This is a genomic window from Streptomyces bullii, from assembly GCF_042657145.1.
Classification (GTDB): domain Bacteria; phylum Actinomycetota; class Actinomycetes; order Streptomycetales; family Streptomycetaceae; genus Streptomyces; species Streptomyces bullii.
Genome location: NZ_JBHSNY010000004.1, coordinates 445402 through 503072, shown reverse-complemented (window position 1 = coordinate 503072; position 57671 = coordinate 445402). Strand labels below are relative to the sequence as shown.

Genomic DNA, 57671 nt, shown 5'->3' with positions numbered 1-57671 from the left:
CTCGACGGGTGTGGCGTCCAGGCCCGTGGCCGCCTTCAGGTCCTGGCGGGAGACCTCGACGAGCTCGGCGTCGTCGCGCCCCAGGATCTCCGTCTCGCCGTACCGCCCGACCGAGGTGCGCACGACGACCAGGCCGGGGTTCTCGTCGCCGATCCACCCCCACTTCTGGGAGGCGAAGGTGGACGCCTTGATGGTGCGCCCGTCCACGGGCGGAACCAGGAAGCCACTGCCGGCGGGCAGCCGGGTCTCGGCACGCCGGTAGGCGAGGGTGACCAGGGCCATGGAGGCGTACTCGACGGCCGCCAGCTCGGCCGCGGCGGCGGGCGCCTCGGCGCGCAGCAGCGCCGCGGCCGCGGGCGCGGGGACGGAGACGATCACGGCGTCGGCGGCCAGCAGCCGGCCCCCGGCGACGACCCGCCAGAGCGCGTGCGTCGGCCCGGCCGCGGGCTGCGACGCGGCGTGCCCCGGCTCCCCGCTCGCCGCCCCCGTACCGCCCGCCGCCGGCCCGTCGCTGCCCTGCCGCCCCGGCGGCGCCGCCCTGCGCAGGTCCGTCACCGGCGTCCCCGTGAGGATCTCGCCGCCGCGTGCCCGTACCGACTCCGCGACGGCGAGGGGAAGGGTACCGACGCCGCCCTGGATGCCCATGAACACCGGTCCGGTCTGCTGGGCGGTGGCCGCCCTGGACTGGATCTCGCGGACCGCCTCCGTCAGGGACGTGTGGGTCCGGGCCGCCTGGAAGAGCTGCGGGACGGCGGAGCGCATCGAGAGGCGGTACGCGTCACCCGCGTACACCCCGCCCAGCAGCGGCTCCACCAGCCGGTCCACGACCTCGTGGCCGAGCCGCGCGGCCACGTACTCCCCGACGGCGACGTCGTCGCCGACCTCCGTGCGGGGCAGGTCGGCGTCGCGCTCGATGCGGGCCAGGCCCTCGTCGGACAGGACACCGGCCAGGGCGGACGCGGTGCCGGGCACTCCCATGACGTGTCCCTTGGGCATCGGGCGCAGGGCGCCGCGCGTCCAGAGGGAGGCCGTCGCGGTGGCCGGGGGCTGGAGGCGGTCGGCGAGGCCCGCCTCACGGGCCAGGGCCACCGCCTCGGGGCGGCGGGCCAGCAGCGACTCGGCACCGAGATCGACGCGGGCGCCCGCGATCTCGCCGGGCAGCAGCTTGCCGCCGACCCGGTCCGAGGCCTCCATCACGGTCACCCGCGCCCCCCGCTCCAGCAGCCGGTGGGCGGCGGCCAGCCCCGCGATGCCCGCGCCGATGACGACGACGTGCCCGGCGCCCGTACGTGATCCGCTCATGGCTCCACCTTCTCAGACGCCACCGACAGTCACGTGAGGGCCGGGTGGCGCCACCGAGTCCCGACCGTGACCTCTTCGGGACCGTTCCGCGCCAACGTCCGGCGCCCCTGGGGCGTCGAAGAAGCGTCAGTCGTCACCACCCCGGGGGAGAAGCCCGCATGCGCACACGACGATCCGTACGCCCCGCCCGGGCGGTGGCCGGCATCCTGCTGGCCGCCGCTCTCGCGCTCACCGGCTGCAGCGCCGGAAGCGCCGACTCCGCCGCCGGATCCAACGCCAAGGCCGCCTCGCGGGCCGACGCCCAGGAGGGCGCCTACGGCGACGAGGGCAGGGGCGCGAAGGCGACCGGGTCACCCAAGGTCGCCGCGAGCCACATCATCCGCACCGCCTCGCTCACCGTCCAGGTCGGGGACGTCCCCAAGGCCCTGGACGACGCCCGCACGACCGCCGAGAACGCGGGAGGCTTCGTCGGCGACGAGACCACCACCCGGGACGAGGAGGGCCACGAACGCACCCGGGTCGTGCTGCGCGTACCCGTCGAGAAGTACGCCGACGTCCTCACGGACCTCCAGGGCTCCGGCCAACTCCTGGAGCGCACCGCGAAGGCGCAGGACGTCACCGACCAGGTCGTCGACGTGGAGAGCCGCATCAAGTCCCAGCGCGCCAGCGTGGCCCGGATCCGCGCGCTGATGGACGAGGCGACCAAGCTCAGCGACGTGGTGACGCTGGAGGGCGAACTCAGCTCCCGTCAGGCGGACCTGGAGGCGCTGCTGGCCCAGCAGGCGACTCTGAAGGACCGCACGAACCTCGCCACGATCACCCTCTCGCTGTCCGAGACACCGGTGGAGAAGGCCGCCCAGGACGACGAGCCGGGGTTCGTGGACGCGCTGGCGGGTGGCTGGGACGCCTTCGTGACGATGCTGCGCTGGCTCGCGGTGGCGTTCGGCGCGGTCCTGCCGTTCGCCGCGGTGGCCGCGCTGCTGGTGTTGCTGTGGCTGCGGGTCGTACGCCCCCGGCTGCCCCGCCGCGCCGAGCCGGCGCCCGCGACGGCCACGGTCGGCCCGCTGCCGACGGCCCGCCCCGCACCGCAGTCGCCGGGCGCCCGGCAGCCCGGCGAGCGGGACTGAAATGCCCGGCGCCCGTAGCGTGTTCGCATGGACATGAGCCGTACGCGGGGTGCGAGAGAACGACTGGTCGTGATCGGCGGCGACGCCGCGGGGATGTCCGCGGCGTCGCAGGCCCGCCGTCTGAAGGGGCCCGACGAGCTGGAGATCGTGGCGTTCGAACGCGGCCACTTCACCTCCTACTCGGCGTGCGGCATCCCGTACTGGGTGGGCGGCGACGTGCCCGACCGGGACCTGCTGATCGCCCGTACGCCCGAGGAGCACCGGGCGCGCGACATCGACGTGCGGCTGCGCACCGAGGTCACGGAGATCGACCCGGCCGGGCAGCGGGTACGCGCGCGTGACGTCGATTCCGGCGCGCAGTCCTGGACGTCGTACGACAAGCTCGTGATCGCGACGGGTGCGCGGCCGGTCCGGCCCGACCTGCCGGGTGTCGACGCGCCCGGCGTGCACGGCGTGCAGACGCTCGACGACGGCCAGGCGCTGCTCGACACGCTGGCACGCACGCGTGGCCGCCGGGCGGTGGTCGTCGGGGCCGGTTACATCGGCGTGGAGATGGCCGAGGCGCTCATCAACCGCGGCTACGAGGTGACGGTCGTCAACCGCGGCAAGGAGCCCATGGCGACCCTGGATCCGGACATGGGCCGCCTGGTGCACGAGGCCATGGAGGGCCTGGGCATCACCATGGTCAACGACGCCGAGGTGACCAAGCTGCCGACCGGTGACGACGGCCGGGTGCGGGCGGTGGCCACCGAGGACGCCGAGTTCCCGGCGGACGTCGTCGTGCTCGGCATCGGCGTCCGCCCCGAGACGGCCCTCGCCAGGGCGGCGGGCCTGCCCCTGGGCGTCCACGGCGGGCTGCTGACGGACCGGTCGATGCGGGTGCGCGGGCACGAGGACATCTGGGCCGGCGGCGACTGCGTCGAGGTCCTCGACCTGGTCTCCGGCCAGGAGCGGCACATCGCGCTCGGCACGCACGCCAACAAGCACGGCCAGGTCATCGGCACCAACGTCGGCGGCGGCTACGCCACCTTCCCGGGCGTGGTGGGCACGGCGGTCAGCAAGGTCTGCGACCTGGAGATCGCCCGTACCGGCCTGCGCGAGAAGGACGCGCGGCGCGTCGGCCTGCGCTTCGTGACGGCCACCGTCGAGTCGACCAGCCGTGCGGGCTACTACCCGGACGCCTCCCCCATGACGGTGAAGATGCTCGCCGAGCACCGCACGGGCCGGCTGCTCGGCGTGCAGATCGTCGGCAGGGAGGGCGCGGGCAAGCGCGTCGACATCGCGGCGGTCGCCCTCACGGCCGGCATGACGGTGGAGCAGATGACGGCCCTGGACCTGGGCTACGCCCCGCCGTTCTCGCCGGTGTGGGACCCGGTGCTGGTGGCGGCCCGCAAGGCGGTCGCCAAGGTCCGCGAGGGCGCCCGGTGAGGGTACGGCCGACTACGCCGTCCCGTTGATCCGCTCGATCGCCTGCCGCGCCTGCTCGGCCGGAGGCCGCGACGGCAGGGACGACACGGAGGCGCTGGCGGGCATCGCGGCCGGCTGCTCCCCCGCCGGTTTCGCGTGCGCGGCGGTGGCCCTGGGGGACCGCAGCCGATGGCTCACCGCCTCGTCCAGCGTCACCGGCCGCTGCATCTGGGCGGCCAGCCGCCCGGCCTCCTGGCCGAGCCGGGCGACGTCCTCCCAGGGCAGACGCACCACCAGGGTGAGTTCGGCCTCCCCGTCGGGCGTGGCGTGCATGGGAGGGGTGATTCGGTCGTTCATCGCCTGGTTCCTCACGTCGTCCCCGCGACCCGCCTTCCCCGTGCCGCGGACGGTTGCCGAGACATACGGACGCCCGGACGGCCGCGTTCACCGATTCGCCGATCGCATCCCGGGCACCTGTCTGATGTGGTCATCCCCGTTCATGACGTGAACCCGGTGCGCAGCACCCCCTGGGTGACGTACGCCCTGATCGCCGCGAACGTCGTCGTGTTCCTGTACACGCCCGGCATCGCCGGTTCCGTGGCGGGCGAGGGCAGTCTGACGCAGTTGTGCCACCTGCAGGCGTTCCTGGACCAGTACGCGGTGGTGCCCCGCGAGTTGATCCACCATCAGATGCCGCGGCTGGTCCCCACGGGCGACATAGCGGTTGGCCCGCAGGGGCCGGGCTGTGTGGTCGGCCCCCCGGGCTACGACAAGTCCCCCGAGCTGAGCGTCCTGACGGCGATGTTCCTGCACGGCAGCTGGCTGCACCTGCTGGGCAACATGCTCTTCCTGTGGATCTTCGGCAACAACATCGAGGACCGCATGGGCCACCTGCGCTTCGCCCTGTTCTACGCCGCCTGCGGCTACGCGGCGTCGTACGGCTTCGCTCTTCTGAACGCCACCTCGGGCGACCCGCTGATCGGCGCCTCCGGGGCGATCGCCGGTGTGCTGGGCGCCTATCTGGTGCTGTATCCGAAGGCCCGGGTCTGGGTCCTCGTACCGTTCCTGATCTTCCTGCCGCTGCGGCTGCCGGCCTGGATCGTGCTGGGGTTCTGGTTCGGCCTCCAGGCGGTGTACTCCTCCGGCGAGGGCGTCTCCGACGCCGGGACCGTGGCGTACGCGGCGCACATCGTCGGTTTCCTCGCCGGGATGCTGATCGCCTGGCCGCTGCGGCCCGGCACACCGCCGCCGCCGGAGCCGCGCGGCCTGCTGTTCGGCAGGCAGGCGCGGCCCCGCCAGACCTGGTGAGCCGCTGGGGCCCGAGGCCCTAGCGGGCGGTTTGCGTGTGGACGTAGTCCACGAGCCGCGTCAGCGCGTCCGGGGCGGTGGCCGGCAGGACGCCGTGGCCGAGGTTGAAGACGTGGCCCTCCAGGCCCGCCGCCGCGTCCAGCACCTCCTGGGTCCTCGCCTCGACGGCCTCCCGGGTGGAGAACAGGACGGTCGGGTCGAGGTTGCCCTGAAGCGCCCTGCCGGGGCCGACGCGGCGGGCGGCCTCGTCCAGCGGGACGCGCCAGTCGACGCCTACGACGTCCGCCCCGGCCTCGCCCATGAGCTTGAGCAGCTCGCCGGTGCCGACGCCGAAGTGGATGCGGGGCACGCCGTATCCGGCGACCGCCTGGAAGACCTTCGCCGACGCGGGCATCACCGAGCGGCGGTAGTCGGCCGGGGCGAGCGCGCCGACCCAGGAGTCGAACAGCTGGACCGCTGAGGCGCCCGCCTCGATCTGGACCTTCAGGAAGGCGGCCGTGATGTCGGCGAGGCGGTCCAGCAGGTCGGCCCACAGCTCCGGGTCGCCGTACATCATCGCCTTGGCGTTCTCGTACGTGCGGGACGGACCGCCCTCGACGAGGTAGCTCGCGAGGGTGAACGGCGCGCCGGCGAAGCCGATGAGCGGGGTGGGGCCGAGTTCGCGGGTGAGCAGGCCGATGGCCTCCGTGACGTACGAGACGTCCTCGGGGGTCAGGTCGCGCAGCCGCGCGAGGTCGGCGCGGGTACGGACGGGGCGCTCGACGACCGGGCCGACGCCGGGCTTGATGTCGAGGTCGATGCCGATCGCCTTGAGCGGGACGACGATGTCGCTGAAGTAGATCGCCGCGTCCACGTTGTGGCGGCGCACCGGCTGGAGCGTGATCTCGCAGACCAGCTCGGGCCGCATGCAGGACTCCAGCATCGGAATGCCCTCGCGTACCTTGCGGTACTCCGGCAGTGAGCGCCCGGCCTGCCGCATGAACCAGACCGGCGTGTGCGGCACGGGCTCGCGCCTGCACGCCTTCAGGAAGGCACTGTCGTACGTCGCGGTCGGCTGCTGGCCCGTGGGGCTTCCGTTGGCACTCACGACGGCAAGTCTCGCACGGCGGACCGGACGGCTCGGCCCGGGTACGGGGTGCCGCACCGGGTCGCACCGGGTGTCTTGCCCTGCGCGAGACCCCCGTTCCCCTTAATCTTCCCCGCATGGCTGCGGCTCAGGGACGACTGTCGGACGGCGCTGGCGGAATGGACGAACCCAAGGACACCGAGGACGACCTCCGGCAGGGGGATACCACCCCGCTGCCCTTCCGGGCGGCCGTCGACGCGCTCAGGGCGGCGCGGCTGCGGCCCCAGATCGAGGTGGAGCCGACGCGCCCGCCGCAGCGGCTCGCCCCGCACGCGTACGCGCTGGAGGCCGCGGTCGTCGACGGCGAGCAGGACCTGGCCGACGGCCGGCTGGTGCTGCTGTACGACCCGGCCGGGCACGAGGCCTGGCGGGGGACGTTCCGGCTGGTGACGCTGGTGCGTGCCGAGCTGGAGCCGGAGATGGCCGCGGACCCGCTGCTGCCCGAGGTGTGCTGGTCCTGGCTGACGGGCGCGCTCCAGGCGCGCGGACTGACCTACGGCGAGCCGAGCGGGACCGTCACGCGCGCCAGCTCGCACTACTTCGGCGGGCTGTCCGCGCGTCCGGCCGCCTCGCAGATCGAGATCCGGGCCTCCTGGACGCCCCGCGAGGGCCTAGGCGGGGTCCCGGACACGGCCGCGCACCTGGCGTCCTGGTGCGATCTGCTCGCCCAGGTCGCGGGGCTGCCGCCGGCCGGGCCGGGGGACGCCTCGGTGGTGACGCTGCCGCAGCGCAGGGGACCGCAGTCGCGTTGAGCGGTCCCCTGGGGTCCCTCACGGCCGCGATCGAAACCGTCACTTTGTCGATACGGCCACTTTCGACCGCGTATCGACACGGACCGAAACCGTTCGATCTTCGAATGATCGACAGTGTGTCCGAATTGCTCGGATTGTTACTCACCAGATCGTGATCATTCCCTAAAGGACACCGGGTTCGGTGCCGAAGACGACTGTGACCTTGAAAGCACGGTTCGTCCCGGCTTCACCCCCCACGAGCCGGCCCCGTCCCGCACCCCAGGAGGCCTGGTGTCCGTTCTCCTCGAGCAGCCCGCAAGCCTGGTCGCCTACCGCCCGAACAAGCCGACCGCCATGGTGGTCGTGGCCGACCCGCGCGTCCGCTCCACCGTCACCCGCCACCTGTGGGCGCTCGGTGTGCGCGATGTCATCGAGGCCTCGTCCATCGCGGAGGCTCGTCCCCGCATCGGCAACCCCCGCGACATCTGCGTCGCCGACGTCCACCTGCCGGATGGCTCCGGCCTCACCCTGCTGTCCGAGACCCGCGCCGCGGGCTGGCCCAACGGGCTCGCCCTCTCCGCCGCCGACGACATCGGCGCCGTGCGCAACGCCCTCGCGGGCGGTGTGAAGGGCTACGTCGTCACCGGCACCCGCACCAACGTCGGGCTCCCCACCCGGCCCGGTGCCGCCCCCATCGGCGCCGCCGCCGCGCGCCTGCACCGCCGCCCCCCGGGTGCTCCGAGCCACCCGGGCGGCTACCGCGAGCTGTCCGGCCGCGAGGTGGAGGTGCTGCGGCTGGTCGCCGAGGGGCAGTCGAACAAGGCGATCGGCGTCTCGATGGGCCTGTCCGCACTGACCGTCAAGAGCCACCTCGCCCGCATCGCCCGCAAGCTCGGCACGGGCGACCGTGCCGGGATGGTCGCGGTCGCCCTGCGGACCGGCATCATCCACTGACTCCGCCCTGAGCCCCTGCCCTGAACCCTCTGATCCCCTGAACCCTCTGCCCCCTCAACCTTCTGATCCCCTGAACCCTGATTCCCCTGATCCGCTGATCGCCTGCTCTCCCCGATCCCCAGATTCCCTCCCGTTCCCCTCTTCGCTGACGTGAAGGGGACCGGCCGCCGGTCGCGGCTCGTCTCCCCGTACGGCTCGTGAATTCCACGCCACACCGGCCTGACCGGTTTACGACCCCTGGGCGCCCGTCGACGGAACGTTCCGTCGACGGGCGCTGTCCATCCACGGATACCCTTGACAGGTGACCGACGCCCACGAGACCGCAGCAGACAGTTCACTGCGAACCACCGGAGGCGCCCCTCCGGACGACGGATCTTCTGCTACGGAGGCGCCGATCCCTTTGCTCGAGCCGCGTGACGGCATTCCGCCCGTGATCGCCGACGAGGCCGCCCTCGCCAAGGTGATCGCCGCCTTCGCTGCGGGCTCGGGGCCCGTCGCCGTCGACGCCGAACGCGCCTCCGGCTACCGCTACGGCCAGCGCGCCTACCTCGTCCAGCTGCGCCGTGACGGCGCCGGGACCGCGCTGATCGACCCCGTGGCCTGCCCCGACCTGACCGCCCTCGGCGACGCCCTGTCCGGCGTCGAGTGGGTGCTGCACGCGGCGACGCAGGACCTGCCCTGTCTGCGCGAGATAGGCATGGTGCCGGCGCGGCTGTTCGACACGGAGCTGGCCGGGCGGCTCGCCGGGTTCCCCCGGGTCGGCCTCGGCGCGATGGTCGAGGGCGTCCTCGGCTTCCTGCTGGAGAAGGGCCACTCGGCCGTCGACTGGTCGACCCGCCCGCTGCCCGAGCCCTGGCTGCGGTACGCGGCCCTCGACGTCGAGCTCCTCGTCGACCTGCGTGACGCGCTGGAGAAGGAGCTGGACCGGCAGGGCAAGCTGGAATGGGCCCACCAGGAGTTCGACGCGATCGCCTCGGCTCCGCCGCCGGAGCCCCGCAAGGACCCGTGGCGGCGTACGTCCGGCATGCACAAGGTGCGCCGTCGCCGCCAGCTGGCCGTCGTACGGGAGCTGTGGCAGACACGGGACCGGATCGCGCAGCGGCGGGACGTCTCGCCGGGCAAGGTGCTGTCGGACGCGGCCATCGTGGAGGCCGCTCTCTCCCTGCCCGCCGATGTGCACGCCCTCGCCGCGTTGAACGGGTTCGGGCACCGGATGGGGCGGCGGCAGCTGGAGCAGTGGCAGGCGGCGGTGGACCGGGCGAAGGCGCTGCCGGACTCCCAGCTGCCGCAGCCCGGGCAGCCGGTGACCGGGCCTCCGCCGCCTCGGGCGTGGGCGGACAAGGATCCCGCCGCCGCGGCCCGCCTCTCAGCGGCGCGGGCCGGGGTCTCGACGCTGGCCGAACAGCTGAACATGCCGCAGGAGAACCTGATCGCGCCGGACACCGTGCGGCGGGTCTGCTGGGAGCCGCCGACGTCTGTCGACGCCGAGTCCGTGAGCACCGCGCTGGCCGGTCATGGCGCCCGGCCGTGGCAGGTCGAGCTGGTCACGCCCGTGCTGGTGGAGGCCCTGGCCGCCAAGGGCGCCTAGCCCCCGCGGCGCGGCCCACCCCCGAGGGAGCCGGGTCACCTCGTGGCGCCCTTCATGAAGCCGTTGTAGATGTAGCGCTGCAGGCACAGGAAGACGATCAGGGTCGGGAGGATCACCAGCACCGCCCCGGCCGAGATCGTTTCCCAGTGCGCGCCGAACGGGCCCTTGAAGCGGAACAGGGACGTCGAGATCACGCCAAGATCCTGGGACGGCATGTAGAGGAAGGGGATGTAGAAGTCGTTGTAGACGGTGATCCCCTTCACGATGACGACGGTGGCAACCGCCGGTTTCAGCAGGGGGAAGATGATCCTGCGGTAGATCGTCAAGGCGTTGGCGCCGTCCAGGCGGGCCGCCTCGTCCAGGGACGTCGGGATCGACCGCACGAACTGCAGGAAGATGTAGATCGAGACGATGTCCGTGCCCATGTAGAGCGCGATCGGCGCCCAGAGGGTGTCGAACATGCCGAGGCTGTTGACGATCTGGAAGGTCGCCACCTGGGTCGTCACGCCGGGGACGAGGGCGGCGACCAGGAAGAGGGCGACGACCAGCTTCCGGAAGCGGAAGGCGAAGCGGTCGATCGCGTACGCCGTCATCGAGCCGATGAGGACCGTGCCGCCGATGGCGACGACCAGGATGACCGCCGTGTTGCCGAACGCCGTGAGCATCCGGCCGTCCTGGAACGCCGTGGCGTAGTTGCCGAAGTGGAGCGGATCGCGGGGCAGCGTGAGCGCTCCGCCGCCCGTGGCCATCTCCTCCTCGGTCTTGAGGGAGGTCAGAAACACCGCGGCGAGCGGCAGCAGGACCACGACCGTCGCGGCGGCCAGCGACAGGTACACGAGGGTGCGGGCAACGGCTCGGCGGGTCATACGAGGTCCACCCTGTCGTCGGGGACGAGACGCCGCTGCACCCAGGTCACCACCAGGATGATCAGCAGCAGCACGACGGCCGCCGCCGAGGCGAGCCCCGTCTTGTTGAACTGGAAGGCCAGCTTCACGGTCTGGATCACGAAGGTCTCGGTGCCGGTCGCCCCGCCGGTCATGATGTACGGGATCTCGAAGACCGACAGCGAGCCGGAGACGGAGAGGATCACGGTCAGCGTCAGGACCGGTTTGATGCCCGGGGCGATGATGTGGCGGAACTGGTGCCAGCGGTTGGCGCCGTCCAGTTCCGCGGCCTCGTACAGCTCCCCGGGGATGGACTGGATGGCGCCGAGGAAGAGGACGAAGTTCAGCCCGAGGTAGCGCCAGACCGACACCCCGGCGAGCGAGGTGTTCGCGGAGAACGGTGTGCCGAGCCAGGCGTGGTCGGTGTGGACGCCGAACAGGCCCAGCACCGAGTCGAGGGTGCCGCCGTCCTGGAAGAAGTAGAGGAAGACCAGGCCGATCGCGACCCCGTTGATCAGGTACGGGAAGAACAGCACGCCCTTGAAGAAGTTCCGGAAACGGACGTTGAAGCTCAGGATCGTCGCGAAGTAGAGCGCGGCGGCGATCTGGACGACGGACGCGGCGAGGTAGTAGCCGCTGACGAAGAACACCTCGAAGAGGTCGTCGCGGGTGAAGATCTCGGCGTAGTTCTCGGTGCCGGTGTAGCGCAGTTCGGGGCTCACGCCGTCCCAGTCGGTGAAGCTGTACGCGACCATGTTGACGATCGGCGCGAACGTGAAGGTGATCAGCAGGGCGAGCGGGGCGAGCAGGAACAGCCAGGGCGTCACGGTCCGCCATACGCGCGCCCGGCGCGGGGCGGGAGCGGCGACCGCCGTCGCCGCTCCCGCCGCTGCGGGCGCCGCCCTGTCGGTGGTGTCCGTCATCAGGACCCCACGGTCTTCTGCGTCTTGGCCCACTTCTCGGCGAGGTCGCTGAAGAAGTCCTCCAGGCTGCCCTTCCTGGCGCCGCGTGCGAGGTCCACCAGGTCCTGGCGGTAGTCGGGCTTGTAGATGCCGACCTCGGACTCGTTGTCGATCTGCTTGAGCCTCGCGCCCGCCGCGTCGTCGAGCTCGATGATCTTCACGCCCGCGTCCTCGTACGGCTTCAGGGCCTTCGGCAGGGGCGCGTCCTTCAGCGGGGAGATCGCCAGGTTGTCCTCGGCGTAGCCGGACTTGTCGGTGAACCAGTCGATCCAGGCGCGGGCCGCCGGCTTGTTCTCGGAGTGGATGTTGACGGCCTGCAGGTAGTCCGGCACGACGACCGCGCAGAACTGCCCGTTCGTCCGGGACGGGAAGGGCATGAACCCGATGTCGTCCGGGCTGGCGCCGGCCTTCCTCGCGGCGTCCTGGAACTGGATGATCGCCCAGGTGCCGAGCCACTGGGTGGCGAGTTCACCCCGGGCCAGCCGGGGCTTGGACTCCTCCCAGTTGGTGGTCGTCGGGTCCTTCTCGGTGAGCCCCTGCCGGACGATGTCGTACAGCAGCGTGTCGCCGACGCGCAGTTCGCCGTCCTCGCCCCACGGGTCGCCCTCGGCGAGCTTCGTGGTGGCCTGGGTGTCGCAGTGCACCGCGCCGCGGACGTCCGTCCACTGGGTGAGCGGCCAGCCGGCGGCGAAGTTGGTGTAGTAGGGGACGGCGTCGGTCTTCGCCTTGATGGCCTTCAGGCCGGCGAGGAACTCGGCCGGGGTGGCGGGCCATGCGGTGATCCCGGCCTGTCTCCAGACCTTCTTGTTGTAGAGGAAGCCGGGCATCACACCGATCGGGCTCTGGCCGTAGACCTTGCCGTCGACCGTGGCGTAGTCGGTGAAGCGGTACTTCTCGCTGCGTTCGGCCCGGGTGCCCAGCGAGGCGAAGAACTTCGGGTAGTCGTTCTTCTCGATCACCGCGGGGATGAGGAGGACGTCGCCGTAGTTCTCCGTGTTCATCCGGATCTTGACTTCGGCCTCGTAGTTGGTGAGGGCCTGGAACTCGACCTTCACCCGGGGATAGGTCTTGTTGAACTCGGCGGCGTACTTCTTCATCGTGCCGTTCTGCACCAGGTCGGTGCGCTGGGTGAGGACCGTGATGGTGCCGCTCACCTTCGACGGGTCGTCGGGCGCCTCGGCGTCCGCTCCCTTCGACGCGGCGCCGGTACCGGTGCAGCCGGCGGCCAGCAGTGCCGCTCCCACGGCGAGTGCCAGGAATGTACGGCGGTTCATGTGCATCAGCTCCGTTCTCGGGACGGACGAGCACGTGCGGGTTGGCTGGTTCGGCACTCTGGCAGCGCTTTCCTCAACCGGTAAAGTCCCAAACCCGCCAACGATGCTGAATCTGCGCCCAGTTATGGGCTGGACCGGTTTAGGGAGTGCGCATGCTGGAGGCCACACCGCTCACCGACGGCTGGACCCTGCGGCACGAGGGGGAGGCGCTCCCGGCCGTGGTGCCGGGCTGTGTGCACACGGACCTGATGGCGGCGGGAGTCATCCCGGACCCGTTCCTGGGCCGCAACGAGAGTGAGGTGGCGTGGGTCGGGCGCAGGGACTGGACGTACGAGAGGGACCTCGACGCCGCGTCCGCGCACGAGCAGACCGACCTCGTCTTCGACGGGCTCGACACCGTCGCCGAGATCCGGCTCGACGGGCGGCTGCTGGGCCGGGTGCGGAACATGCACCGCTCCTACCGGTTCGATGTGACGGGGCTGCCGGGGCGGCTCGCGGTGCGGTTCCTCTCCGCCTACGCCGAGGCCGAGGCCGTGCGGGGGCGGCTGGGCGAGCGGCCCGCCGCCTACGCCGAGCCGTACCAGTACGTGCGCAAGATGGCCTGCTCGTTCGGGTGGGACTGGGGACCGACCCTGGTGACGGCCGGGATCTGGCGGCCGGTGCGCCTGGAGCACTGGTCGACGGCCCGGATCGCCCGGGTGCGGCCGCTGGTCACGGTGGAAGAGGGCGGCGGACGCGTGGAGTTGGCCGTCGACGTGGAGCGCACCCGGGTCGAGGCGCCGCTCACCGTCGAGGCGGCCGTCGGCGGCGTACGGGCCCGCGCCGAGATCGACGGGACGCGGGGGCGCGTACGGCTCCAGGTGCCGGACGCGCGGCTGTGGTGGCCGCGGGGCTACGGTGAACAGCCGTTGTACGACGTCGAGTTGGCGCTGCGGGGCGGGGACGGCGAGGTGCTGGACGTGTGGCGGCGACGCACCGGATTCCGGAGCGTCGAGCTGGACACCTCGCGCGACTCCCGGGGCACCGGGTTCACCCTCGTCGTCAACGGCGAGCGCCTGTTCGCGCGGGGTGTCAACTGGATCCCGGACGACGTCTTCCCGTCCCGGATCACCCGCGCGCGCTACCGGGAGCGGCTCACGCAGGCGGCCGACGCCGGGGTGGACCTCGTCCGGGTCTGGGGCGGCGGGATCTACGAGAGCGAGGACTTCTACGACGTCTGCGACGAGCTGGGCCTGCTGGTCTGGCAGGACTTCCCGTTCGCGTGCGCGGCCTACCCGGAGGAGCAGCCGCTGCGGGGCGAGGTGGAGGCCGAGGCTCGGGAGAACGTCGTCCGGCTGATGCCGCACCCGTCGCTGGTGCTGTGGAACGGCAACAACGAGAACCTGTGGGGGTTCCGGGACTGGGGGTGGGAGCCCCAGCTGGCCGGGGACTCCTGGGGCGAGGGCTACTACCTCGGCGTACTGCCGCGGGTGGTGGCCGAGTCGGACCCGACGCGGCCGTACACGGCGGGCAGTCCCTGGTCCGGTTCCTGGCGGCACCACCCGAACGACCCGGCGCACGGCACGCACCACTCGTGGGAGGTGTGGAACCGGGAGGACTACGCGGACTACCGGCGCAGCGTGCCGCGGTTCGTGGCCGAGTTCGGCTGGCAGGCGCCGCCCGCGTACGCCACGCTGCGGCGCGCGCTGCCCGCGCAGGAGCTCGCGCCGGACTCCCCTGGCATGCTGCACCACCAGAAGGCCGACGACGGCAACGGCAAACTGGAGCGCGGGCTCGCCCGGCACTTCGCCGTGCCGGAACGGGACTTCGACCGCTGGCACTACCTGACGCAGGTCAACCAGGCCCGGGCGATCGCCGCCGGGATCGAGCACTGGCGGTCGCACTGGCCGGTGTGCGCCGGAACGGTGGTCTGGCAGCTCAACGACTGCTGGCCGGTGACCTCATGGGCGGCGATCGACGGGGACGGGCGGGAGAAGCCGCTGTACCACGAGCTGAAACGGCTGTACGCCGACCGTCTGGCGGCCCTGCGCCGACAGGGCGACAAACTGGAACTGGCCCTCGTCAACCAGTCCGGGCAGGCCTGGACCGGCGAGCTGGAACTGCGCCGCGTGTCGGTGGACGGCAGGGTGATCAGTGGGTCGGGCGAGAAGTTCACGGTGGACCGGCGGGCGGTCGCCGTCGTGCCCGTGCCCCACCGGCTGTGCCCCACCGGGCCGGACGAGTTCCTGGTCGCCGACGCGTGGGGGTCCCCCCGCCGGAGCGAGGCCGGGAGTGCGGGAGACCAGCGTGCGCTGTTCTTCCCGGCGCCGGACCGCGAGATCCCGTACCCGCGGCCGGAGTTCGACGTGGCCCTGGCACCCGGCGGGATCACGGTGACGGCCCACACCCTCGTACGGGACCTGCTGCTCCAGGCCGACCGGCTGGACCCCGACGCGCGGGCCGACCGGGGGCTGGTCACGCTGCTGCCCGGCGAACGGGTGACCATCGGTGTGCGCGGCTGGAAGACTCCGGACGCGGCCCTCGCCCGATCCGCCCTGTACTGCCTGGAGCCCACCCGATGACGACCTCTCGCGTCACCATCAAGGACGTCGCCGCGCGCGCCGGCGTGTCCAAGGGTGCCGTGTCGCTCGCCTTCAACCACCGGCCCGGTCTGTCGGAGGCGACCCGGGACCGGATCTTCCGGGCGGCGCGGGAGCTGGGCTGGGAACCGAGCCTGACCGCCCGGTCGCTGGCCGGGTCGCGCGTGGACGTGGTGGGGCTGGCGATCTGCCGGCCCGCCCGGCTGCTCGGCCTGGAGCCGTTCTACATGGAGTTCGTCTCGGGCGTGGAAAGCGTCCTGGCCGAGCGGTCCTGCTCGCTGCTGCTGCGGCTCGTACGGAGTGTGGACGAGGAGGTCGGGCTGCTTCAGTCGTGGTGGCGGGGGCGGCAGATCGGCGGGTCCATCCTGGTCGACTTCCGGGCTGACGATCCCCGGGTTGCGTCGGTGGAGCGGCTCGGGATGCCGGCGGTGGCCGTCGGGCACCCCTCACTGACCGGGGAACTGACCTCCGTGTGGACGGACGACGCCACCGCCGTGACCGAGGCGGTGCGGTATCTGGCCGCGCTGGGGCACCGGCGGATCGCCCGGGTCGGCGGGGCGGCGGCGCTCGGGCACACCGCGATCCGCACGGCCGCGTTCGACGAGGCGGCGCGGGAGCTGGACTTGGCCGGGGCGTGGCAGGTCGCCACGGACTTCTCCGGCGACGCGGGCGCGCGGGCCACGCGCTCACTGCTGACCGCGGCGCCGCCGGACCGGCCGACGGCCCTCGTGTACGACAACGACATCATGGCGGTGGCCGGGCTGTCGGTGGCCGCCGAGATGGGCCTGCGCGTCCCCGACGACGTGTCCCTGCTGGCCTGGGACGACTCCCAGCTGTGCCGGCTGACCCATCCGACGCTGTCCGCGATGAGCCATGACGTGCACGGCTTCGGCGCGGACGTGGCGCGAACGCTGTTCGGCGTGATCACAGGGGACGGTCCGGGCTCACATCCGGTCCCGACGCCGCAACTGACACCGAGGGGCTCCACGGCACCACCGGGACCCCCGAGAGGGTGACCGCCCGGGGGCTACGGGTCCGGCACCGGGAGTGGTCGGCCGCCGTGGGGAAACGGGGCCGACCGCCACGGGCAGTCATGGCGACCGCCGTGCACAACCGACCCGCCACCGCAGGGGGAATCGGAGGAGTCATGGCCCATCGCCCTTGAGGAGTCACGGCCCGCCGCCGTGGGCAGTCGTTCCGCTGGGGCGGAACGGGTGGGCACGGCCCGCGAACGCCGGGCACTGGTCGGGACACGCCCGCAGGTGTGACCTTCACCGCTCGACCCGCCAGGACTGGGCAGCTACGTTACTCATAAGTAGCATGGTGATAAGCGCGCGCTCAGCGCATCGCAGCAGTGCCGTCCCGCATCCTGGAGGAGAGCCATCGTGCCTCGTACCGTCAGGGACGTCGTCTTCGTCGACGGCGTCCGCACCCCGTTCGGCAAGGCGGGCCCGAAGGGCATCTACCACGAGACCCGCGCCGACGACCTCGTCGTGAAGGCGATCCGGGAGCTGCTGCGCCGCAACCCGGGTCTGGACCCGCAGAAGATCGACGAGGTCGCCATCGCCGCGACCACGCAGATCGGTGACCAGGGCCTGACCATCGGCCGCACGGCGGGCATCCTCGCCGGTCTCCCCCAGTCCGTGCCGGGCTACTCGATCGACCGCATGTGCGCGGGCGCCCTGACCGCCGTCACCACCGTGGCCGGCTCCGTCGCCTTCGGCGCGTACGACGTCGCCATCGCGGGCGGTGTCGAGCACATGGGCCGCCACCCGATGGGCGAGGGCGTCGACCCCAACCCGCGGTTCGTGAGCGAGAAGCTGGTCGACGAGTCCGCCCTCTTCATGGGCATGACCGCCGAGAACCTGCACGACCGTTACCCGCAGATCACCAAGCTGCGCGCCGACGAGTACGCCGTGCGCTCCCAGGAGAAGGCCGCCAAGGCGTACGCCAACGGCAAGATCCAGGCCGACCTGGTGCCGATCTCGGTGCGCCGCACCAACCCCGAGGGCGGCGAGACCGGCTGGGGCCTGGTCACGCAGGACGAGCCGATGCGCCCGGGCACCACCCTGGAGAGCCTGGCGAACCTGAAGACGCCGTTCCGCGTGCACGGCCGGGTCACCGCCGGTAACGCGGCCGGTCTGAACGACGGCGCCACCGCCTCGGTCATCGCCTCCGAGGAGTTCGCCCGCGAGCACGACCTGCCGGTCAAGATGCGCCTGGTCTCCTACGCCTTCGCGGGCGTGGAGCCCGAGGTCATGGGCTACGGCCCGATCCCGGCCACGGAGAAGGCCCTCGCCAAGGCGGGCCTGTCCATCTCCGACATCGGCCTGTTCGAGATCAACGAGGCCTTCGCCGTCCAGGTCCTGGCCTTCCTCGACCACTACGGCATCGCCGACGACGACGCGCGCGTCAACCAGTACGGCGGCGCCATCGCCTTCGGCCACCCGCTGGCCTCCTCCGGCGTCCGCCTGATGACGCAGCTGGCCCGCCAGTTCGAGGAGCAGCCGCACGTCCGCTACGGCCTGACCACCATGTGCGTCGGCTTCGGCATGGGCGCGACGGTCATCTGGGAGAACCCGCACTTCGAGGGGGACAAGTGAGCACCACCGCCGAGCTGTTGAAGCAGGCCTCCGAGCTGTTCCCGGACGAGGTCGTCACGAGTGCGCACGTACGCCACTTCGACCTCCCGCTGGGTGCCGGGCGCTTCGCGCTGATCACCCTCGACAACGGTCACGACCACACCAAGCCGACCACCTTCGGCCCGGCCTCGCTGGCGAACCTGAACGCCGCGATCGACCAGGTCGAGAAGGAGGCCGCGGACGGCGAGATCGTCGGCGTCGGCATCACCGGCAAGCCGTTCATCTTCGCGGTCGGCGCCGACCTCAAGGGCGTGGAGATCCTCAAGGAGTACGACCACGCGCTGGCCATCGGCAAGGGCGGCCACGAGGTCTTCAAGCGGCTGTCCAAGCTGGCCGTGCCGACCTTCGCGTACTACAACGGCGCCGCGATGGGCGGCGGCGTCGAGGTCGGTCTGCACTGCACGTACCGGACCGTCTCCGCGGCCGTCCCGGCGTTCTCCCTGCCCGAGGTGTTCCTGGGTCTCGTCCCGGGCTGGGGCGGCTGCACGCTGCTGCCGAACCTGATCGGCGCCGACAGGGCCGTCTCGGTGATCATCGAGAACAGCCTCAACCAGAACAAGCAGCTCAAGGGCAGGCAGGTCTACGAGCTCGGGATCGCCGACGCGATCTTCGAGGGCGCGGACTTCCTGGAGCAGTCGCTGATCTGGACCGCGTCCGTCCTCAAGGGCGAGATCGAGATCGAGCGTCCGGTGATCGACCGCGGCGAGGGCTGGGACCAGGCCGTCGCCAAGGGCCGCTTCATCGCGGACTCCAAGGTGCACGGCGCGGCCCCGGCCGCCTACCGCGCGCTGGACATCATCGCCGCCGCCAAGAACGGCGATCTCCAGCAGGGCTACGACGCCGAGGACAAGGCGCTCGCCGACCTCATCATGGGCGGTGAACTCCGGGCCGGCATCTACGCGTTCAACCTGGTGCAGAAGCGCGGCAAGCGTCCCGCGGGCGCCCCGGACAAGAACCTGGCGCGCCCGGTCACCAAGGTGGGCGTCGTGGGCGCCGGTCTGATGGCCAGCCAGCTCGCGCTGCTGTTCCTGCGCCGCCTGGAGGTGCCGGTCGTGCTGACCGACATCGACCAGGAGCGCGTCGACAAGGGTGTGGGCTACGTCCACGCCGAGATCGACAAGCTGCTCGGCAAGGGCCGTATCAACCAGGACAAGGCCAACCGCCTCAAGGCGCTGGTGACCGGTGTCCTGGACAAGGCCGAGGGTTTCGCGGACGCGGACTTCGTCATCGAGGCCGTGTTCGAGGAGATGAGCGTCAAGCAGAAGGTGTTCGCGGAGGTCGAGGCGGTCGCCCCGGCGCACGCGATCCTCGCCACCAACACCTCCTCGCTGTCGGTGTCGGAGATGGCGTCGAAGCTGAAGCACCCCGAGCGGGTCGTCGGCTTCCACTTCTTCAACCCGGTCGCCGTACTGCCGTTGCTGGAGATCGTCCGCGGTGAGAAGACCGACGACGCCTCCCTGGCCACGGCGTTCGGCGTCGCCAAGAAGCTGAAGAAGACGGCGGTCCTGGTGAAGGACGCCCCGGCGTTCGTCGTGAACCGCATCCTGACCCGGTTCATGGGCGAGATCCAGAACGTCATCGACGAGGGCACCCCGGTCGAGGTGGCGGAGAAGGCCGTGGAGCCCCTGGGCCTGCCGATGTCTCCTCTCGTCCTGCTGGAGCTGGTGGGCCCGGCGATCGGTCTGCACGTCTCCGAGACGCTCAACAAGGCGTTCCCGGACCGCTTCAAGGTCTCCCCGAACCTCAAGGCGGTCGTCGAGGCGGGCAAGCGCGGCTTCTACGTCTACGACAGCGGCAAGCCGGAGCTGGACCCGGAGGTCGCCGCGCTGCTCAAGCAGGGCGACAGCGTCCTGACCGAGGAGCAGGTGCGCGAGCGGGTCCTGGACGCGGTGGCGCAGGAGATCGGGCTCATGCTCGACGAGGGCGTCGTCGCCGAGGCCCAGGACGTCGACCTGTGCCTGATCACGGGCGCCGGCTGGCCCTTCCACCTGGGCGGCATTACGCCGTACCTGGACCGCGAGGGCGTCTCCGAGCGCGTCAACGGCAGGAAGTTCCTGGCGCCTGGCGTGGCGAGCGTCCCGGCGTAACCGGTTCTCGCTGAAGATCCTCCCGCGAGGGGGTGGGTCGCACGGTAACGATCCGTGGACCCACCCCCTTTCGTCACACGCGCACCGATAGGATCTCCACACGATCCGACCACTTGTTTACACAGCTCTCCCGTTCTCGACCCCGCGTCCGGCTGTGGGAGCGTGCCGTTGTCCTGTTGAGGAGTTCCCGTGGCCTCCGCCCGCCGCCGCCCACCCCGAGGCCGGGTATGGCCCAAGATCAGGCTGCTGCTCCTGGTGGCCGTGCTCGCGGCCGGCGCCACGGCCCTCTACCCCGTGTGGAAGGCGGCGAACCCGGACCCGCCCGAGCTGAAGGTGCGCTACCGGACCGACACACCGGACACGGCCGCGGCGGCCGAGCCGTCGCTGGAGATCTTCAACGAGACGAAGAAGCCGCTGCCGCTCAGCGATGTCACGCTCCGGTACTACTTCACCGCCGACGGATCGACGGGTGCCTCGTCGTACGCCTTCAACTGCGTGAACGCGGCCTTCGGCTGTTCGCACGTCGCCGGGCGCGTCGTCGCGCTGGACAAGCCGACCGACACCGCCGACCACTACCTGGAGATACGGTTCACCAAGGACGCGGGCAGCCTGCAGCCCGGCGCCAACAGCAAGGGCATCGACGTACAGCTCTTCCGCACGGACCACAAGAAGCTGGACCAGGCCGACGACCGCTCCTTCGACACGGAGATGACGAGCTACAGGGAGTCGAAGAGGGTCACCGCGTACAGGCGCGGTGTGCTCGTGTGGGGTGAGGAGCCCGACGGCACCAAGCCGAGCGGGGACGAGAAGGCGGTCCGGAAGGCCTCCGCGCCCGCCCCGCTGCCGGCGCTCCCGGCCGGGGTGCTGTTCGACAATTTCACCTACCAGGGCGCCAAGGACCCCGCCCTGTTCAAGCACGGCTGGCTGGTCCGCACCAGCAAGGGCGGCCCCGGCATCGAGAACACCTGGTCCGCCGGGAACGTCACCTTCCCCGCCGAGAAGGACTCGCTCGGCGACGGGCAGGCGCTCCAGCTCCGCGCCAGCACCGACGGCACTCGCTCAGGGACGAAGCAGGCCAGCCTCGGTACGGCCGCGAGCAAGTTCCGCGACGGCACCTACGCGGCCCGCATCCACTTCAGCGACGAGCCGACCACCGGTGAGGCCGGCGACCACGTCAACCAGACCTTCTACACCATCGGCGGCAAGGGCGCGAAGTACAGCGAGCTGGACAACGAGTACATGCCCAACGGCGGCTGGGGCCGCCCCGGCCCCAAGCTCGACACCGTGACCTGGTTCGACCACAAGACGAACGACCGCGTCTACACCACCACGAACAAGAGCCTCGCCGAGTGGCACACCATGCTGATCAGGGTGAAGGACGGCGTCGTCGCCTACTGGCTCGACGGCAAGAAGCTCTTCGTCAGCAGCGGGAAGTACGCCCCGCGCGCCAACATGTCCGTGAACTTCAACCACTGGTTCATCGATTTGCCGTTCAAGGGGGAACGCGCCTGGGACATGAAAGTCGACTGGCTCTACTACAACGCGAACGAAACGCTGTCGGCGAAGGAAGTGCAGTCCGCTGTCGAGGGCTACACGAACGACGGCATGAACTACTTCGACACGGTCCGGGGGTCCGGGTGAGGAAGAACAAACCAGTGGTGAGCCGGCGCAACGCGCTGCTCCTGGGCGGAACGGGAGGGGTGGCCCTCGCGGGCGGTGGCGCCTGGCTGGGGAGTGTGGCGGCGCAGCCCGCCGCCGCCCCGGCGGTCGAGGCCGCCATCGGCGGACTGACCACCCCGCCGTCCTACGCCCCGTCGGGCCGCCGCCCCAAGTACCGCCGGGCCAGCTGGTCCCAGCAGTTCCAGGCCTCCCACGGCTGGACCCCCGGAGGCGCCGGCACCGCGTCGGCCGAGGCGAACGACACGTCGGTGTTCGTACGCGGCACCCAGTCCGTGCGGGTGACCACCAACGGCACGGGCAAGCAGAGTCACGTCCGGAAGACCGGGATGACGGCGATGAGCCTGACCGGCAAGATGATCCGGCTCGTCTTCCGGGTCGACGACGTGACGAACCTCGCCAAGCTCGTCTTCTACCTGGGCAGCGGCTCCCTCGCGAACCACTTCTCCTGGACGTTCCACGCACACTCCAAGACGGCGGCCAACTACGTCCAGTCCGGGGAGTGGGTGACGGTCCATCTCCAGTGGGCCGACGTCACCGCCGCGGCCGGCACGTACTCCCTCTCCGCCGACGGCAAGCCGTCCACGAAGACCGGCTTCACCGACATGTCGTTCGCCGTGTACGACAACGCGGGCGGCCCGGTGACGTACCGGCTCCAGGCCGTGGAGCTGATACCGGACACGGTCTCCGTGTTCCCCAAGGGCGTCGTCTCCCTCACCTTCGACGACTCCCACAAGTCGGTGCACGACCTGGCCCGCCCGGTGATGGACTCCTTCGGCTTCCCCGGCACGGTCTACAACATCGCGGACGCCATCGGCACCGGCAGCTTCCTGACGATCGGCCAGATGCGCTCGATGCAGGACTTCTCCGGCTGGGAGATGGCGGGGCACTCGTACGCCAACGCCGTGCACACCGCCAGCTATCCCAAGCTCACCGCTGAGGAGGCCGACACCGACTTCCGCAAGCTGCGGGAGTGGCTGGTGTCCAACGGCTTCACCAGCGAGCACTTCGCCTATCCGCACGGGGCCTTCCAGAAGACCACGGACGGCGTTCCGGTGGACCTGATCGCCAGCCGGCACTTCACCACCGCCCGGTCGATCATCTCGGAGACGATCGAGTCGTTCGCCCCGGCGATGCCGTACCGCCTGAAGGCGCTGACCGGCATCAACGACGGTACGGGCATCGGCGGTACGGCGCTGAGCAAGCTCACCGGCGCGGGCGGCCGGCTCGACCGGTGCGTCAACAACGGCGACTGGCTCATCCTCTGTCTGCACAAGGTCGTCGAGGGCGCTCCGGCGACCAGCACGGAGATCGGCAAGGCCGGGCTCCAGACGCTGATGAAGGCGATCGACGACCGGGGCATCCCGGTGCTGACGGTCGAGGAGGCGATGGCCTCCTACACCTGAGGCCCGCACACGAAGAAGGGGGCGGCCCGACGGGCCGCCCCCTTCTCTCGGCTCACCAGCCGCCCTGCCCCTGCCCGTGCTGCCACGACGGGTCCGGGTAGCCGCCCTGCTGGGCGTGGGGGTCGTAGTACGGGGGCGGCTGCTGCTGGTACGGATCGGCGTACCCGCCCTGCCACTGCGGCTGGGGCTGCCCGGCCTGGTCCGGTGTCCCCCAGCTGACGCGCTGCTGCGGGACGCCCGCGTGCTGCTGCTCGTCGTAGCCGGGGATCGGCTGCGGCTGGGCCGGAATGCCGCCGGCCGGGCGGGGCCGGGTGCGCAGGGCCACGCCTTCGAGGCGCATCAGTTGGAGGGTCTCGGTGACCTTCTTGTCGGAGTAGGGGTCCTCCTCCTCGAAGATCTCCGTCACATCGGCCTCGTGGTCACCGGCCACGGACACCTCGACGCCGCCCTGGCGGGTGCCCCAGCTGCCCTTGTGCAGGGTGAGCAGGGCGTAGAAGCGCAGCGGCGTCAGCAGGAACAGCTGGATCAGGCCGTACAGCGGGGCCAGCAGGAACATGCCGAACCGCTTGACGAAGCCCATGCCCCGGCGCGGGAAGTCGAGGTAGCGGACGTTGCGCAGATACCCCATGAGGATCATGAAGACGACGTAGTCGCCGATGTGCCGCAGGAACTGCTGCGGGTGCGTGATCGGCAGGATGACCATCGAGTAGAACATCGCCGAGCCGAAGACCAGCCACAGCGCGAGTTCCATGCAGGTCAGCCAGAAGGCCGGCCGGTACTTCTTCTGGTGCGTGAAGGCCCACAGGGACTCGCGGAAGAAGGACTTGTTCCAGCGGACCTGCTGGCGCAGGAAGTGCGGCAGCTTCTCGGGGACGGCGGTGTAGCCGACGGCGGTCTCCTGGAAGACCACCTGGCCTTCCATCAGGCAGTAGTTGGTCATGCGGCGGTCGTCGCCGAAGACGGCCGGCTTGCCCAGGAACTGCTGGTTGAGGAAGTCCGGCAGGTACTTGCGCACCAGGGTGCCGCGGTACGCCGACAGGGCGCCGCAGCAGCACAGCACGGACTTCAGCCGCGAGTAGGCGGCCCGCTCGAAGAGGAAGGAGTTGCCGTAGCGCAGGTCCTGCAGGCGCGTGAAGACGTTGCTGTCGTGGTTGAGCGCCAGCACCATGCCCGTGGAGGCCATGATCTTCTCGTCGGCCAGCGGCAGCAGCAGCTCACGGACGGTGTCCCGGGACAGGATGGTGTCCGAGTCGACGCACAGGAAGATGTCCGAGTACGGCGCCGCCTCGAAGCCGAGGGCCAGCGCCTCGCGCTTGCCCTTGTTCTCGGGCTGCACACTGACCGTGTACTTGACGCCCTTGGCCTCGAACTCGCGGCGCAGCTTCTTCGCCGCGCGGATGCCGGAGTCGTCGGCGCTGGCGTCGTCGATGATGTGGATCTCGTTGGGGAGCCGGCTCTGCGCGAGCAGGCTGCGCATGCCCTGCTCGAACATCACCGGGTCCTCGTTGTAGATCGGGATGACCGCGGTGACCCAGGTGTTCTCCAGGTACTCCAGCTCTTCCCGGCCGGCCTTGGCGGGCCGGTAGAACAGGGCGCCGAACATTTTCAGGGCCAGCAGGCCCATCGCGCCCAGCGAGTACAGGTGCAGCGAGTCGGAGTCGAGCCGGGTGGCGATGACCGCGGCGATCGCTATGAAGAAGAAGTACGAGACCTTCAGGTGCCGGCGCTTGCGGTGCCCGCGGCGCCCGTCGCTGTCGACGGCTCCCGGTATGTACGTATCTTCGGTTGTCACAGCTTGACCACCCGAGGGTGATCGGCGGACTTGCCCCGGGTGTCGAACAGCTTCCGGGCGCGGTCGGCCAGGACGCCCAGGTCGATCTCCCGGTGCGGCTGGAGCAGGATCGTCAGGTCCGCGTCGGCGGCGGCCGCGAGGTAGTCCTCGGCGCGCTCGACGGGCGTGCCGCCGACCGCCCAGTCCTCCACCCGCGGGTCGAAGTAGAGCAGTTCGGCGCCCCGGGCGCGCAGGTTCTCGGCGACGGCCAGGGCCGGGCTCTCGCGCTGGTCGGAGATGTCGGGCTTGTAGGTGACGCCGAGCAGCAGCACGCGGGAGCCGCGCACGGCCTTGCCCTCGTCGTTGAGCAGATCGGCCGCGCGGTTGACGACGTGCACGGGCATCCGCTGGTTGATCTCCTGCGCCAGCTCCACGAACCGGAACGGGATGCCGAGCGAACGCACCTTGTACGACAGGTAGTTGGGGTCGATCGGGATGCAGTGCCCGCCGACGCCGGGGCCCGGGTAGAACGGCGCGAACCCGAACGGCTTCGTGGACGCGCACCGAATCGCGTCCCACAGGTCGACGCCGATCTCGCGGCAGAACATCGACATCTCGTTGACGAGGGCGATGTTGACGTGCCGGTAGGTGTTCTCCAGCAGCTTGGCCATCTCGGCCTCGCGGGTGCCCTTGGCCTCCACCACGCGCGCCACGAACCGCTCGTAGAGGGCGCGGGCGGCCTTGGTGCAGTCGGCGGTGACGCCGCCGACGACCTTGGGCGTGTTCTCCAGCCCGAAGGAGGCGTTGCCCGGGTCGATGCGCTCGGGCGAGAACGCCAGGTGGAAGTCCTTGCCGACGGTCAGCCCGCCGGCCTCCAGACGGGGCCGTACGACCTCGTCGGTGGTGCCGGGGTACGTCGTCGACTCCAGCACCACGAGGGTGCCGGGCGCCAGGTGGGCGGCGATGTCCTCGACGGCCGCGTGCACCGCGCCGAGGTCCGGCGAGCCGTACTCGGTGAGCGGGGTGGGTACGCAGATGACGACGGCCGCCGCCTCGGCGATCACCTCGGGCCGGTCGACCGCCCGGAAGCCCTGGCCGAGCATCACGGCGACCTCGGCGTCGGTGATGTCGTCGACGTGGGAGCGGCCGCTGTTCAGGCCCTCGACGACCGTGCGGCTGCGGTCGAGGCCGACCACCTTCAGTCCGGCGGCCGCGGCCGAGCGGGCCAGGGGCAGCCCGACGTAACCGAGCCCGACAACGACAAGATCCGCCGTGGAGGATCTGCTCACGACATCATTCCCAACCCCGTTGCCCCGGCCAGACGCAGGCAGCAACCGGCCCCCCGAGCGATAATCGAACAAGTTCCAGGAGGCTAACAAAACCTTCACGGATTGACCACGCCGCTCAAGGTGCCTCTCATCACGTACACATCGCTGCAACCCTTGGTGTTGGTTGTGTGTCTGAGCGGCATGAGCCACACCCGTATCACCACGTCTGAGAGGCGATCCGGCAGTCGCCGGCGTGCCCGTCCCCGCGGTCGCGGCCGGAGTGTCCGCCGCCTGGTCCTGCCGGCCCTGCTGGCCGTGCTGCTCGCCGCCGGCGGCGCGGCCTGGTGGCTGTACCGGGGGCTGGACGGCAACCTCGCGGACGGCGCGGTCGACCTCGGCAAGGCGCTGGGCGACGAGCAGGACCGGCCCCGGCGCGAGGCGGTGGCCGGGGACGCGCTGAACCTGCTGCTGCTCGGCTCGGACGCCCGAGAGGGGCTGGGCGGGGCGCGTTCCGACACCGCGCTGCTGGTGCACGTCGCCCGGGGACGGACCGAGGCGGTGGCGGTCAGCATCCCGCGCGACACCCTGGTCGACCGCCCGGAGTGCACGACGAGCGACGGCACGACGGTGCCCGCCGCGCGGCGGGTGATGTTCAACTCGGTCTACGCGCAGGCCGGTTCGGCCTGCACCGTGAAGACGGTCGAGGCGATGAGCGATGTCCGCGTCGACCACCTCGTGGAGGTGGACTTCGCCGGCTTCAAGGGGATCGTCGACGCCGTCGGCGGGGTGACCGTCACCCTCGACAAGCCGATCACCTCGGGTCTGGTGCTGTCCGAAGGTACGCACCGTCTGGACGGCGAGCAGTCCCTGAAGTTCGTACGGACCCGGCACGGCTACGGCGACGGCAGCGACCTCGGACGGATCGAACTCCAGCAGAAGTTCCTCGGCGCGCTGCTGACGGAGATGAAGAACCAGGACCTCCTCACCAGCCCGGCGAAGCTGTACCGGATCGCCGACGAGCTGACCGCGTCCCTGACCACCGACTCCGAACTGGCGTCGCTGACCGCGCTGGCGGACTTCGGGCGGAGCCTGCAGGGCATCGACCCGGCGTCGATGGACACGATCATGCTCCCGGTCGCGTACGACAAGGCCGACCCCAACCGCGTCGTCCCCGCCGAACCGCAGGCGCCTCGGCTGTGGGAGGCGATCCGCAACGACTCGGACATCCCGGACTCGGCGAGGACGTCACCGGCCCGCGGCTCCTCCTGACGAAACGTCACATCTCTTGCCACGCCCGGAGCGCGAGACCCGGTTCGTCCTTGCGGCGCGCGAGGAGCAGCGTCCCGGTGGACGGGGACAGGCTGCCCGCGACCACCTCGCCGTCCTGGTCCAGTGCCAGCGACACCTCGGCATCCGCCGGCAGGTCGGGCCCCGACTCGGTCCACCAGGCGCCTGCCGACTCCTGCTCGGTGGGGTAGGCGGCGAAGGCGACCCGGCCCCCGGCCGACCGCTGCGCGAGCACCGTGCAGTCGTGGCCCTCGATGACGCAGCGGACGGCGGAGACGGGACCCGGACCGGCGGACGCCAGCAGGGGCACCGGTTTCCCCCCGCTCCGCCAGGCGCACAGGTCGCCGGAGTCGTCGGTGAAGAAGACGGTGGTGTGCTCGGCGGAGGTGGCGAGGGCACGCAGCGTGCCGGGGCGGACCGGCACGTCGGCGCGTTCCTGCGGTACCGGCGGCTTGCCCGCCTCCTCCTGCCGCCAGTGCAGGATCCCGCCGGGCGCGGCCGCGTACACCTCGACCCGCCCGCACTCCCCCGTCACCGCGGCGAGTTCGCCCTGGACCTCACTGCCCTCCAGGTTCCGCCACGGCTCCCAGCCGCCCTTCTCCTTCTGGGCGAGCACGCTCACGCCGCCGCCCTCGTTGCGCACGAAGACATGCGCGCGACCCTGCGCGTCGACGGCCACGGCGGGCATCCCGGTCCGGTCACCCTTCTTGTCGGGGTGGCCGACCGGGTTCCAGTCCAGGGGCGCGAGCAGCGGCCGGAAGTGCGTGGAGTGCACGAGGCCCGACTGGCCGGGCACGGTGGGCCGCCAGGCGACCAGATGGGCGTAGCCGTCGGGGCCCTGACCGACCGCCAGTCCCAGGTGCAGCTTCTGCTCGCCGCCGACCTTGCGGGGCGCGTCCCAGGGGCCTTTGGGGACGCGCTCGGCACGGCACAGGACGGCGTCGCCCGACGGCAGGTAGACAGTGAGGCGGCCGTCTCGGCCGCGAAGGAGCCAGTCGCCGTTCACCGGTTCACTTTATGCGGGCCCGTACTCCGGACGCGGCCCGGCCCCTGTCCGCTCACGGCCGACCGGGTGGCCGTGGCACCCTGACCGCATGAACGACACCCCTCCCCTGCTCGTCGTCGTGGACGCCGCGAACGTCGTCGGATCGGTGCCCGACGGGTGGTGGCGGGACCGCAGAGGCGCCGCGGAACGCCTGCGGGACCGGCTGGCGCGGGACGGGGTGGCCGGGCGGTCCGGCCCGGTCGAGATCGTGCTGGTGGTGGAGGGCGCGGCCCGTGGGGTGGACTCCGTCCCGGGCGTACGGGTGGAGTCGGCACCCGGCAGCGGGGACGATCACATGGTCGAGCTGGTGGCGGCAGCCGGTGAGCGTGCCGTGCTGGTGGTCACGGCGGACCGGGAGCTGCGGCGGCGGGTGACGGAACTGGGGGCGGATGTGGCCGGGCCGCGGACGGTGCGTCCGTAGCGGTGGCCGGGCCAGAGCTGCGCGTTCGGTGCCGGGCCGATGTGGCCGGGCCGCGGACGGTGCGTCCGTAGCGGTGGCCGGGCCACGAGCGGCGCGTTCGTGGACACCGGGCGTGGGTGCCGGGGCGGATGCGGCCGGGCCGCCGAACTGTTCGTTCTCGGACACCCGGCGTTCGCTGCCCGGGCCAAGGCGTTGCGCAACCCGGCGCGACGGGATGCCGCCGCCCGCCCGTGCCGCCCGCCTGGCGAGCGGCCAGCCGCTCACGGCGGGCCGAGGACGGATACCCCCGGGCGCGGCCGCAGGCGTCCCTTGCCTGCCTCTCCCCCACGGCCTGAGGCAACCGCCCTGGCACCGACCGGCTACGCCGTGTCTCCGTCTCCCGGCTTGAAGACCTCTTCCGGCTTCGTCTCCTGACCCCGCGCCAGACGGCTGTGCGTCCGGCCGTACAGGAAGTACAGGACGAAACCGATCGCCATCCACACGGCGAACCGGACCCACGTCTCGGCCGGCAGGTTCAGCATCAGCCACAGCGAGGCGCCCACCGAAAGGATCGGGATGACCGGGACCCACGGCGTGCGGAACGCCCGGTGCAGGTCCGGACGGGTCCTGCGCAGGATGATGACGCTGATCGCGACGACCACGAAGGCGAACAGCGTGCCGATGTTCACCAGTTCCGCGAGCTCGCTCAGGCTGGTGAAGCCCGCCAGGACGGCGATGATCACACCGAGCAGGATGGTCGGCCGGTGCGGGGTCTTGTACCGGGGGTGCACGCGGGAGAAGAAGCGCGGCAGCAGCCCGTCGCGGCTCATCGCGAAGAACACCCGGGTCTGCCCCAGCAGCAGGATCATGCAGACCGTCGTCAGACCGACCGCCGCACCGAAGCTGATGAAGCCCGCGTACCAGGGGTGTCCCGTCGCCTTGAAGGCGTCGGCGAGCGGGGCGTCCACGGACAGCCGGCTGTAGTGCTGCATGCCGGTGACGACGATCGACACCGCGACGTACAGCGCCGTGCAGATGAACAGCGAACCGAGGATGCCGCGCGGCATGTCCCGCTGCGGGTTCCTGGTCTCCTCCGCCGCCGTCGCGACGATGTCGAAGCCGATGAAGGCGAAGAAGACGACGGAGGCGGCGGTGAAGATGCCCATGACGCCGAAGTTCGAGGGAGCCCAGCCGAACATGACCTGGATCAGCGGGGAGTCGAGACTCTGGCCCGCCTCCACGGGCTGCGCCTTCGGGATGAACGGGTCGTAGTTGTCGCCCTTGATGAAGAACGCGCCCGCGATGATCACGACGAGCACGACGGTCACCTTGATGGCGACGACCAGCGAGGTGATCCGCGCGGACAGCTTCATGCCGAGGACGAGGATGCCGGTGAGCACCAGCACCAGCGCGGCGGCGAGGATGTCGAAGCTGAAGCCTTCGGCCGCGGTGGGCCCGGACAGCACCTCGGGCATCTGCCAGCCCGCGTTCTCCAACAGCGACCGGACGTAGCCGGACCATCCGACGGCCACCACCGCCGTCCCGAGCGCGAACTCCAGGACGAGGTCCCAGCCGATGATCCAGGCGGGCAGTTCGCCGAGGGAGGCGTACGAGAAGGTGTACGCGGACCCGGCGACCGGCACCGTGGAGGCGAACTCGGCGTAACAGAGCGCGGCGAGCGCGCAGACGACACCGGCCGCCACGAACGCCAGCGCCACCGCGGGCCCGGCGTTGTTCTTGGCGACCGTACCGGTGAGGACGAAGATGCCGGTGCCGATGATGACGCCGACGCCGAAGACGGTCAGATCCAGCGCGGACAAGGATTTCTTGAGCGCGTGCTCTGGTTCCTCGGTATCGAGGATGGACTGCTCGACCTTCTTCGTCCGGAAGAGGGTGCTGCTCACGGGGTACCTCCCACGCTTGTCGTCCCCGACATGATCGAGAGGGGGCGTAGGTCGTATGCCCCGGCACGGGCGCATTCACGCGGATGGGCCGCGCGCACCACCCTTCACAGGGGTGCACGCGGCCCGAAAGGCGTAGGGCCCCCGCATGGGCTCGGTACGGTCTCCCCGTACGGCCTCCCGTACGGGTCCGTCAGTCGCGCGCCGGCTCCACCGAGTCGGCGGTGGCCCGCTCATACCGGCCGTCCAGCTTGGCGACCAGGCCGGTGACCTGGCGGGCGATGTCGGGCGCGGTCAGCCCGATCTCGGCCAGGACCTCGGCGCGGGAGGCGTGGTCGAGGAAGCGCGGCGGGATGCCGAAGTCGCGCAGCGGCACGTCCACGCCCGCGTCCCGCAGGGCCTGGGCGACGGCGGAGCCGACGCCGCCGACACGGGAGTTGTCCTCGACGGTGACGACGACGCGGTGCCGCTCGGCGAGCGGGGCCAGCGCCTCGTCGACGGGCTTGACCCAGCGTGGGTCGACGACGGTGGTGGAGATGCCCTGCTTGTCAAGCAGGTCGGCGACCTCCAGGCACATCGGCGCGAGGGCGCCCACGGAGACCAGCAGCACGTCCGGACGGCCGTCGGTGCCGGGCTCGCGGAGCACGTCCATGCCGCCGACGCGGCCCACCGCGGGGACGGCGGGACCGACGGCGCCCTTGGAGAAGCGGACGACCGTAGGGGCGTCCTTCACCTCGACGGCCTCCCGCAGCTGGGCGCGGACCTGGTCGGCGTCGCGCGGGGCGGCGAGGCGCAGCCCCGGCACGACCTGAAGGATCGACATGTCCCACATGCCGTTGTGGGAGGCTCCGTCGGTGCCGGTGATCCCGGCCCGGTCCAGGACGAACGTCACCCCGCACCTGTGCAGGGCCACGTCCATCAGCACCTGGTCGAAGGCGCGGTTGAGGAAGGTGGCGTACACGGCGAACACCGGATGCAGTCCGCCCGTGGCGAGTCCCGCCGCCGACACCGCGCCGTGCTGCTCGGCGATGCCGACGTCGTAGACCCGCTCCGGGAAGCGCTTGGCGAACCTGTCGAGCCCCACGGGCTGGAGCATGGCGGCCGTGATGGCGACGATGTCCTCGCGCTCCTCGCCGAGCTTGACCATCTCCTCGCCGAACACGGACGTCCAGTCGGCGCCGCTGCTGGCGATGGGCAGGCCCGTGTCGGGGTGGATCTTGCCGACGGCGTGGAAGCGGTCGGCCTCGTCCTGGAGCGCGGGCTGGTAACCCCGGCCCTTCTCGGTGAGGCAGTGGACGATGACGGGCCCGCCGAAGCGCTTGGCCCGCGCGAGGGCGGACTCCAGGGCCTCGATGTCGTGCCCGTCGATGGGGCCGACGTACTTCAGGCCCAGGTCCTCGAAGAGGCCCTGCGGCGCGATGAAGTCCTTCAGGCCCTTCTTGGCGCCGTGCAGGGTGTCGTAGAGCGGCTTGCCGACGACGGGCGTGCGGTCGAGGATCTCCTTCGTGCGGGCCAGGAAGCGCTCGTAGCCGTCGGTCGTGCGCAGGGTCGCCAGGTGGTTGGCGAGGCCGCCGATGGTGGGCGCGTAGGAGCGCTCGTTGTCGTTGACGACGATGACGAGCGGGCGGTCCTTGGCCTCGGCGATGTTGTTCAGCGCCTCCCAGGCCATACCGCCGGTCAGCGCTCCGTCACCGATGACGGCGACGACGTGGCTGTCGCGTTCGAGCAGCTGGTTGGCCTTGGCGAGGCCGTCGGCCCAGCCGAGGACCGTGGAGGCGTGGGAGTTCTCGATGACGTCGTGCTCGGACTCGGCCTGCGAGGGGTAGCCGGACAGGCCGCCCTTCATCTTCAGCCGCGAGAAGTCCTGCCGGCCCGTGAGCAGCTTGTGCACGTAGGACTGGTGGCCGGTGTCCCAGAGCACCTTGTCCTTGGGCGAGTCGAAGACCCGGTGCAGGGCGATGGTGAGCTCCACCACGCCGAGGTTGGGGCCGAGGTGGCCGCCGGTCTTGGAGACCGCGTCGACGAGGAAGGTCCGGATCTCCTCTGCCAGCTGGGCCAGCTCCTCCAGGCTGAGCCGGTCCAGATCGCGCGGTCCCCTGATGCGGGTCAGCAGCGGCACCCGTGCCTCCTTGCAGTAGAGCTGTTCGAGCTGTTGCCGGGCTTGTCGAGTCTAATGTTCCGCCCTGCCGGAACGTGTCCGGGCGGTGCGTCGTACGTCACGCGTTCGGCCGTACCCACCAACGGTCCCACCTATGACACGACTGTGCCCGGCACCTGTCGGGTGCCGGGCACAGGGACGTCCCCTACGGGGCGGGGAACTAGGCGCGTCCCGCGGTCTTCTGCGTCTTACGGGTCACCGCGTCGATGACCACCGTCGCCAGCAGCACACCACCGGTGATCATGTACTGCACCGGGGAGGCGATGCCTTCCAGCGCCAGCCCGTACTGGATCGACACGATCACCAGCACACCGAGCAGCGCGTTCCACGTACGCCCGCGCCCACCGAACAGCGAGGTACCGCCGATGACGGCCGCGGCGATCGCGTTCATCAGCAGGTCACCACCACCGGCGCCCTGGTTGGCGGACGCGATCTTCGACGCGATGAACAGACCGCCCACCGCGGCGAACGTTCCGGAGATCGCGAAGACCGAGATCCGGACCATCGCGACGTTGATACCGGCACGGCGGGACGCCTCGACGCTGCCGCCGAGCGCGAAGACCTTGCGGCCGTACGCGGTGCGGCGCAGCACGAAGTCCGTGACCAGCAGCACGCCGATGAAGATCACCACGGCCAGCGGCAGGCCCTTGTACTGGTTGAAGACGATCGCCACGGCGAAGGCCACGACGGCCAGCAGCGCGGTCCGCAGGAGGGTGTCGCTCAGCGGCTGGGACGGCACCCCCGCGGCCTCCCGGCGGCGGTTGCCGAAGAAGGCGCTGAGGAAGTAGATCACCGTCACCGCGATCGCCAGCCCGTAGGCGGCGGCCACATCGCTGAAGTAGTAGCTGGTCAGCTTGGCCACGACACCGTCGGCGTCGAGGTTGATCGTGCCGTTGTCGCCCAGGATCTGGAGCATGAAGCCGTTCCAGAACAGCAGGCCGGCCAGGGTGACGGCGAACGCCGGGACGCCGATCTTCGCGAAGAAGAAGCCGTGCAGCGCGCCGGCGGCCGTGCCGGTGAGGATGGCCAGCACGAAGGCGAGCCACTCGTTCATGCCGTTGGTGACATTCAGCACCGCGAAGCTGGCACCCGCGACACCGCTGACCGAGCCGACCGACAGGTCGATCTCGCCGAGCAGCAGGACGAAGACGATACCGACGGCGATCATGCCCGTGCCGACCATGGCGACGGACATGTCGGACAGGTTGCCGGCGGTGAGGAAGTTGGAGTTCAGGCTGGTGAAGATGGCCCAGATGACCGCGAGGCCGATGACGACCGGGATGGAGCCCAGGTCGCCGGACTTCATCTTCCGCTTGAACTCGGTGACGTAGCCCGCGAGGCCCTGCTCGCGCACCAGCAGACGGGGGTCGACGACCGTGACGGCGCCGGCGGGCGCCTCGGGGTTCTCGACGACGTGGTCCTCGGCCGTCGCCGTCGTCGCAGTGGTCTTGTCGGTACTCACTTCTTGATCTCCCCATTGGTGCGCGCCGCACGACGGGTCACGGCGTTGTCCGTGGCGCCCGTGATGGCGGAGATGATCTCTTCCTGCGAGGTCGACTTGACCTCGAAGACGCCGTTGTTGCGCCCGAGGCGCAGGACGGCGACCTTGTCCGCCACGGCCTTGACGTCGGCCATGTTGTGGCTGATGAGGATCACGGCGTGGCCGCGCTCGCGCAGCCGCTCGACCAGGTCGAGGACCTGCGCGGTCTGCTCGACGCCGAGGGCGGCGGTGGGCTCGTCGAGGATCACCAGCTTGGGCTCGCCGAGCATGGACCGGGCGATGGCCACGGTCTGCCGCTGGCCGCCGGAGAGCGAGGCGATCGGGATACGGACGCTGGGGATGCGGATCGACAGGGTCTCGAGCAGCTCACGGGAGCGGCGCTCCATCTCCACCTCGTCCAGGACGCCGCGCTTGCGGATCTCCCGGCCCAGGTAGAGGTTGCCGACGACATCGATGTTGTCGCACAGCGCGAGGTCCTGGTACACCGTCGCGATGCCCAGGTGCTGGGCGTCGTGCGGCTTGTTGATCTGGACGGGCTTGCCGTCCCATTCGATGACGCCCTCATCGATGGGGTGCACGCCGGCGATCGTCTTGACCAGCGTGGACTTTCCGGCGCCGTTGTCGCCCACCAGGGCGACCACTTCACCGGCGTGGACCTCAAGCTCTACGTCGGTGAGCGCCTGTACGGCACCGAACCGCTTGGAGACCCCGCGCAACGCCAGCACGGGCGTAGCGGACACGTGAACCATCTCCTTCGCCGCCTGACCCGGCGGAAGGTTGTGCAGAAAGGTTGGGGGGAGTGTTCCGTCCGGCGCCCCGCGGAGCTTGCGGGGCTGTTGTGTGCGGGGCGCCGGAGGAGCTCGGGCAGTCGGTCCCGTACGGGAGTCCGGTCGCGGACTCCCGCTGGGTCACGGGACCTGGGAACTGCTTACTTGAGGCCGATCTTGTCGCAGGCCGACTTGTACTTGGCCGTGCAGATCTCGTTCACCGTGTAGATGCCGTCCTTGACGACGGTGTCCTTGATGTTGTCCTTGGTCAGGGAGACGACCGGGACCAGGACGGACGGGATGCCCTTGTTGGTGGGGCTGTCGACCTTGTCCTTGGCGATGGAGTCGAGCGACTTGCCCTGGGCGAGCGCGACGGCCATCTCGGCGGCGACGTCGGCCTCCTGCGGGTACGGCTTGTAGACGCTCATGTACTGCTCACCGGTGACGATGCGCTGCACACCCGCGAGTTCGGCGTCCTGGCCGGTGACCGGGATGTTGTCGATGCCGGCGGCCTTCAGGGCGGTGATGATGCCGCCCGCCATGCCGTCGTTGGCGGAGTAGACGCCGACGATCTTGTTCTTGCCGAGGGCGGAGATGGCGCCCTCCATGTTGGCGTTGGCGTTCTCCGGCTTCCACTCCTTGGTGTCGTACTCGCGGCCGATCTTGACCTTGCCGTCGAGGACGGAGTGCGCGCCCTTCTTGAACTGGGCGGCGTTCGGGTCGGTGGACGACCCGTTCATCATGACGATCTGGCCGTCCTTGGCCTTGTCGCCCAGGGCCTTCAGCAGAGCCTCGCCCTGGGTCTTGCCGACGGTCTCGTTGTCGAACGAGGTGTAGGCGTCGATCGGGCCCTCGGCCAGACGGTCGTAGGCGACGACGGGGATGCCGGCGTCCTTGGCCTTCTTCACCGAGCCGGCGATGGCCTTGGAGTCCACCGCGTCCACGATCAGCACGTCGACCTTGTTGGTCACCATCGTGTCGACCTGCTGGTTCTGCAGGCTGGCGTCCTGCTTGGCGTTGGCGTAGACGACCTCGCCCTTGTTGTTCGTGAGCTCCTTGACCTTCTTCTCGATCAAGGGCTTGTCGAACTTCTCGTAACGAGCGGTCTGGTTCTCCGGAAGGAGCAGACCGACCTTGATGTTGTCACCCTTGGCGGCGGTGCCGGTGCCCTCGCTCTTCTCGCCCGACTCCTTCGCGCTGCCGCAGGCGGCCAGCGCGACGGCCAGCGTGCCAGAGGCAACGGCAACGGCAGCACGACGCATACGCGTATTCACTTCAGAAACCTCCCTGACGAGGCCGCGTCGTTGCGGCCGAGGTGGCTGGAAGTCAACTCGGCCACACGTACGACGTCAAGAAGTAAATCCTTAACGGGTTGGCAACGGTGCCATCCGTTCTCTAAGTGAAGGCAGGGGTAGCCGCATGCAGCGTGCCATCCAAAAGGGTTGAATCACCCATCTCGCTGAGGGCGAGAGCGAGTGCTCCGAGCACTTCCGCGCGACCCCCAAGTGCCCCGGGGAGAACGGACAGTTGGCGTGCCGCGCTGGGGATGGCGTAGCGGCCGACGGACTCCCGGATCGGCCCGAGCACCAGCTCACCGGCCTCGGCGAGATCACCGCCGAGGACCACACGGCTCGGGTTCAGCAGGTTGCACAGATTGGCCACTCCACTGCCGATGTGGCGGCCGACGTCGGCGATCACCCGACGACAGCCCGGGTCGCCGTCCCGCGCCAGCCGTACGACGCCTTCCATGGTCAGGTCGGTGCCATGGCTGGACTGGAGGAGCGGAAGCACATAGCGGGCGGCCGCGAAGGTCTCCAGACAGCCACGGTTGCCGCAGCGGCAGACGGGGCCGGACTCGTCAAGTGTAATATGCCCGATTTCACCTGCTGTGCCGCCGGGGCCGCGGTAGATCTTGCCATTGATCACCAAGCCCGCGCCGACACCGCTGGCGACCTTGATGTACGCCAGGTCGCGCACGCCCCGGCCGCTGCCCCACACCATCTCGCCGAGGGCGCCGAGGTTGGCGTCGTTGTCCACGTGCACCGGCACGCCGAGCCGCCCCCGCAGCTCCTCGGCGGGCTTGGTGCCGGTCCAGCCGGGCAGGATGGCCGTCGAGCCCAGCGTCCCGGACTCCACGTCGATCGGGCCGGGCACGCCGAGCCCCACCCCGGCGATCTTGGCGCGCTCCACGCCGGTCGCCTCGACCAACCGGCTGACCAGCTCTTCCGCCCGGTCGAAGCCCTGGGTCGAGGAGGCGTCCACGTCCAGCGGCTCGGACTCCTCGGCCAGCACCTGGTGGGCGAGGTTCCCGATCGCGACCCGCAAATGGGTGTGGCCGAAATCCACGCCGATGACGATGCCGGCGTCCCCGCTCAGCGAGACCGCCCGGGCCCTTCGGCCGCCCGCCGACGTGGGCGTGACCTCGACCGTTCCGCCTTCCTTGAGCTCTCGGACGATGTTGGAGACCGTGGCCGCGGACAGGCCCGTCGTCCTCGCGATCTCGGCCTGGGTGAGGGAACCCGCCAGGCGGACGGCACGTACGACCCGCTCCAGGTTGGCTCGGTGCAGCGACGACTGCGACCCCGGAGTCTCCACGACGACCTCCTGCGCACGGGGCCGCCTCGATGAGGCCCCGCATATGTCCAACTAGTGAACTCTAAGCTGAGCCGTTCGGGTTGCCTCCCGTCAAGAGGTTGAACTGTTTCCGCGACCTTGCACACGCGTGCGTACGCCGCCCCCGGCGCCGGGAGCGGCGTGTGCCCGGGCGGTCGCGGAGCGCCACGCGCCGACCGCCCGGCCGCTATTTCAGGGCGCCCGCCGTCAGGCCCTGCACGACCTGCCGCTGGAAGACGATGTACGCGGCGAGCACCGGCAGCATCGCCATCACCAGGCCGGCGAAGAGGCCGGACCAGTCGCCCTTGTAGCCCTGGCTGACCGCGAGCTGCACCAGCCCCTGGGTCAGCACGCGCTTGTCCGGGTCGGTGTTGAGCACCGTGGGCAGCATGTACTGGTTCCACTGGCCGAGGAAGTTGAAGATGCCCACGCTGACCAGGCCCGGCTTGGCCATCGGCAGCATGATCTGGAAGAACGTCCGGGAGTGCGAGGCACCGTCGACGAAGGCCGCCTCGGCCACCGAGCTGGGCAGGGTCCGGAAGAAGGCGGTCAGGAAGAACACAGTGAACGGCAGCGAATAGGCGATGTAGACCAGGATCAGGCCGTGGATGGTGTTCAGCAGTCCCATGTTGTTGACGACGTAGAACAGCGGGACCAGCGCCAGCATGATCGGGAAGCTCATGCCGCCGATGAACAGGTAGTAGATGAAGCGGTTGCCCGGGAAGTCGAACCGGGCCAGTACGTAGGCCGCCATGGAGCCCAGCACCAGCGTGCCGACGAGCGAGCCTCCCACCACCAGGACGGTGTTGAGGAAGTAGTCGCTCATGTTGGCCTCGGTCCAGGCCCGCGACCAGTTGTCGAAGTGCAGCCTGTCCGGCAGCGACCAGGGCGAGGAGAAGATGGACCGGTCGTCCTTGAAGGACGTCATCACCGCCCACAGCAGCGGCATGACCACCATGAAGGCCCAGATGACCAGGATGCCGTGGGAGAAAACGTTGAGGACGGTGCCCTCCTTCTTCTCCCTCGGGGGCGGGCCGGCCGGGACGTCGGTCTTGGTGACGGGCGCGCCGGACTCGGCCGGGACGGGGGCGGGGGTCTCGGTCGTCTTCATCTGATCAGTACTCCAGCCGCTCGCGCCGCCCCAGCCGCATCACGACCGCGGCGAAGACCAGCGTCACGATGAGCAGGGCGACGCCGATGGTGGTCGCGTAGGCGGCCTGCCCGTCACGGAACGCCTTCTGGTACACGTACAGGACCATGACGGTGGTCGAGTAGTCGGGACCGCCCGGCCCGGTCGTCATGATCTGCACGACCGCGAACGACTCGGCGCCCAGGGCCAGGATGCCCATGTACACCCAGCCCGACTGCACGGTGTCCCACAGCAGCGGCAGGGTGACCCGGAAGAACGTGGTGGCCCGGCCCGCCCCGTCCAGCAGCGCGGCCTCGTACAGCTCCGCCGGGATGGAGGCCATCCCGGCGGAGAAGAGGACGACGAAGAAGCCGACCGTGGACCAGACGAGGACCGCCATCACGGCCCACAGGGCCAGGCCCGGGTCGCCCAGCCACAGCGGCTGGATGCCGTCGAGCCCGATCGCCCGCAGAATCGAGTTGATCGCGCCGCTGTCCGGGTTGTACGCGAAGGCGAACAGCAGCGCGACGATGGCGATGGACAGCACCTGCGGGAAGAAGTACACGATCTTGTAGAAGGAGGACCCCCGGACACCGGAGACGACCGGGCCGCCCCTCCTTCTGCGTCCGCCCACATTGATCATGAAGGCGAAGAACAGCGCCAGGCTGATCGTCACCACCGGCAGCACGATCGCGAACAGCAGGCTGTGCTGCAACGACTTCCAGAAGATCTCGTCGTCGAGCATCCGGCTGTAATTGTCGAACCCGACCATCGTGAATTCGGGACTCAGACCGGTCCAGTCCGTGAACGAGTAGTAGATGGACTGGACGAACGGCCAGATCACGAAGAGCGCGTACAGTCCCAGCGGCAACGCCAGGAACCCCACGACGAACCGGTACTTGCCGTGCTGCATCGCTACTCCGCCGCCGTTACTGGTGCTTGTAGTGCTTGATGGACGAATCCTTCGCGGTCTCGTCGGCGAAGCCCTGGATCTTCTTGATGGCCTCGGCCGGGGTGAGGCGGCCGGCCATCATCTCGCCGAGACCGGCGACACCGATCTTCTCCTTCTGCAGCTGCACGTACCAGTCCTGCAGCCGCGGGTTCACCACGTTCTCGCCGGCCTTTTCCAACGCCGCGACACCGGATTTCAGCCCCGGCGTGAGCGTGATGCCGTCGGTGCCGCCGTCGTACGCGGTCAGGGACTTCACCTTGCTGGTGAAGTTCTTCGAGGACGCCTCGCTGAGCATGATGCGCAGCTGCTCCATGCCGCCCTCGGCGTTCTTCGCCTTGGCCGGGACGATGAACGGCTCGCCGCCGGAGGCCCAGATCGTGCCGAACGGCATCTTGTCGGAGGAGTCCAGGCCGGTCGGCGCGGAGACCGCGAGGCCGAAGTCCTTCGGGATGACGTTGGCCGACTCGTTCTCCACCCAGGAACCGTTCGGGATGAACAGGGCCTTGCCCTGGGCCCACGCGGTCTGCGACTGGATGTGGTCCAGGCCGGGGGTGCCCCTGAGGACGTAGCCCTTCTTGTATAGCTCGTAGTAGGCGTCGAAACAGGCCTTGACCGCCGGGTGCTTCCAGGCGTTCGGCTCCAGGTTGTCGATGGCGTCGAGCACCTCGCGGCCGCCGACCTTGCCGATCATGGGGTAGAGCGAGAAGGGGAGGTAGTACGGGTACTTGCCCGCGTACGTCCAGCCCGCCATGCCCTTCTTCTTGGCCTTCTCGCAGACCTTGAGCATCTGGTCCCAGGTCTCGGGGTACTGCTCGTCGAGCGAGTCCAGGGCCTTGTGCGAGTACCAGACGCCGTACACCGTGTAGGCGTAGTACAGGATCCAGACCTTCTCGCCGTCGAACTGGCCCATCTCCACGATGCCGGGGCGCAGGGTGTCGCGGACCTTCTTGCCCGGGTCATCGTAGGACGGCGCGTCCAGCAGCGGGGTGAGGTCGGAGAGCTGGTTCTTGCCGACCAGGACGCCCATGTCCATCTGCTCGGCGCCGGAGTTGTCGATGAGGTCGGGCGGATTGCCCTGGTTGAAACGCGGCTGAAGGGTGGACTGGATTTTCTGGGTGGCGGAGAACTTCACCTTCACCTTGGGGAAGTTCTTCTCGTAGATCTTGACGGCGTCCTCGGCGTACTCCTTGCCGAAACCGCCGTCGAACAGGACGAATTCCATCCCCGCTGTGTCATTGACACCGAGCGGGTTCTTCGCGGTCTTCTTGCCCGCCTTGGCCTTGTTGCCGTTGCCACCTCCGCCGCCGCTGGCGCAGGCGGACAGGAAGCTCATGGTGGGAACGGAAATGAGGCCGAGTGCGGCGGAGCGCCTGATCAGATCGCGGCGGCCGACCCCTGCGGAGCCGTCGCGTCCGGTGCCGTCGTTCTCTGCGGACGTGGATCCCATGCTCAAGTCCTCGCCTTCTCCAGGACTCAGGCGGTGAACCGGATCCTTCCCGGCACCGCGGTCGGGTCAAGCTGGGTCGTGCAGGAAGTGCGGATCGTGTGAAGTGCCGACAGGTATAGTCCACTTCCCGCCAACGGAGCAAGATCGAGCACAAGGTTGGCCGTGGGTCTTATCCGAGTTGAGACCTCGCGGAAAGACGGGCGGCCCACGGCCTCCCCGGCGGAAAAATCCCCGTCGCGGCCCCCGAATGCCACAGCCAACACCCTTGACATCACTGAGCACTTGGGCAACTACTGGTCCTTGCGCATCGAAGTTGACAACGTTGTCCCGTGCGCAGGGAGGGTACCTGTTGATGGAGCGCAAAGCTCGGCACAGATGGGGTTCGGCGGTCGTGTCGGCGACCGCCTTCGCTTTGGTCGTGGGTTCGCCGAGCGCGGCGGTCGCCGTGCCGGAGGCGCCCGCGGCCGCCGACCGGGGCTTCGCGTCCTCCTTCGAGGCGGACGACCCGGTTCCGGACTGGGTGAACACCGTCGACACCGCCCCGGACGGCAGCAAGCGGGCCTCGGGCGTCGACGGCGGCTACAGCAGCGGCATTCCGGGCAATGTGACGGACCACGTCACCGATGTCCGGGCCAGCGGCGAGAACAGCGGCGCCGGCGAGGTGAAGGAGAACCTCACCGACGGCGAGCCGAGCACCAAGTGGCTGGTCTTCGAGCCCACCGGCTGGGTCGAGTTCGACCTGGACAAACCAGTCAAAATAGTGCGATACGCACTGACCTCGGCCAATGACCACGCCGAACGCGACCCGCGGGAGTGGACCCTGAAGGGCTCCGCCGACGGCAAGGACTGGAAGACCCTCGACACCCGCTCCGAGCAGTCCTTCACCGAACGGTTCCAGACGAAGACGTACGACCTCGCGGAACCCGCCGAACTCCGGCATGTCCGCCTGGAGGTCACCGGCAACAACGGCGGGGGCATCCTGCAACTCGCCGACGTGCAGCTCTCCACCGGCGGCGGCGACGGCCCCGTCCCCCAGGACATGCTCTCCCTCGTCGACCGCGGCCCGAGCGGCTCGCCCACCGCCAAGGCGGGCGCCGGGTTCACCGGCAAGCGGGCCCTCAGGTACGCCGGGCGGCACACGGCCGACGGACGGGCCTACTCGTCCAACAAGGTCTTCGACGTGAACGTGGCGGTCGGGCGGAACACGCGGCTGTCGTACCGGGTCTTCCCGTCGATGGCGGACGGCGATCGCGACTACGACGCCACGAACGTCTCGGTGGACCTGGTCTTCACCGACGGCACCCTGCTGAGCGAGCTCGGGGCGACCGACCAGCACGGCTTCGCACTCACCCCGCGGGGCCAGGGCGCGGCCAAGATCCTCTACGTCAACCAGTGGAACGATGTCGTCTCACGGATCGGGTCGGTCGCGGCGGGCAAGACGGTCGACCGGATCCTCGTCGCGTACGACTCCCCCGAGGGCCCGGCGAGGTTCCGCGGCTGGCTGGACGACGTGACGATCCGCTCCGTGGCGCCCGAGCGGCCGAGGGCCCATCTGTCCGACTACGCGGTCACCACCCGCGGCACGAACTCCAGCGGCGGCTTCTCCCGCGGCAACACCTTCCCCGCGACCGCTGTGCCGCACGGCTTCAACTTCTGGACTCCCGTGACCAACGCGGGCTCGCTGAGCTGGCTGTACGACTACGCGCGGGCGAACAACGCGGACAACCTGCCGACGATCCAGGCGTTCAGCGCGAGCCACGAGCCGAGCCCCTGGATGGGGGACCGGCAGACCTTCCAGGTGATGCCGTCGGCGGCCGCCGGGACACCGGACACCGGCCGGACCGCCCGCGCGCTGCCGTTCCGGCACGACAACGAGACCGCCCGGCCGCACTACTACGGCGTCCGGTTCGAGAACGGGCTCAAGGCCGAGATGGCGCCCACGGACCACGCGGCGGTGCTCCGCTTCACCTACCCCGGCGACGACGCGAGCGTGCTCTTCGACAACGTCACGGACCAGGCGGGCCTCACCCTCGACAAGGAGAACGGCGTCGTCACCGGCTACTCGGACGTGAAGTCCGGGCTGTCGACGGGGGCGACGCGGCTGTTCGTGTACGGAGTGTTCGACAAGCCGGTGACCGAGGGAGCCTCCAGCGGCGTCAAGGGCCATCTGCGCTTCGACGCCGGCGCCGACCGCACGGTCACCCTGCGCCTCGCGACCTCCCTCATCAGCATCGACCAGGCCAGGGACAACCTCCGCCAGGAGATCCCCGACGGCACCTCCTTCGACACGGTCCGGGACCGCGCCCAGCGGCAGTGGGACCGGCTGCTCGGCAAGGTCGAGGTCGAGGGGGCGACACCGGACCAGCTGACGACCCTCTACTCCAGCCTGTACCGGCTGTACCTGTACCCGAACTCCGGCTTCGAGAAGGTCGGCGGGAAGCACCGGTACGCCTCGCCCTTCTCCCCCATGCCGGGCCCGGACACCCCGACCCACACCGGCGCGAAGATCGTCGACGGCAAGGTGTACGTCAACAACGGATTCTGGGACACCTACCGCACCACATGGCCGGCGTACTCCCTGCTGACCCCGGACCGGGCGGGCGAGCTCGTCGACGGGTTCGTGCAGCAGTACAAGGACGGCGGCTGGACCTCGCGCTGGTCCTCCCCCGGGTACGCGGACCTGATGACCGGCACGTCGTCGGACGTGGCGTTCGCCGACGCGTACGTCAAGGGCGTCGACTTCGACGCGAGGGCGGCCTACGACGCGGCCGTGAAGAACGCGACGGTGGTGCCCCCGTCACCGGGCGTCGGCCGCAAGGGCATGGCGACCTCGCCCTTCCTCGGCTACACCAGCACCGACACCCACGAGGGCCTGTCGTGGGCGCTGGAGGGTTACCTCAACGACTACGGCATCGGGCGGATGGGCCGGGCGCTGTACGAGAAGACGGGCGAGGAGCGCTACCGGGAGGAGTCGGAGTACTTCCTGGACCGCGCCCGGGACTATGTGAACCTCTTCGACCCGAAGGCCGGCTTCTTCCAGGGGCGGGACGCGAAGGGGAACTGGCGGGTGGAGTCGTCCAGGTACGACCCGCGTGTGTGGGGCTACGACTACACCGAGACCAACGGCTGGGGCTACGCCTTCACCGCCCCGCAGGACAGCCGGGGTCTGGCCAACCTCTACGGCGGCCGCGCGGGCCTCGCCGACAAGCTCGACGCGTACCTCTCCACGCCCGAGACGGCCTCCCCCGAGTTCGCCGGCTCGTACGGCGGGGTCATCCACGAGATGACGGAGGCGCGCGACGTGCGGATGGGCATGTACGGGCACTCCAACCAGGTCGCCCACCACGCCCTGTACATGTACGACGCGGCCGGGCAGCCGTGGAAGGCGCAGGAGAAGGTCCGCGAGGTGCTGGCCCGGCTGTACGTCGGCAGCGAGATCGGGCAGGGCTACCACGGCGACGAGGACAACGGCGAGCAGTCGGCCTGGTACCTCTTCTCCGCGCTCGGCTTCTACCCGCTGGTGATGGGCAGCGGCGAGTACGCCATCGGCTCCCCGCTGTTCCGCAAGGCGACCGTGCACCTGGACAACGGCCGGGACCTGGTGGTGAAGGCGCCGAGGAACAGCGCGCGGAACGTGTACGTGCAGGGTCTGAAGGTCAACGGCCGCACCTGGACGTCGACCGCGCTGCCGCACACGGTGGTGGCGCGCGGCGGTGTCCTGGAGTTCGACATGGGCCCGCGTCCGTCGGCGTGGGGCACGGGGAAGAACGCGGCGCCTGTCTCCCTCACCGAGGACGACAAGGTGCCGACGCCCCGTGCCGACATGCTCCGGGGCGAGGGCGCCCTGTTCGACGACACCTCGGCGACGGACGCGGCGGTGACGACCGTGGACCTGCCGGTTACCGGGCGTGCGAAGGCCGTCCAGTACACGCTGACGTCGTCCTCGGACCGTACGAGGGCGCCGTCCGGCTGGCGGCTGGAGGGCTCGGCCGACGGCGCCGCCTGGCAGACCCTGGACCGGCGATCCGGGGAGTCGTTCCGGTGGGACCGGCAGACCCGCGCGTTCACGGTGGGTGCGCCCGGCGCGTACGAGAGGTACCGGCTGGTGCTCGACGGGGAGGCCACGCTCGCGGAGGTGGAGTTGCTGGCCTGATCCCGTCACCACCACCGCACGTCAGGTACCACGCGAGCACCCCGTGCCCCACAATGGCCGGGCCGCCCGGTGCACACCGGGCGGCCCGGCCACGCCAGGGGGAGGAAGCGCGGCATGGACGTCGACCCGGCCTGGCTGCCGCCCGCCCTCTTCCGGGCGGTCGGCAGCCGGCGCACCCTCGTCCGGGGGGTGGGAGAGCTCGTGGACACCGTGCACGGTGAAGTGGCCACGGCCTGCCAGCGGTTCGGGGGCTCGCTGGCACGGGGCCCGCGCGACGGCTCCTGCGATCTGGTGCTCGACCTGTCCGCATCCGGTCTCGGGGACGAGGACTTCACGCTCAGCCGCGACGGCCGCACGACGATGGTCACCGCCTCCGGCGGGCGTGGGCTGCTGTACGGGCTGTTCCACGTCGTCCGGCTGGGTGAGGCGGCGTTCGGCGGCGCGCGGGCCCGTGAGACGCACCGGCCGGCGCTGGCGCTGCGGATGCTGGACCACTGGGACAACGTGGCCGTGCACCCGGTCATGGGCCAGGTGGAGCGCGGCTACGCCGGCGGGTCGCTGTTCTGGAAGGACGGCCGGGCCCGCCCGGAGTACGGCAGGGTGCGGGCCTACGCGAGGCTGCTCGCGGCGTGCGGGATCAACGCCGTCGCCGTCAACAACGTCAACGTGCACGACACCGAGGCGCACCTGCTGACCGACCGGGTCGGTGAAGTGGCGCTGCTGGCCGCGGAGTTCCGGCGGTACGGCATCCGCGTCCACCTGTCGGTCACCTTCGCCGCTCCGACGGTGCTCGGCGGTCTGCCCAGCGCCGATCCGCTGGACGCGGCCGTCCGCGCGTGGTGGGCCGGGGCCGTCCGGGACGTGTACGAGGTGATCCCGGACTTCGGCGGGTTCGTCGTGAAGGCCGACTCTGAGGGCCGGCCGGGCCCGTTCGCGTACGGACGCAGTCACGCCGACGGGGCGAACATGCTGGCCGCCGCCCTCGCACCGTACGGCGGCACGGTGCACTGGCGGGCGTTCGTCTACGACCACCGCCAGGACTGGCGGGACCGTACGACGGACCGGGCGCGGGCCGCGTACGACCACTTCGTGCCGCTGGACGGGGAGTTCGCGCCGAACGCGGTGCTCCAGGTGAAGCACGGGCCGATGGACTTCCAGGTGCGCGAGCCGGTCTCGCCGCTGATCGGCGCGATGCCGCGCACCCGGCTCGGGGTGGAGCTGCAGGCCACCCAGGAGTACACCGGGCAGCAGCGGCACGTCTGCTGGCTGGGGCCGATGTGGAGCCAGGTGCTGCGGTTCCGGCCCGAGGGCGAGGCGGGGGCGGCCGTCGGCGAGCTGGCGCGCGGGGGCCTGGTGGCCGTGTCGAACGTGGGCGACGACCCGTTCTGGACCGGTCATCCGCTGGCCCAGGCGAACCTCTACACCTGCGGGCGGCTGGCCTGGCAGCCGGACGCGGAGCCGCGCGACGTGCTCGGCGAGTGGATCGGGCTCACCTTCCCGGACGCCCCGAAGCGGCTGGTCGACGGGTTGCACGCCGTGCTCGACGGATCGTGGCGGACGTACGAGAAGTACACCGCGCCGCTCGGCGTCGGCTTCATGGTGCAGCCGGGGCACCACTACGGGCCCGGCGTCGACGGATACGAGTACAGCCCCTGGGGGACCTACCACTTCGCCGACCGGGACGGCGTGGGCGTCGACCGCAGCCGCGCCACCGGCACCGGGTACGCCGCGCAGTACGCCCAGCCGTGGGCGGAGGTGTACGAGTCGCCCCGGACCTGCCCGGACGAGCTGCTGCTGTTCTTCCACCACGTACCGTACGGGCATGTCCTGCACGGCGGCAGCACGGTGATCCAGCACATCTACGACACGCACTTCGAGGGTGTGGCGGAGGCCGAGGAGGCCCGGCGGGTGTGGGCGGGGCTGACCGGGCTGGTCGACCCGGCGCGCCACGCGCGGGTCGCGGAGCGGTACGAGGAGCAGCTGCACAGCGCCCGTGAGTGGCGCGACCAGGTGAACGCCTACTTCTTCCGCAAGTCCGGGGTGCCGGACGGCCGGGGCCGCCGGATCTACTGAATCCGCAGGACGGCCACGCCGAGCGGGTCGAGTGTGAGCGGGTCGTGCCGTTCGATCCGTTCTCCCGTGAGCAGGTCGGTGGCGGTGGTGTGCGCGGTCAGGCCGGCGGGCTCGGCCGCGTGGTTGAGGAGGAAGAGCAGGCGTCGGCCGTCGGGGGTGACGCGGTTCGCGGTCTCCACCGCCGGGTGGCCGGCGTACGGGCCGAGCAGGTCGTGGCGGGTGAGGATGCGGCGTACGACCCAGTCGACGCCCGGTTGGTCCAGGGCGGTGGCGACGTACCAGGCCTCGCCGTCCCGGTGGCGGTGGCGGGTCACGGCCGGGGTGCCGGCGTAGAAGTCGGCGCCGTAGGTGCCGACGGGCTCGGCGCCGTAGGTGCCGACGGGCTCGGCGCCGTAGGTGCCGACGGGCTCGGCGCCGTAGGTGCCGACGGGCTCGGCGCCGTAGGTGCCGACGGGCTCGGCGCCGCGGGGCAGCACGATCTCGAAGACGAGCCGCGCGTGCGTCCGCAGTCCGCCGAGGGTGACGGTCTGGGTGACCTCGGGTGGCCGCGCGTCCCACTCGTCGACGCGCACGCCCATGAGGCCGGCCAGCGGACCGGGGACGTCGGTGAGGAAGGCGCGGTCGTGTGCGTCGACGCGGCCGGAGAGGAACGTCGTCAGGACCGTGCCGCCGCGCGCGGCGACGGCTTCGAGACGGGTGGCGAGGTCGCCCTTGATCATGTAGAGCACGGGCGCGAGGACCACCTCGTAGGGGGTGAGGTCGGCGGTCTGCGGGACGACGTCCACGTCGGCGCCCACCTCGCGGGCGGCCCGGTAGTAGGCGTGCACGACGTCCCGGTAGCGGACCAGCCGGGAGGGGCCGTCGGAGATCTCCAGGGCCCACCAGCTGTCCCAGTCGAAGAGCAGGGCGGTGCGGGCGGGGGTGCGGGCGCCGAGGGCCGCGTCGCCCAGCGCTTCCAACTCCGCTCCCGGTTCGGCGACTTCGCGGAAGACGCGGGTGTCGTCCCGGCCCGCGTGGCCGATCACCGCTCCGTGGTACGTCTCGCAGGCGCCCCGTGAGGCGCGCATCTGGACGTAGAGGGCGGCGTCCGCGCCGTGGGCGATGGCCTGGAAGGTGGCGAGGCGCAGCTCGCCGGGGCGCCTGAGCGGGTTGACGTCCCGGCAGGCGGTGGTCGACGGGGTCTGCTCCATCAGCCAGAAGGGTGCGCCGTCCTTCAGGCCGCGCACCAGGTCGTGGGCGAGGGCGGGCCAGGTGGGCGGGGCGTCCAGGGGCGGGTAGCTGTCCCAGGACGCGAAGTCGAGGTGGGGCGCCCAGCGGTGGTAGTCCAGCGGGCGGAACATGCCCATGAAGTTGGTGGTGACCGGGGTGTCCGGGTCGTGGGCGCGGAGGGCCTCCTTCTCGGCGCGGAAGCAGCCGAGCAGGGCGTCGGTGGTGAAGCGGTGGTAGTCGAGGGTGATGCCCTGGAAGGCGGTGTGGTCGGGGCCGCGCCAGTGTTCGGTGAGGGCGTTCGGGGGCTCGATCTGGTCCCAGTCGGTGTAGCGGTGCGACCAGAAGGTGGTCCACCAGGCGTCGTTGAGGGCGTCGAGGGTGCCGTGCCGGTCGCGGAGCCAGGCACGGAAGGCCTCGGCGCACAGGTCGCAGTAGCAGGCGCCGCCGTACTCGTTGTTGACGTGCCAGGCGAGCAGGGCGGGGTGGCCGGCGTAGCGTTCGGCGAGGCGGGAGGCCATCGCGGTGGCGTGGGCGCGGTACGCCGGTGAGCTGGGGCAGAAGTTGTGGCGCTGGCCGTAGCGGTGGCGGCGGCCCTCGAAGTCGGTGCGGTTGACCTCGGGGTGCCGCTTCGCCAGCCAGGGCGGGAGGGCGGCGGTGCCGGTGGCGAGGCAGACCTGGCGGTGCTCGGCGGCGGCCCGGTCGAGGACGCGGTCCAGGACCGTGAAGTCGTAGGTGTCCGGGGCGGGCTGGGTGAGGGACCAGGAGAAGACGCCGACGGTGAGGGTGTCGACGCGGGCCCGGGTGAACAGGCGGTGGTCGTCGTCCCAGGTGCCTGCGGGCCACTGTTCGGGGTTGTAGTCACCGCCGTACGGGATCTTCGGCGTCCGGGGCGCGGTCATGCGGTGAATTCCTCCTGGGTCTCGGCGATCACCGGGCGGCTGCTGTGCAGCAGGGACAGCAGCAGCACGGCGGCCAGCAGGGCGGGCAGGGCCTCGGTCAGCAGGGCGGTCGACGCGGCGACCAGGACGAGCAGCGAGGCGGCGCCGAGGGTGGCGCGGCCGTGCCGGAACAGGAAGTAGGCGGCGAGGCGGGCGGTGTCACGGCTGCGGAAGGAGAACAGGGAGGTCAGGACCAGCGCGTGCGCGCCCCACAGCAGGGCGCCTGTGCCGGTCGCCGCGAGCAGCAGCGCCCACCAGCCGGGCAGGCCGGTCGCGGAGAAGTGGGTGAGGGTGAAGGCGATGACGGTGAGCCAGGCGAGCAGCGGCGTCCACAGCGCCAGCGCCGGCCGGGCGTTGAGCCGCCAGCCGCGCCAGAAGGCACGGGCCGGGTGCAGGTCGGTGAGGTCCCGGCTGCGGCGGTGCAGGGCGTAGAGCGCGGCGGACAGGGCCGGCCCGAGCGGCAGCAGGCATCCGGCGGCCAGGGGCAGGTTGGAGGGCTCGGGACCGAGCAGCAGCAGCCCGGCCAGTCCCGGCGAGGCGGCGGCCAGCAGCAGCGCCTCCACGGTGACGAGGGTGTGGATCAGGGCGGCGGCACGGGAGAGGGGCCCGTCGCCGAAGGCCCCGGAACGGGGGGCCGGGCGGGGCGGATCGGCCCTCCGGTATGCCGAGGCCGGGAGGGAGCGGGACGGCACCCCCGGGGCCCCGCGCCCTCCGCCGCCGGTCCTGCCGTGCGGCGTGCTCGACTGCCGTGTTCCCGGGCCGGGCGCCGAGCCCGGTGCCGTCCGTGGGGCCCTCACCGCGGCTCCTTTCCCAGCGGGTGCGGGGCGGTGGCACGTGCGGTGGGGTCGTCGTCGGCCCTCGCGCTCCTGCCCTGCGACGGGTTCGGACACCGCCCATCAGAGCCTTCCGTCCTGCCCTGCGGTCCCCTCCGCGACGGCCCCCCGAGGGCGGATGCCGTCCCCGACGCGTTCACCGCGGCTCCCTTCCCAGCAGTCGTCGTTCGTCCCACCACGGTGGGGTCTCGTCCTGGAGCGGGGTGAGTTCGACGAGGGTGATCTCGTGGCGGCCCAGGGTCAGGGGCAGGTCCGTCCGCCCGTTCCGCACCGGCAGCCGGGAGTGGGCGCGGGCGGGCTCGGCGGCCTCGTGCAGGACGTCGAGTTGCCCGGGTCGCGGTGAGCGTGGACTGCCCATGTGCCGCCAGGCGGTGTACGCGTTGCCGTGTTCCTCGTCCACGCGGGAACGGCGGACGAACACCTCGCCGCCGGCCACCGGGACGGACGGGCGGCCGGCCGGCTCGGCGGGGACGCGGATCACCCGTTGTCCTGGGTGAAGCGTTCGTAGGCCTTGTTGTGCAGGTCGACGAACTGCTCCATGTTCTTCGCCTTCAGCTCGGCCACGTACGCGTCCCACTCGGACAGCGGGCGCTTGCCGAGGGCGAACCTGAGCGTGTTCTGGGTGACGGTGTCCCTCAACGGCGTCTCCCACAGCGACGCCTGCTCCTGCTCGGCGGACCGCAGCGGGTGGGCCGGCGCGATGGGCAGCTGCTCACGCCGGGTCATGGCGTCCTGGAACTTCTTCTCGTCCGGTCCGAACATGGAGGAGACCAGCTCCCAACTGCCGCCGTAGGCGAAGACGCCGTTGTAGAAGCCGTAGTCCTTCTGCAGGTCCTTCGGGGCGTCCGGGTCGGAGCCCATGAGGCTGATGCCGGGCTTCAGCCGGTACTGGCCGCCGGAGCGGGTGTAGGTGACGCCCTCGACGCCCCACCGGGCGAACCTCTGGCCCTCGTCCGAGTACCAGAGCCAGTCCACGAACTGCACCATCGCGACGAAGCTGTCGCTCGTGAGCGCCTTGCTGGAGATCATGACGCCGTTCTCCAGCCGGGCGCCGCCCAAGACCACGGGGCCGGCGGGCCCGATCGGCACGGGGATCATCTCGATCTTCGCGCCCTCGACCTGCTTTGGCAGGTTGTACCGGTAGTTCTGCACCAGCTCCTGCGGGTTGGCGCTGATCGCGAACGACTTCTCGCCCAGCAGCTTCTGGATCGCCTCGTCGTCGGTCTGGGTGAAGCTCTCGGGGTCCACCAGCTTCTCGGCGACCAGTTTGCGCACGTACTCGATCATCTGGCGGAAGGCGTCCGTCGCACCGGTGAAGACGAACTTCCGCGCGTCCGCGTCCCAGCTGATGTTGTCGTACGTCCAGCCGGCCCGCACCCCGTACGCCTGGCCGAGGTAGCTGAAGAGGGCGGCGGCCGGGTAGGGCGTGTTCTGGCTCCAGCGGTCGGAGAAGGGGTACGTGTCCGGGTACTCCTCCTTGATCGCCCTGAAGACCTCGTACACCTCGTCCCAGGTGGTCGGCAGGCTCAGGCCGAGCTTGTCGAGGACGTCCGTGCGCAGGGCGAGGGAGTAGCCGGATCTGACCTTCTCGTGCAGGCCGGGCAGCAGGTAGTACTTGCCGTCGGACTGGCGGATGGAGTCGAGCTCGGGCTCCAGCCTCCACATCCTCACCTTCTCCCGGAAGTTGGGCATCAGGTGCACGTAGTCGCTGACCGGGAGGATCGCGCCGGACGACACGAAGGTGACCTCCGACGGGTGGTACGTCTTGGGGATCAGGAGCGGGGCGTCGCCCGAGCCGATGAGGACGCTGCGCTTCTTCTCGTAGTCGACCAGGGGAACGCCCACCGGCTTCAGCGTGATGCCGGTGCGCTTGGTGAGCTCCTTCCAGAACAGCCAGCTGTCCTTCATCGGGTAGACGGGGTTGACGTTGTGCAGGACCGAGAAGGACAGCGGCTTCGCCGCCTTGAACTGCTGGCCGGCGCGGTACTCCCGCATGGCGCCGTTCCGCTTCTTCGACAGGTCCTTGGCGTCCGCGCCGTCGTCGCCGCTGCCGCAGCCGGTGAGGGTGGCGAGGCCGATGAACCCGGCGGCGGCGAGGATCTGCCGCCGCGAGAGCTGTCCTGCGTTCTGCACGGCACGGGAAACTCCCTTGGTCGTAAGCAGGTTGAGGAGGGTCAGCCCTTGACCGCGCCGAGCATCACGCCCGAGACGAAGTAGCGCTGGACGAACGGATACACACAGATGATCGGCAGCGAGGTCAGCACGATCGTGACCGCCTGGATGTTCGCCGCGGCCTGGCTGAGCTGCTCGGTGCCCGCGCCGGCGTTGCCGCCGGTGGTGGCGCCCGCGATGAGGTTGCGCAGGTAGACCGTGACCGGCATCAGCTCGGACTTGTCCATGTACAGGAACGCGGAGAACCAGGAGTTCCAGAAGGACACCGAGTAGAACAGCACCATCGTGGCGACGACGGCCTTCGACAGCGGCAGCACGATCCGCAGCAGGATGCCGTACGTGCTGAGCCCGTCGATCTGCGCGGCCTCCTCCAACTCGTCCGGCAGGCTCTCGAAGAAGGCCTTCATCACCAGCAGGTTGAACACGCTGATGGCGTTCGGCAGCGCGATGGCCCAGACGCTGTTCTTCAGGCCGAGGCTGGTGATCAGGACGTAGTGGGGGATCAGGCCGCCGGTGAAGAACATGGTGAACACGGCGATGCCGACCAGGAGGCCGCGCCCCTTGAGGTGCCGCTTCGACAGAACGTAGGCGTAGCACGTCGTCAGCACCATGGCGACGGCCGTGGAGAGGACCGTGTAGAGGACGGTGTTGCCGTAGTTCCGCCAGAACATCGAGTCGTGGAAGACGATCTCGTACGTGGTGAGGTTGAAGCCCTGGGGCCACAACGTGACCTCACCGGCCCTGATCTGCCGCTCCCCGCTGAAGGAGCGGGCGATGATGTTGACGAACGGGTACAGGGTCACGACCACGACGAGGGTGAGGATCACCCCGTTGACGCTCTGGAAGACGCGGTAGGAACGGCTCGGCTTCACCATAGGCTCGTCCCCACCGTGCGGCGCGACAGCTGGTTCGCGGAGGTGATCAGGACCAGGCCGATGATCGCCTCGAACAGGCCGATCGCCGCGGCGTAGCTGAAGCTGTTGGACTCGACGCCGGTGCGGTAGAGGTACGTGGAGATCACGTCGGCCGTCGGGTACGTCAGCGGGTTGTACAGCAGCAGGACCTTCTCGAAGCCGACCGCCATGAAGGTGCCGATGTTGAGGATCAGCAAGGTGATCATGGTGGGGCGGATGCCGGGCAGGGTGACGTGCCGGATCTGCTGCCAGCGGTTGGCGCCGTCGATGCGGGCGGCCTCGTACAGGTCCTCGTCGATGGTGGTGAGCGCGGCGAGGTAGAGGATGGTGCCCCAGCCGGCGGTCTGCCAGATCTCCGAACCGACGTAGATGGTGCGGAACCACTCGGGTTCCTGGATGAACCGGACCGGCTCGTGCCCGAACCAGCCGAGCACATGGTTGACGGGGCCGTCGGTGGCGGGCATCTGCATGGTGATGCCCGCGACGATCACGATCGACAGGAAGTGCGGCAGGTACGACACCGACTGCACGAACCGCTTCAGGGCGTGTCGGCGCACCTCGTTGAGCAGCAGCGCGAGCACGATCGGGATCGGGAAGCAGAACACGAGCGTGAGCCCGCCCAGCCACAGGGTGTTGCGGAACACCTGCCAGAACGTGGGGTCGCTGAGGAACATCTCCACATAGCGCAGTCCCACCCACTGCTCGCCCAGGATCGACCCGCCGGGCTCGAAGCGGCGGAAGGCGATCACGTTGCCGATCATCGGCAGATAGCGGAAGACCAGGAAGAACAGCAGCGGCAGCAGGGCCAGCGAGTACAGCTGCCAGTCCCGGCGCAGTGCCCGGCGCCGGCCGGTGCGCGCGGGCCGCCGTCCGCCGCGCCGCGGGGCCTTCGTCGGTGGCCGGCCCTGCGTGCCGGGCGGCGGAACCGACGTGGTGGAGGTGCTCATTGCTCGGGCCTCCCGTGACATGGGACGCGGAACCGAAACTTTCGAGCTCTTACCGGTAACTTCGCGCAACTTAGGGGGAGCGGAAAGCGCTGTCAATGGGTGCTGCGGACTGGGGACTTGAGACGGGGGCACACTCCTGGGTTCAGGGCGCGGCACGGGTGGAAGAGATGGAAGGGACGATGCCAGCTCCGGAACTTTCCGTCGCACGTCCGCAACGATCGGACCACCCGCCCTGCCGACGATTCCTGCGAGGTGCCCGTGCCCGCGTTCGACCTGCCGCTGCCGGAGCTGGAGCGCTACCGTCCGGATGTCGAGGAGCCCGCCGACTTCGACGCCTTCTGGCGGAGCACGCTCAAGGAGGCCGGGGAGGCGGAGGTGCTGGTGTCGGCGCGGCCGGTGCAGAGCGGCCTGCGGCTGACCGAGACCTGGGACGTGACCTTCCGGGGCTTCTCGGGCGACCCGGTACGCGCCTGGTTCAGCAGGCCCGCCGGGGCGCGGGAGCAACTGCCGGCCGTCGTCGAGTACGCCGGTTACGGCCGCGGCCGGGGCCTCCCCCACGAGCGGCTGACCTGGGTGAACGCCGGGTACGCCCATCTGTTGGCGGACAACCGGGGCCAGGGCGACCAGTACGGCTGCGGCGGCGACACCCCCGATCCGCACGCGACGGCACCCGGCGGCCCCGGCCCCGCCGTGCGCGGGCTGCGCGCACCGCGCGACTACCACTACCGCCGCCTGATCACGGACGCGGTCCGCGCGGTCGCCGCCGTCCGGCGACTGCCCGGCGTGGACGGCGACCGCGTCGCGGCCGTCGGCAACAGCCAGGGCGGGGGCCTCGCCCTGGCCGTCGCGGGACTCGTCCCGGACCTGGCGGCGGTCCTGGTCACCGCCCCGCTGCTGTGCGGCATCCGCCGTGCCCTGGACCTCACCGACGCGGGCCCGTACGGCGAGATCGCCGCGTATCTGTCCGTGCACCGGGGAGCCGACGAGGCCGCGTACCGCACGCTGGGATACGTGGAGGGCACCTCCTTCGCCCGGCGCGCGCAGGCTCCCGCCCACTTCGGGGTGGGTCTGCGGGACACGGTGTGCCCGCCGAGCGGCGCGTACGGCGCGTTCAACCGGTACGGGGAGCTGACCGGCTCCGCTTCCCGCAAGGAGATCCACCCCTACCCCTTCAACGGGCACGAGGGCGGCGACGCGGTGCACGTGCGGCGCCAGCTGCGGTGGGCACGGGAGGTGGTGCCGGTGTGAACGCACACATGCCTGCTGTCCGACTGATCGTCAACTGGCTTGACGGGCTTGTCCCTTGAGCGGCTAGACTCTTGTACAGACCAATCGACAACGTTGTCCCACTCGTGCGAGGTCGCACCAGCCCCCCTCACTCCGGACGACCTCCTCCCCCCCGAGAGGCCGTTCGGCCCGCGGACCCGGCCGCGCAGCGGCTCACTGCCGGCCGGGTCCGCCCTCGTCACCAAGCCGGCGGTCACTGGACACGCGCGGCGACGGTGCGGGCACACGCCAGGGGCTCGGTATGCGTGGTGTCCACCTCCAGGTCGTAGCGCACGCCCTGGTGGACCGCCTCCGCCTGCGACACGGCCATGCCCCGCACCCGGTCACCGCGGGCGAGCTCGCGGCCCGCGGCCACCACGGGGTCGCACCGGACCTCCCCCCAGAGCGCCTCCAGCGGGCCGAAGACCCTCTGCCACTCCTGCTGGGACGCGACCCCGCCGAGGAAGACGTCATCGACGACGACCCGGGCGCCCGCACGGGCCATAGCGGCGACGCCCTCCATCCACGCCAGTTGACGTTCCCGGAACGCCGGCCCGACGTTCACCCGGCCGTCCGCGGCGAACTCGATCCCCGCGTCCGACGTCCGCATGGACACGGGCATGGCTTCGAGCAGCGAGTCGACCCCCACCGCGAGCCACGGATCCTTCAGGACCGCCTGCAGACACCGGACGATCCCGGACTTGCCCGCGCTGGAACCGCCGTTCAACACGATCACCTGAGTCGTCACCGGCACCACGGTAGAGACACGCGGCGACCGGGGACCGGGCAGCGAGCTGCCGGAACGACGGCTGTCCCGGCAGATCATCGTCTGCGTCCGTACGCCGGAGGGCCGCCCGGACACGGAACCCGGTGACCGGTGCCTTTCCCGGCCACCGGGTCCGCCCGAGCGTAGGGTCAGCCCACCCGGCAGGGCAGGCTCGTCGTACTGTCACCGCCGGAGCCGGAGACGACGTAGCCGAACGTCGTGCTCTGGCCCGGACTGAGGGACCCGTTCCACCCGGCGTTGTGGACCATCACCGCTTGGCCGTTGTACGTCGCGTTGCCGCTCCACAGGCTCTCGACCTTCTGGCCTGCCGGCAGCCTCCAGTCGACCATCCAGCCGAGCATCGGGACGTCGCCGGTGTTGGTGACGGTCACCTCGGACTGGTAGCCGCCGTTCCAGCTGCCGGTCGTCTTCCGGGTGGCCGTGCACGTGCCGGGCACCGGCTCGGACGGGTTGCCCGGCTGCTTGATGCCGGTCACCTCGCCATTGCCGCCGTCGAAGACGACGTCGGAGCAGGAGTAGAAGGTCTCCTGGCTGTCCGAACGCTGCCAGACCATGTAGATGATGTGGCGGCCCGACTTGCCCTCGGGGAGCTTGCCGGTCCAGGAGTAGTTGGCCTCGACCGTGCCCGGGGAGCCGTTGAGCGGCGGGTGGTCGACGGTGAGGAACGGCCGCTCCTCCATGTCGTTCCAGGTGAGCGTCTTCGTCGGGTCGAAGCCGTCCTTGGTGATGTAGACGTAGAACCAGCCGGGGTGCGCGGCCCAGGCGTTGTACGAGAAGTCGACCGTCGCACCCGCGGTGAGGTGGGTGAGCGGCCAGTCCTTGCTGGGCGTGTTGAACCCGGTGAAGTTGGTGTTGCCGCCGCTGCACAGCTCGCCGTCCGGCACGAAGCCGCGGGTGCGGCCGGCGCCGTCCGAGCGGAGCACGGAGAACCAGTTGTAGAACGGCGTCGTGCCGCTGACCTGCTGTGCCGCCTTGCAGGCCGGATTGACCGGCTTGATCTCACCGGTGTCGGTGAGCCCGTCCTGCCAGCACAGGAAGGTGCGGCTGCCGGGCTTCATCGGGGTGCCGTGCGCCTCCGCGTCGCCG

The 57671-nt window shown here is 70.5% G+C and carries 43 protein-coding genes (2 of these 43 only partly in view); 17 read left to right on the top strand and 26 right to left on the bottom strand.

Features of this window, described 5'->3' with window-relative positions; all coding sequences use genetic code 11:
- Positions 1-1302, bottom strand: partial view of a protoporphyrinogen oxidase gene (gene hemG / locus ACFPZJ_RS13770; protein WP_381021007.1) — the 5' portion only. It extends 255 nt beyond the left edge of the window; the window shows 1302 of its 1557 coding nt (coding positions 1-1302); the start codon lies at positions 1300-1302; the stop codon falls past the left edge of the window.
- A gap of 158 nt (positions 1303-1460) precedes the next feature.
- Here hemG and ACFPZJ_RS13765 point away from each other — a divergent pair, with 158 nt between their 5' ends.
- Positions 1461-2429: a DUF4349 domain-containing protein gene (locus tag ACFPZJ_RS13765; protein WP_381021005.1), complete on the top strand. Its 969-nt coding sequence runs from the start codon at positions 1461-1463 to the stop codon at positions 2427-2429.
- Between the two features lie 27 nt (positions 2430-2456).
- Entirely contained in the window at positions 2457-3857 is a 1401-nt protein-coding gene (locus tag ACFPZJ_RS13760) for an FAD-dependent oxidoreductase (protein WP_381021003.1), read from the top strand.
- Positions 3858-3869: 12 nt separating this feature from the next.
- Here ACFPZJ_RS13760 and ACFPZJ_RS13755 read toward each other — a convergent pair whose 3' ends face one another.
- Positions 3870-4193 (bottom strand): hypothetical protein, encoded by a 324-nt coding sequence (locus tag ACFPZJ_RS13755; RefSeq protein WP_381021002.1) that lies wholly within the window; start codon positions 4191-4193, stop codon positions 3870-3872.
- A gap of 126 nt (positions 4194-4319) precedes the next feature.
- Between ACFPZJ_RS13755 and ACFPZJ_RS13750 the strand changes: the two genes are divergently transcribed.
- Complete coding sequence (locus ACFPZJ_RS13750; RefSeq protein ID WP_381021000.1) at positions 4320-5144, top strand: rhomboid family intramembrane serine protease; 825 nt, start codon at positions 4320-4322, stop codon at positions 5142-5144.
- Positions 5145-5163: 19 nt separating this feature from the next.
- Here ACFPZJ_RS13750 and hemE read toward each other — a convergent pair whose 3' ends face one another.
- Positions 5164-6231 carry a uroporphyrinogen decarboxylase gene (hemE, locus tag ACFPZJ_RS13745; RefSeq protein ID WP_381020999.1) on the bottom strand — a complete coding sequence of 356 codons (1068 nt, stop codon included), beginning with the start codon at positions 6229-6231 and terminating at the stop codon, positions 5164-5166.
- A 116-nt stretch (positions 6232-6347) separates the two neighbouring features.
- Here hemE and ACFPZJ_RS13740 point away from each other — a divergent pair, with 116 nt between their 5' ends.
- The 3 genes from ACFPZJ_RS13740 to ACFPZJ_RS13730 all read left to right on the top strand — a co-directional run bounded on the left by ACFPZJ_RS13740 (position 6348) and on the right by ACFPZJ_RS13730 (position 9543).
- Positions 6348-7022, top strand: a complete 675-nt coding sequence (locus ACFPZJ_RS13740; protein ID WP_381020997.1) for a DUF3000 domain-containing protein — start codon at positions 6348-6350, stop codon at positions 7020-7022.
- Between the two features lie 270 nt (positions 7023-7292).
- Positions 7293-7955 (top strand): response regulator transcription factor, encoded by a 663-nt coding sequence (locus tag ACFPZJ_RS13735; protein WP_003993737.1) that lies wholly within the window; start codon positions 7293-7295, stop codon positions 7953-7955.
- A gap of 301 nt (positions 7956-8256) precedes the next feature.
- Positions 8257-9543 carry a ribonuclease D gene (locus tag ACFPZJ_RS13730; RefSeq protein ID WP_381020996.1) on the top strand — a complete coding sequence of 429 codons (1287 nt, stop codon included), beginning with the start codon at positions 8257-8259 and terminating at the stop codon, positions 9541-9543.
- Positions 9544-9578: 35 nt separating this feature from the next.
- Here ACFPZJ_RS13730 and ACFPZJ_RS13725 read toward each other — a convergent pair whose 3' ends face one another.
- Genes ACFPZJ_RS13725 through ACFPZJ_RS13715 form a run of 3 tightly spaced genes read right to left on the bottom strand, consistent with a single transcriptional unit; the run spans position 9579 to position 12663 of the window.
- Positions 9579-10409 carry a carbohydrate ABC transporter permease gene (locus ACFPZJ_RS13725; protein ID WP_381020994.1) on the bottom strand — a complete coding sequence of 277 codons (831 nt, stop codon included), beginning with the start codon at positions 10407-10409 and terminating at the stop codon, positions 9579-9581.
- Positions 10406-11350 carry a carbohydrate ABC transporter permease gene (locus tag ACFPZJ_RS13720; protein ID WP_381020992.1) on the bottom strand — a complete coding sequence of 315 codons (945 nt, stop codon included), beginning with the start codon at positions 11348-11350 and terminating at the stop codon, positions 10406-10408. The genes ACFPZJ_RS13725 and ACFPZJ_RS13720 overlap by 4 nt, the downstream gene beginning before the upstream one ends.
- Complete coding sequence (locus ACFPZJ_RS13715) at positions 11350-12663, bottom strand: extracellular solute-binding protein (RefSeq protein WP_381020990.1); 1314 nt, start codon at positions 12661-12663, stop codon at positions 11350-11352. Before ACFPZJ_RS13715 ends, ACFPZJ_RS13720 begins: the two co-directional genes overlap by 1 nt.
- Before the next feature lie 152 nt (positions 12664-12815).
- Here ACFPZJ_RS13715 and ACFPZJ_RS13710 point away from each other — a divergent pair, with 152 nt between their 5' ends.
- The 6 genes from ACFPZJ_RS13710 (at position 12816) to ACFPZJ_RS13685 (ending at position 23054) form a co-directional block, all read left to right on the top strand.
- Positions 12816-15224 (top strand): glycoside hydrolase family 2 protein, encoded by a 2409-nt coding sequence (locus ACFPZJ_RS13710; protein ID WP_381020988.1) that lies wholly within the window; start codon positions 12816-12818, stop codon positions 15222-15224.
- A complete protein-coding gene (locus ACFPZJ_RS13705; RefSeq protein ID WP_381020987.1) occupies positions 15221-16258 on the top strand; it encodes a LacI family DNA-binding transcriptional regulator in 1038 nt (345 codons plus the stop codon). Before ACFPZJ_RS13710 ends, ACFPZJ_RS13705 begins: the two co-directional genes overlap by 4 nt.
- A gap of 369 nt (positions 16259-16627) precedes the next feature.
- Entirely contained in the window at positions 16628-17845 is a 1218-nt protein-coding gene (locus tag ACFPZJ_RS13700; RefSeq protein ID WP_381020986.1) for a thiolase family protein, read from the top strand.
- Positions 17842-19971, top strand: coding sequence for a 3-hydroxyacyl-CoA dehydrogenase NAD-binding domain-containing protein (locus ACFPZJ_RS13695; protein ID WP_381020985.1), 2130 nt, complete (start codon positions 17842-17844; stop codon positions 19969-19971). Before ACFPZJ_RS13700 ends, ACFPZJ_RS13695 begins: the two co-directional genes overlap by 4 nt.
- A 189-nt stretch (positions 19972-20160) precedes the next feature.
- Positions 20161-21612 (top strand): cellulose binding domain-containing protein, encoded by a 1452-nt coding sequence (locus tag ACFPZJ_RS13690; RefSeq protein ID WP_381020983.1) that lies wholly within the window; start codon positions 20161-20163, stop codon positions 21610-21612.
- A gap of 17 nt (positions 21613-21629) precedes the next feature.
- The gene (locus tag ACFPZJ_RS13685; protein ID WP_381020982.1) at positions 21630-23054 is read left to right on the top strand and encodes a polysaccharide deacetylase family protein; all 1425 of its coding nucleotides are present in this window, start codon (positions 21630-21632) and stop codon (positions 23052-23054) included.
- Between the two features lie 52 nt (positions 23055-23106).
- Here ACFPZJ_RS13685 and ACFPZJ_RS13680 read toward each other — a convergent pair whose 3' ends face one another.
- On the bottom strand, positions 23107-24846 hold the full coding sequence (locus tag ACFPZJ_RS13680; RefSeq protein WP_381020981.1) for a glycosyltransferase: 1740 nt from the start codon (positions 24844-24846) through the stop codon (positions 23107-23109).
- Complete coding sequence (locus ACFPZJ_RS13675) at positions 24843-26114, bottom strand: nucleotide sugar dehydrogenase (protein WP_381020980.1); 1272 nt, start codon at positions 26112-26114, stop codon at positions 24843-24845. Before ACFPZJ_RS13675 ends, ACFPZJ_RS13680 begins: the two co-directional genes overlap by 4 nt.
- 180 nt (positions 26115-26294) lie before the next feature.
- Here ACFPZJ_RS13675 and ACFPZJ_RS13670 point away from each other — a divergent pair, with 180 nt between their 5' ends.
- Complete coding sequence (locus ACFPZJ_RS13670; RefSeq protein ID WP_381020979.1) at positions 26295-27362, top strand: LCP family protein; 1068 nt, start codon at positions 26295-26297, stop codon at positions 27360-27362.
- Between the two features lie 7 nt (positions 27363-27369).
- Here the strand turns inward: ACFPZJ_RS13670 and ACFPZJ_RS13665 are convergent, their stop codons facing one another.
- Positions 27370-28386: a PLL family lectin gene (locus ACFPZJ_RS13665; protein WP_381020977.1), complete on the bottom strand. Its 1017-nt coding sequence runs from the start codon at positions 28384-28386 to the stop codon at positions 27370-27372.
- An 88-nt stretch (positions 28387-28474) separates the two neighbouring features.
- Between ACFPZJ_RS13665 and ACFPZJ_RS13660 the strand changes: the two genes are divergently transcribed.
- Positions 28475-28846 (top strand): NTP pyrophosphohydrolase, encoded by a 372-nt coding sequence (locus tag ACFPZJ_RS13660; protein WP_381020975.1) that lies wholly within the window; start codon positions 28475-28477, stop codon positions 28844-28846.
- A gap of 359 nt (positions 28847-29205) precedes the next feature.
- On the opposite strand, the gene ACFPZJ_RS13655 is transcribed toward ACFPZJ_RS13660, so the two are convergent.
- From ACFPZJ_RS13655 to ngcE, 9 genes are all read right to left on the bottom strand, one after another.
- Complete coding sequence (locus ACFPZJ_RS13655) at positions 29206-30729, bottom strand: amino acid permease (RefSeq protein WP_381020973.1); 1524 nt, start codon at positions 30727-30729, stop codon at positions 29206-29208.
- Between the two features lie 190 nt (positions 30730-30919).
- Entirely contained in the window at positions 30920-32845 is a 1926-nt protein-coding gene (gene dxs / locus ACFPZJ_RS13650) for a 1-deoxy-D-xylulose-5-phosphate synthase (protein WP_381020971.1), read from the bottom strand.
- Between the two features lie 199 nt (positions 32846-33044).
- The gene (locus ACFPZJ_RS13645) at positions 33045-34346 is read right to left on the bottom strand and encodes a sugar ABC transporter permease (protein ID WP_381020969.1); all 1302 of its coding nucleotides are present in this window, start codon (positions 34344-34346) and stop codon (positions 33045-33047) included.
- Positions 34343-35134 (bottom strand): ATP-binding cassette domain-containing protein, encoded by a 792-nt coding sequence (locus ACFPZJ_RS13640; protein WP_381020967.1) that lies wholly within the window; start codon positions 35132-35134, stop codon positions 34343-34345. Before ACFPZJ_RS13640 ends, ACFPZJ_RS13645 begins: the two co-directional genes overlap by 4 nt.
- A 179-nt stretch (positions 35135-35313) precedes the next feature.
- Positions 35314-36414 (bottom strand): ABC transporter substrate-binding protein, encoded by a 1101-nt coding sequence (locus tag ACFPZJ_RS13635; RefSeq protein ID WP_381020966.1) that lies wholly within the window; start codon positions 36412-36414, stop codon positions 35314-35316.
- A 133-nt stretch (positions 36415-36547) separates the two neighbouring features.
- Positions 36548-37747, bottom strand: a complete 1200-nt coding sequence (locus ACFPZJ_RS13630) for an ROK family transcriptional regulator (protein ID WP_381020965.1) — start codon at positions 37745-37747, stop codon at positions 36548-36550.
- 205 nt (positions 37748-37952) lie between these two features.
- Positions 37953-38876 (bottom strand): carbohydrate ABC transporter permease, encoded by a 924-nt coding sequence (locus tag ACFPZJ_RS13625; RefSeq protein WP_381020963.1) that lies wholly within the window; start codon positions 38874-38876, stop codon positions 37953-37955.
- A gap of 4 nt (positions 38877-38880) precedes the next feature.
- Positions 38881-39807 carry a carbohydrate ABC transporter permease gene (locus tag ACFPZJ_RS13620; RefSeq protein ID WP_381020961.1) on the bottom strand — a complete coding sequence of 309 codons (927 nt, stop codon included), beginning with the start codon at positions 39805-39807 and terminating at the stop codon, positions 38881-38883.
- A 16-nt stretch (positions 39808-39823) separates the two neighbouring features.
- Positions 39824-41293 carry an N-acetylglucosamine/diacetylchitobiose ABC transporter substrate-binding protein gene (ngcE, locus tag ACFPZJ_RS13615; protein WP_381020960.1) on the bottom strand — a complete coding sequence of 490 codons (1470 nt, stop codon included), beginning with the start codon at positions 41291-41293 and terminating at the stop codon, positions 39824-39826.
- Positions 41294-41645: 352 nt separating this feature from the next.
- Here ngcE and ACFPZJ_RS13610 point away from each other — a divergent pair, with 352 nt between their 5' ends.
- Positions 41646-45446, top strand: a complete 3801-nt coding sequence (locus ACFPZJ_RS13610) for a GH92 family glycosyl hydrolase (RefSeq protein WP_381020958.1) — start codon at positions 41646-41648, stop codon at positions 45444-45446.
- A gap of 114 nt (positions 45447-45560) precedes the next feature.
- On the top strand, positions 45561-47519 hold the full coding sequence (locus ACFPZJ_RS13605; protein ID WP_381020956.1) for an alpha-glucuronidase: 1959 nt from the start codon (positions 45561-45563) through the stop codon (positions 47517-47519).
- On the opposite strand, the gene ACFPZJ_RS13600 is transcribed toward ACFPZJ_RS13605, so the two are convergent.
- The 6 genes from ACFPZJ_RS13600 to ACFPZJ_RS13575 all read right to left on the bottom strand — a co-directional run bounded on the left by ACFPZJ_RS13600 (position 47513) and on the right by ACFPZJ_RS13575 (position 54532).
- Positions 47513-49627, bottom strand: a complete 2115-nt coding sequence (locus ACFPZJ_RS13600) for a beta-galactosidase (RefSeq protein ID WP_381020954.1) — start codon at positions 49625-49627, stop codon at positions 47513-47515. The genes ACFPZJ_RS13605 and ACFPZJ_RS13600 overlap by 7 nt on opposite strands.
- A complete protein-coding gene (locus tag ACFPZJ_RS13595; protein ID WP_381021308.1) occupies positions 49624-50250 on the bottom strand; it encodes a YesL family protein in 627 nt (208 codons plus the stop codon). Before ACFPZJ_RS13595 ends, ACFPZJ_RS13600 begins: the two co-directional genes overlap by 4 nt.
- A gap of 385 nt (positions 50251-50635) precedes the next feature.
- Positions 50636-50980 carry a GH39 family glycosyl hydrolase gene (locus ACFPZJ_RS13590; protein ID WP_381020953.1) on the bottom strand — a complete coding sequence of 115 codons (345 nt, stop codon included), beginning with the start codon at positions 50978-50980 and terminating at the stop codon, positions 50636-50638.
- A complete protein-coding gene (locus tag ACFPZJ_RS13585; RefSeq protein ID WP_381020951.1) occupies positions 50977-52632 on the bottom strand; it encodes an ABC transporter substrate-binding protein in 1656 nt (551 codons plus the stop codon). Before ACFPZJ_RS13585 ends, ACFPZJ_RS13590 begins: the two co-directional genes overlap by 4 nt.
- A 41-nt stretch (positions 52633-52673) precedes the next feature.
- Positions 52674-53546 carry a carbohydrate ABC transporter permease gene (locus ACFPZJ_RS13580; protein ID WP_381020950.1) on the bottom strand — a complete coding sequence of 291 codons (873 nt, stop codon included), beginning with the start codon at positions 53544-53546 and terminating at the stop codon, positions 52674-52676.
- A complete protein-coding gene (locus ACFPZJ_RS13575; protein ID WP_381020949.1) occupies positions 53540-54532 on the bottom strand; it encodes an ABC transporter permease in 993 nt (330 codons plus the stop codon). Before ACFPZJ_RS13575 ends, ACFPZJ_RS13580 begins: the two co-directional genes overlap by 7 nt.
- A 258-nt stretch (positions 54533-54790) precedes the next feature.
- On the opposite strand from ACFPZJ_RS13575, the gene ACFPZJ_RS13570 reads away from it, so the two are divergent.
- On the top strand, positions 54791-55780 hold the full coding sequence (locus ACFPZJ_RS13570; RefSeq protein ID WP_381020947.1) for an acetylxylan esterase: 990 nt from the start codon (positions 54791-54793) through the stop codon (positions 55778-55780).
- A gap of 232 nt (positions 55781-56012) precedes the next feature.
- Here the strand turns inward: ACFPZJ_RS13570 and cpt are convergent, their stop codons facing one another.
- Together cpt and ACFPZJ_RS13560 are read right to left on the bottom strand one after the other, a co-directional pair.
- Positions 56013-56546, bottom strand: coding sequence for a chloramphenicol phosphotransferase CPT (gene cpt, locus ACFPZJ_RS13565; protein ID WP_381020945.1), 534 nt, complete (start codon positions 56544-56546; stop codon positions 56013-56015).
- 167 nt (positions 56547-56713) lie between these two features.
- Positions 56714-57671 carry the 3' portion of a lytic polysaccharide monooxygenase auxiliary activity family 9 protein gene (locus ACFPZJ_RS13560; RefSeq protein ID WP_381020944.1) on the bottom strand. It continues 125 nt past the right edge of the window, so the window shows 958 of its 1083 coding nt (coding positions 126-1083); its start codon lies off the right edge, out of view — the gene reads right to left on this strand; the stop codon is at positions 56714-56716.

What these genes read in the sequence shown, in the direction of transcription:
- ACFPZJ_RS13575 (WP_381020949.1), bottom strand. Translation starts at nt 54,532, where the DNA reads ATGAGCACCTCCACCACGTCGGTTCCGCCGCCCGGCACGCAGGGCCGG.
- ACFPZJ_RS13600 (WP_381020954.1), bottom strand. Translation starts at nt 49,627, where the DNA reads ATGACCGCGCCCCGGACGCCGAAGATCCCGTACGGCGGTGACTACAAC.
- ACFPZJ_RS13705 (WP_381020987.1), top strand. Translation starts at nt 15,221, where the DNA reads ATGACGACCTCTCGCGTCACCATCAAGGACGTCGCCGCGCGCGCCGGC.
- ACFPZJ_RS13635 (WP_381020966.1), bottom strand. Translation starts at nt 36,414, where the DNA reads ATGCGTCGTGCTGCCGTTGCCGTTGCCTCTGGCACGCTGGCCGTCGCG.
- ACFPZJ_RS13715 (WP_381020990.1), bottom strand. Translation starts at nt 12,663, where the DNA reads ATGAACCGCCGTACATTCCTGGCACTCGCCGTGGGAGCGGCACTGCTG.
- ACFPZJ_RS13765 (WP_381021005.1), top strand. Translation starts at nt 1,461, where the DNA reads ATGCGCACACGACGATCCGTACGCCCCGCCCGGGCGGTGGCCGGCATC.
- ACFPZJ_RS13620 (WP_381020961.1), bottom strand. Translation starts at nt 39,807, where the DNA reads ATGCAGCACGGCAAGTACCGGTTCGTCGTGGGGTTCCTGGCGTTGCCG.
- ACFPZJ_RS13640 (WP_381020967.1), bottom strand. Translation starts at nt 35,134, where the DNA reads ATGGTTCACGTGTCCGCTACGCCCGTGCTGGCGTTGCGCGGGGTCTCC.
- ACFPZJ_RS13725 (WP_381020994.1), bottom strand. Translation starts at nt 10,409, where the DNA reads ATGACCCGCCGAGCCGTTGCCCGCACCCTCGTGTACCTGTCGCTGGCC.
- ACFPZJ_RS13720 (WP_381020992.1), bottom strand. Translation starts at nt 11,350, where the DNA reads ATGACGGACACCACCGACAGGGCGGCGCCCGCAGCGGCGGGAGCGGCG.
- ACFPZJ_RS13755 (WP_381021002.1), bottom strand. Translation starts at nt 4,193, where the DNA reads ATGAACGACCGAATCACCCCTCCCATGCACGCCACGCCCGACGGGGAG.
- ACFPZJ_RS13740 (WP_381020997.1), top strand. Translation starts at nt 6,348, where the DNA reads ATGGCTGCGGCTCAGGGACGACTGTCGGACGGCGCTGGCGGAATGGAC.
- ACFPZJ_RS13625 (WP_381020963.1), bottom strand. Translation starts at nt 38,876, where the DNA reads ATGAAGACGACCGAGACCCCCGCCCCCGTCCCGGCCGAGTCCGGCGCG.
- ACFPZJ_RS13760 (WP_381021003.1), top strand. Translation starts at nt 2,457, where the DNA reads ATGGACATGAGCCGTACGCGGGGTGCGAGAGAACGACTGGTCGTGATC.
- ACFPZJ_RS13670 (WP_381020979.1), top strand. Translation starts at nt 26,295, where the DNA reads ATGAGCCACACCCGTATCACCACGTCTGAGAGGCGATCCGGCAGTCGC.
- ACFPZJ_RS13710 (WP_381020988.1), top strand. Translation starts at nt 12,816, where the DNA reads ATGCTGGAGGCCACACCGCTCACCGACGGCTGGACCCTGCGGCACGAG.
- ngcE (WP_381020960.1), bottom strand. Translation starts at nt 41,293, where the DNA reads ATGGGATCCACGTCCGCAGAGAACGACGGCACCGGACGCGACGGCTCC.
- ACFPZJ_RS13610 (WP_381020958.1), top strand. Translation starts at nt 41,646, where the DNA reads ATGGAGCGCAAAGCTCGGCACAGATGGGGTTCGGCGGTCGTGTCGGCG.
- ACFPZJ_RS13660 (WP_381020975.1), top strand. Translation starts at nt 28,475, where the DNA reads ATGAACGACACCCCTCCCCTGCTCGTCGTCGTGGACGCCGCGAACGTC.
- ACFPZJ_RS13580 (WP_381020950.1), bottom strand. Translation starts at nt 53,546, where the DNA reads ATGGTGAAGCCGAGCCGTTCCTACCGCGTCTTCCAGAGCGTCAACGGG.
- ACFPZJ_RS13605 (WP_381020956.1), top strand. Translation starts at nt 45,561, where the DNA reads ATGGACGTCGACCCGGCCTGGCTGCCGCCCGCCCTCTTCCGGGCGGTC.